Genomic DNA, 51450 nt, shown 5'->3' with positions numbered 1-51450 from the left:
GACGCGGCAAGTGTGCGTCGCAGGAGCTCGACCGCGTGCACGGGTTCGGGCGTGCGGGCCGAGTCGGGGAGTCCGAGGTCGGCCAGGCCGTCGGCTCCATGAATCGAGGCGGCGTGCTGCGGCTCTTCGAGCAGAGGGCGGTGCGCCCCGGCGGCAACCGGGATGCTGCCGGCCCCGGCCGCATCCAGCACCCGAAGCGTGTTGGTCACGACCTGAGCGAGCGGCGCATTGCCGCCCGTGCACGTGATCGCCCGCACGTCGACAACCGGATGACGCACGGCGAGCAGAATCGCGAGAGCATCGTCGACTCCCGTGTCGACGTCGAGAATGACGGGGCGTGCAGTGTTCATCGGTTCCGCGTTCGGTCAGTGAGCCAAAAGAGCCCGGCGATCATGAGCATCGTGGCGGCGACGAGCAACCCGGTTGTCGGCGAGGTCTCGATGTACCGCGTCACCGCGCCGGGCGGACCGGGTGGGCCAGCTAGTGCGACGCGCAATGCACCGATGGCGATGCCGAGCCCGACGACCGCGAAGCCGAGGCCAATGCCCGTGATCGTGATGCCGGCCTCGGTGCCGCGCGCGAGCCGACGCACGCGCGTGCGCGTGAAGAGGATCGCCGCCCCGACAACGGCGAGAAAGCCGACCGTGAATGGTTCGAGCAGAGCGACGATGACCGACTGTTGAAGCACGGTGAGTCGCACGACGAGCGAAACGATCACCGCGACGATCGCCACGAGAAACACCCAGCGAAAGCGTTGGTCGATGGATTGCCAGCGCAGCACCGAGAGCAAAACCGCGGCCGCTGCGAACCACAGCACCGGGGCCACATCGATGTAGAGCAGCATCAATTCGCCGGGCCGTGCGAAAACGGTGTCGCCGACGCCGAGCTGAAACGCGAGGCCCATGATCGCGAGCGACACGAGGGCGCTCAACAGCAACACCCGAGCGACAGATCCCGAACGGGTGGGCATTCCACCGACGGGAATTGTGCTCGGTGCTGCGTCGTCGCTCATGTTCCCGATGCTAGGTCACGAGGCCGTCTGCGCGCTGAACGGTCGACCTTCGTCGTTCGCGGGACGAACGGCCCTGGTGCCGTGAGCATGACTCCGACAGTCTGAGCACATGACCGTTCACGAGAATTCCCGCCTGGCCATCATCGGAGCAGGAGCCGTCGGCTCGTCGCTTGCCTACGCATCGCTCATTCGAGGCTCTGCGCGTGAGGTTGTGCTCTACGACATCGATGCCGCGCGCGTTGAGGCAGAAGTGCTCGATCTGGCGCATGGCACGCCATTCACGGGGTCGAGCACCATTCGCGGCAGTGCCGACCTCGACGTTGTTGCCGGTGCGAACATCGTGGTGGTGACGGCAGGGGCGAAGCAGCACCCTGGCCAGAGTCGACTCGACCTCGCCGGAGTCAATGTCGGCATTCTCGAAACGCTCATGCCCGAACTCATCGAGCGAGCGCCCGATGCGGTGTACGTGCTCGTGACGAATCCCTGCGACGTTCTCGCGGTGGCCGCTCAGCGCTTCAGTGGACTTCCGGCGGGCCGCGTCTTCTCGAGTGGCACCGTGCTCGACAGCTCACGTCTCAAGTGGCGCCTCGCCGAACGGGTGGGCGTTACCGCCTCGAGCGTGCACGCCATGATCGTGGGCGAACACGGAGACAGCGAGTTTGCCCTCTGGTCGCAGTGCCGCATCGGGCCGATTCCCGTGCGCGAGTGGGTCGATGACCGCGGCGAACTCATCACGGTTGAAGAGCTTGACCAGATCGCGTACGAGGTCAAGACGGCGGCCTATAAGGTCATCGCCGGAAAGGGAGCAACCAACTACGCCATCGGCCTCTCCGGAGCCCGCATCGTCGAGGCGGTGCTCAATGACGAAGGCGCCGTGCTGCCCGTCAGTTCGGTGCTCGATGACTATCGCGGAGTCAGCGGCGTGGCCCTGTCGGTGCCGAGCATCATCGGGGCCGAGGGTGTGTCACGTGTCATCGATGTGCCCTTCTCGGCCGATGAAGAGCGACTGTTGCACGCCTCCGCTGAGACCATTCGCCAGTCGCTCGCGGCGCTCAATTTGGCCTAGGGATGCTCGCCGTGCGAGCCCGCACCGCGGCCCGCACGGCGCTCGTCAGGCGAGGTCGTCAGCGCGCGGTTCTCGCCCGCGCAGGCGTTCGATCTGCCGACGGTCACGCTTGGTCGGTCGGCCAGCCCCGCGTTCGCGGACCACGGTCGCCGGGCGCTCTTCTTTCGGCGGTGGTGGGGGAGTCTGGTCATCGAAGTTGAGGGCCGCGAGGGGGGCACTCGTGCGTTTCGTGATGAGTCCGGTGACGACGACAATGCGCTCACCACCGGGGGTCAGGGCGCGCACACGGTCGCCGATGCGCACCACCTGGGCGGGCTTTGCCGATACGTCGTTGACCTTGATGTGGCCGGCTTTGCACGCGGCGGTCGCGGCAGAGCGTGTCGCATACAGCCGAATTGCCCACGCGTAGGCATCGACCCGCACTCCGGCGGGCGCGGATGCTGGGCTCATGGCATCAGCGTACGAGTCATCGCCTGCCTCGGGGTTCCCGTCAGGCCCGCCGGGTAGCGTGTCGTCATGCCTACTGCTCTCATCACGGGCGCAACAGCCGGAATCGGTGCCGAGTTCGCTCGCCAACTCGCCGCTCGCGCAACCGATCTCGTGATCGTTGCGCGCGACGCCGACCGGCTTGCGGCTACGGCGCTCGCGCTGCACGACGAGTTCGGCGTGCACGTCGAGGCGATCCCGGCCGACCTGCTCACGGCCGAGGGGCTTGCCGCCGTCGACCGACGCCTCGCCGCCGACGAACGGCCGATTGACCTGCTGGTCAACACTGCGGGGTACGGCATCCGTGGCGAACTCGATGAGAACTCGTTCGACGTCGAAAAGCGACACCTCGACATTCACGTCACCGTGCCATTGCAACTCACGCAAACGGCACTGCGGGGCATGGTTGCCCGCGGGCACGGACGCATCGTGCTCATCGCCAGTGTTGCCGCGTTCACGCCGCGCGGCACGTATTCGGCGGCCAAGGCCTGGGCTGTCATGTTCGCCCGCGGGGCGAACCTTGTGTATCGCCGACGAGGTGTATGCGTCACCGCCGTGTGCCCCGGTTTTGTGCGCACCGAGTTTCATGACCGCATGAAGGTCAGCACCGAGGGCATTCCCGAGTTTTTGTGGTTGCGCGCACCGAACCTCGTTCGGCTTGCGCTGCGGGGGATCGATCGCGGGCGCTCGGTCGTGATTCCGACTCTTCGCTATCGCGTCATCGCGGGCCTCGCGCGCGTGCTTCCCGATCGCGTGGGAACGGCTGGCCAGTTCCGCTCGCGCGACTAGACGACGGCGCTGACGAGGTCAGCGTCGGCTCGCTCGTTTTCTGCCGCCAGCGAGGCCTTCCAGTCAACGAGGCCCCGCACGACGGCGCTGGGGTCGTCGGCAAGAGCCTGCATGGCGTCGGCCGGCACGAAGTAGTTGAGCGCCACGAACCCGCGCACGCGCTCGTCGGGGTCGCTCGCGAGACGCCGCAAGATGTCGCACGGCACGTGCTCGTTTTTGGCCAGGCATGCCCGCACGCCGGGGTCAGCGTCGTGTGAGAGTGCTTCATACACCTCGAGGGGAGCGTGGTACGACAGAGCTGCACTCTCGCGAATCTTCGGGTTGGGGTCACTCGCCAGTCGACGGATGCGCGAGACCTTCGACGCGGTAATGGCCGGCGACAAGAACTGTGCGACCGGATCGTCTGACGTCACCATTGCGGGTGCCGAGTCGGCCAACTGGCGACGCTGAGCAGGCGTGTTGAAGCGAATGCACGACATGCGAGCGATGCTAATCAGGCAGCGGGAGCATCTGCCGCAGCGGCGCGGCCCTCTCGGGGAATCCACGGAATCAACATCGAAGTGCGGCGTTGGTAGTCCGCATACTCCGGGTATTTGCTCAGGGTGATCTCTTCGGTGAATCGCGTCGAACCAATGAAGAGTGCCGTGAGCAACACCGGGCCGATGATCGTCCAGTGCAGGGCGGACCCGAGGGCTGCGGCGCCCATCGCGTAGAGAACCCACCACTGCGCCTGCTCGAAGAAGAAGTTCGGGTGACGGCTGAAGCGCCACAGTCCCGTCGTCACAAACTGCTGGTCGGGAGTGTGGCCAGCCGCTATCGCGGCCTTCTTTCCCTGGTGGAAGTTCCACTGTTGCTGGTCAGCGACAAACTCGCCGATCAAGAAGGCGAGGAAGAGCGCCGCGAGTGCCAAGTCGAGAGGGCCGACAGGAACGCTCTGGTTCTCGTACGCGACGAGAGCGGGAAGCGCGATCAGCAGCAACAGCCCGTTTTGGAAGAGGACGATGAACAGCAGGTTGAACACCTGGAACTGCCCGGCCGTCATCCGCTCACGCAGAATGGGCCAGCGGTAGTCTTCGACACCGCTGTAGCCGCCCTTACGCGCGAAGTTGAACGTCAATCGGGCGCCCCAGAGGGTCACCAGCACCGTCATGATCGTGAGCCGCGGGTCGGTGAATCCCGTTCCTGCCCAGAACACGGCGACGTAAACGATCGGAACAATCGACCAGATTCGGTCAACCCACGAGTGGTCACCGGTGAGCAGTGACGCGACCCAGGTAAACAGGCTGACGCCGGCAGCGATGCCGAGAACAATGACGACGGTGTCCATGGGCTACAGGCTAGTGCCGGATGCCCTCCGCACGCGCGTCCATGCCTCACTAGACTCGCACTCGTGTCGCAGCCGCAGAGCACTCCCGATCACGCTCCAGCGGTCATCAGCGACCGCGTGTTGACGGTGCCGAACGCGCTAAGTGCCCTGCGCATCCTTTTGGTACCGGTCTTTCTGGTGTTGGTGCTCGCTGGTCTTGACCTCGCGGCGCTCATCGTGATCGTGGTGTCGAGCCTGAGCGACTTTCTCGACGGGATCATCGCCCGTCGATTCTCACAAGTGACCAAGCTCGGCCAGCTGCTCGACCCCGCAGCTGACCGGCTGTTTATCTTTGCCGCGGTGATCGCGTTGGCCGTGCGCAATGTTGTGCCCTGGTGGGTCGTCGTGGTGATCGTGGGCCGCGATGTCTTTCTCGCGATTCTCGGAATCGTGCTCGCGCGCCACGGCTATGGCCCGCTCCCGGTTCACCACCTTGGCAAAGTTGCCACCTTTGCGCTGTTCTATGCGCTTCCGCTGCTGGTGTTTGGGCAAGCGTTTCCGGCAATCCAGTCGGTCAGTGATCCGCTGGGGTGGGCCTTCACTCTGTGGGGTGCCTTCCTGTATTGGTGGGCAGGCATCCTGTACCTCCGCCAGACCTACGCTCTGACGCATCATTCGTCGCAAACGGCCTCTGGTGCATCAGATACGCTGGGCGTTCAAAGGAGGACGACGGATGGTTGAGACCACGCCCGACGAGCACCACGGCGCCGAGCCGGGCGCCTACCGCCCGCACGAAACCACGGTGCACTACGGGCCTGAGTTCGCCGCGCAATTGGCAGCGCTCGAAGCCGGAGTCACTCCCGAAGAGCACGACGTCATTGGGGCGTTGCCCTCGGGTTCTGCCCTTCTCATCGTTCGAACCGGGCCCAACGCCGGTGCCCGGTTCTTGCTCGATGCCGACGTGACCGTTGCCGGCCGGCATCCCGACGCCGACATTTTTCTTGACGACGTAACGGTGTCGCGCAAGCACGCAGCTTTTCTTCGCAGCGGCACGAGCTTCTCCGTTCGCGACTTGGGCTCGCTCAACGGCACGTTCATGGCGGGGGAGCGCATCGGTGACACCGTGTCTTTGACAGACGGGTGTGAGGTGCAGGTCGGCAAGTTCCACCTCACGTTCTACGCATCGCGCATCGACCTTCCGTCGGTCGCCTGATGGTGGCGCGGTCTGCTGCCGCCTCGTCGCGACCGTCGTCTGCGGGTGGGCTCTTGAGCATTGGGCAGGTGCTCGCCAAGCTCACACCCGAGTTTCCTGACCTGACACCGTCGAAGCTGCGGTTTCTTGAAGAGCAGCAGCTTGTCTCGCCCGTGCGAACAGAGTCGGGGTACCGCAAGTTCTCTCCCGCCGACGTCGATCGGCTGCGGTTCATCTTGACGATGCAGCGTGACCACTTTCTGCGTCTCAAGGTGATCCGCGGTTATCTCGATGAGATCGAGGCGGGTCGCACTCCCGCGTTTATGGCGAGTGGTGTCGTGCCCAGTTCGATCCTGGTGACCGAACGCCGATACTCACGGGCCGAGCTCGTTCGCGAGGCTGGTGCTACGCCGTCGTTGTTGACCGATGCGATTTCCGCGTCGTTGCTGAGCGCGGCCGACACCTATGGCGATGATGCGTTGCAGGTGCTGAGGGCGCTTGCCGAATTGCAGCGTTCCGGCATCGAACCGCGCCACTTGCGAGGCTTCCGCGCGGCCGCTGAGCGAGAACTTGGTCTCATCGAGAGCGCACTCATACCGGTTTCGCGACGCAACGACCCGTCGAGTCGCGCCAAGGCCGCTGAACTTGCCCGTGAGATTGCGGGGCAGCTTGAAGTCGTTCGCTCGAGTCTCATCCGATCGGCACTCGGCAAGCTACAGTCGTAGTCGGGCCCGACACGCCGAGGTGTTCGAGCGAATGTCTCCGATCGACGTGAGGCGGCTCGCTACTCTGAACGACGTGGCACCAACTGTCACGTTAATGATGAAGGTTAGGTAGGGGTCATGACCGACGCTGACGACCGTTACGACCTCGGGTTGCTCTTCACCGACGGAATGCCCGAGCTCGACGACCAGGCCGGTTACCGTGGCGCTGTCGCGGCCCGGGCCGCCGGTATCTCCTACCGCCAACTGGATTACTGGGCGCGCACTGAACTCGTTGAACCTACGGTGCGAGGCGCCGCCGGATCGGGAACGCAGCGGCTCTATGGCTTTCGCGACATCCTCGTACTCAAGCTGGTGAAGCGACTTCTCGACACCGGTATTTCGCTGCAGCAAATTCGAACGGCCGTCAATCAATTGCGTGAAGCGGGAGTCAATGACCTCGCCCAGACGACGCTCATGAGCGATGGCGCGAGTGTTTACCTGTGCACGAGCGATGACGAAGTGATCGACCTCGTCAGTCGCGGTCAGGGAGTGTTCGGAATCGCGGTCGGCAAGGTCTTGCGCGAAGTTGAGAGCTCGCTTGTCGCTCTCGACTCGACGCCTGCGGTGGACCCGAGTGACGAGCTCGCGGCACGTCGCGCGACGCGCGCGTCATAGATTCTCGTCGCAGCGGGCCGATCCCGACTGATGACGGGCGCATAAGCGACCGTCTCGCGAGTCGACGCCGTCGAGCGCGCACGCTTTAGAGGTTGGAAAACTCGCCCATCTTGGCGGCGCGCATGATCCGCTCGAGCAACTGGTCGAAGTTTCGCGCCATTTCTTGCGCGCTGTCGCCCGGCCAGACATGCACCGGCTTCGCGGCACCCTGTGCCTGCTGCAGTGCGGTGCGTTCCGGAAGCTGCGGGGCAAGCACGAGCGGCCCAAACATGTCTCGCAGTTCTTTGATGCGGAACTGGTGTTCAAGCGACTGAATACGCGCGCGGTTGACGATGATGCCGAGCGGTTGCAGTCGCGGTGAGAGTCCTCGGCGAATCTCTTCGATGGCGCGCAAGGCGCGGTCAGCCGCAGCGACCGAGAACAGGCCGGGCTCGGTGACGACGACGACGCGATCGCTCGCGGCCCACGCGGTGCGCGTCAATGCGTTGAGAGACGGAGCGCAGTCGACGAGCACGAGGTCGTAGTCGGCCTCGACGTGAGCGAGCGCTTCTTCGAGTTTCCAAATTTCACGGATGCTCGGGTGCGGGCCATCGAAATTGATGGCACTTGGGCTACCGATCATGACGTCGACCGTGCCAGGCCGCCCGCGCGTCCACCCGCTCGGCGCGATTGCCTGGCGCACGGTGCGTTCTTTCGGGGCAGCCAGAACATCAGCGACCGTGAGGTGGCCAGCCACCTGGATGTCCATACCCGTCGATGCGTCAGATTGAGGATCAAGATCGACAACGAGCGTGCGCAGACCGCGAGAGAAGGCCGCTGACGCCAGACCTAGCGTCACCGTTGTTTTGCCCACGCCCCCCTTGAGAGAGCTGATGCTCAGTACGTGCACGAGTAACGACCCTACCTTCACTAGTGTGGAGAAGCGCGCATGCGCACCGACCTCTGCCCGCCACCACCGGAGCCATGTCGACCCCCAACCCGGGCCGATTCCGAGAGGACACGATGTTTCGGAAGATCCTTGTTGCCAACCGCGGAGAGATCGCGATCCGCGCTTTTCGTGCTGCGTACGAACTGGGCGCGAAGACCGTTGCCGTTTTCCCCTATGAAGACCGCAACTCCATGCACCGACTCAAGGCCGACGAGGCATACCAGATCGGCGAGCCGGGCCACCCGGTGCGTGCTTACCTTGACGTCGCCGAGATTATTCGCGTGGCGAAGCTCTCGGGTGCCGACGCGATCTACCCCGGTTACGGATTCCTGAGTGAGAATCCCGACTTGGCGCAAGCCGCCGCCGATGCCGGTATCGCCTTTATCGGGCCGCCCCGTTCGGTGCTGGAAATGGCGGGCAACAAGGTCACGGCAAAAGAGCGAGCGATCGCTGCGGGCGTGCCGGTGTTGAAGTCCAGCCCCGCAACGACCGACATGCAGGTCTTGCTCGATGCCGCCGATGAGATTGGATTCCCGATCTTTGCCAAGGCCGTCGCCGGGGGCGGTGGGCGCGGGATGCGTCGTGTTGACAAACGCGACGATCTCAAGGCGGCCCTCGAGGCAGCCATGCGCGAAGCCGACAGCGCTTTTGGCGACCCCACGATGTTTGTTGAACAAGCAGTGGTTCGCCCGCGTCACATCGAAGTGCAGATTCTTGCGGATGCGACCGGTGAGACCGTTCACTTGTTTGAACGCGACTGCTCGGTTCAGCGACGGCACCAAAAGGTCATTGAGATTGCTCCCGCTCCGAATCTCGATGAAGAGACACGCCAGCAGATGTATCGCGATGCCGTGGCGTTCGCGAAGTCGATCGGCTATGTGAATGCCGGAACCGTCGAATTCTTGCTCGACACCGCTGGTGAGCGAGCGGGCCAGCACGTCTTCATTGAAATGAACCCGCGCATCCAGGTCGAACACACCGTGACCGAAGAGGTCACCGATGTCGATCTGGTTCAGTCGCAAATGCGCATCGCCTACGGGCAAACGCTCGCCGAGTTGGGCCTCACGCAAGAACAGATTCACCTTCGTGGGGCCGCGCTGCAATGCCGCATCACGACGGAAGATCCGGCGAGCGGTTTCCGCCCCGACACCGGCAAGATCACGACCTACCGCTCGCCGGGTGGAGCCGGTGTGCGCCTCGACGGCGGCACCATCGCGTCCGGCGCCCAGATCTCTCCGCACTTCGACTCGATGCTCGCGAAGATGACGTGCCGCGGTCGCGACTTTGCCTCTGCGGTGTCACGAGCTCGCCGCGGGCTCGCCGAGTTCCGCATTCGTGGCGTGACAACGAACATTCCGTTCTTGCAGGCCGTGCTCGATGACCCCGCTTTCCAAGCGGGCGACTTGAGCACGTCGTTTATCGATGAGCGACCCCACCTCGTGCGCACGAGTCCGTCAAAAGACCGCGGCACCAAAGTGCTGGCGTGGCTCGCCGATGTCACGGTCAACCAGCCGAATGGCGCCGGAGACGGGGTTATCGACCCCGCCCTTAAGCTGCCGGCTGTTGACCTGTCGGTTGCCGCGCCCGAGGGCTCGCGCCAGCGCCTGCTTGCGCTCGGGCCCGAGGGGTTTGCCACTGCACTTCGTCAGCAGACGGCCCTTGCCGTGACCGATACGACGTTCCGTGATGCACACCAGTCGCTGCTGGCCACGCGTGTGCGCACGACTGACCTCGTCGCCGTTCTGCCTCATGTCGCTCGACTCACCCCCGGGCTGTTGAGCGTCGAAGCCTGGGGAGGCGCAACCTACGACGTCGCCCTCCGCTTCCTCGGTGAAGACCCGTGGCAGCGACTCGCGGCCATGCGCGAAGCGCTCCCGAACGTCGCGATCCAGATGTTGCTCCGCGGGCGCAACACCGTGGGCTACACCCCGTACCCGACAGAGGTCACCGACGCCTTCGTGGCAGAAGCCGCCGCAACAGGCATCGACATCTTCCGCATCTTCGATGCCCTCAACGACGTTGACCAAATGCGCCCCGCGATTGACGCGGTTCTCGCAACGGGAACCACGATCGCCGAAGTGGGCATGTGCTACTCGGGCAACCTGCTTGACCCGGCAGAAGACCTGTACACACTCGACTACTACCTGCGACTCGCTGAGCAGATCGTCGAATCAGGAGCACACATTCTCGCCCTGAAAGACATGGCGGGTCTGTTGCGTGCCGGTGCGGCCGAGAAGCTCGTGACCGCCCTGCGCGAGCGTTTTGACCTTCCCGTGCACGTGCATACGCACGACACGGCAGGAGGCCAGCTGGCCACGCTCTTGGCGGCGTCGAGGGCAGGCGCCGACGCCGTTGACGCCGCGAGCGCTCCGATGGCGGGCACGACCTCTCAACCGTCGCTGTCGGCTCTTGTCGCGGCTCTCGAACACACCGAACGCGACACTGGGTTGGGTCTCGGGCCGGTGGCTGACCTCGAGCCGTACTGGGAGGCCGTTCGTCGGGCGTACGCGCCCTTTGAGTCGGGCATCCCTGGCCCCACAGGCCGCGTGTACACCCACGAGATCCCGGGCGGTCAGCTCTCGAATCTCCGTCAGCAAGCCATCGCGCTGGGCCTCGGTGACCGTTTCGAGGTCATCGAAGACTGGTACGCCGCAGCCAACCGCATTCTCGGTCGCCCGACGAAGGTGACGCCATCGTCGAAAGTCGTCGGAGACCTGGCACTGCAGATGGCCGCTGCGGGCGCAGACCCCGCCGATTTCGAGGCCAACCCCCAGAACTACGACATCCCTGACTCGGTCATTGGCTTCATGGCCGGTGAACTGGGCGATCTTCCTGGTGGATGGCCAGAGCCGTTCCGCAGCAAAGTGCTCGAGGGCCGCACCGTCAAGATCGGCACGACCCCGCTCACTGATGATCAGCGCGCGAAACTCGGCGGAAGCACCGATGAGCGACGACTGGTTCTCAACCAGTTGCTCTTTCCGCAGCCGACGCAGCAGTTCTTGCAAGTGCGCGAGCAGTATGGCGATCTGTCGGTTCTCGCGACACCCGACTACTTGTACGGCCTGCGTCCCGGCGTTGAGCACTCCATCGAAATCGAACAGGGCGTCAGCCTGCTCGTGAGTCTCGAAGCAATCGGAGAGCCCGACGAGAAGGGCATGCGTAACGTCATGGCTACTCTCAACGGGCAACTGCGTCCGATCACGGTGCGCGACCGGAGCATTGCCGTTGATGCGGCGAGTGCCGAGAAAGCTGACCACTCTCAACCCGGTCACATCGCCGCGCCCTTCATGGGAGTTGTGACACTTCACGTCGCAGAAGGCGATCGGGTTGAGGCGGGTCAGTCGGTTGCCACGATTGAGGCCATGAAGATGGAAGCCGCCATCACCACACCCGTGGCCGGCGTCGTGCAGCGTCGGGCGATTCCCGCAACGCAGCAATGCGAGGCTGGTGATCTTCTCGTCGTGATCGCCTAGCGTTCACGGGCCGTCGGCGCCTTTCAGTTTTGCTGACAGAGGGCACGGCTAGAATGGTCATTCTGTCGATCCGAAGAGAGTTGCTCCTGTGGCTGAAAAGCGTGTCCGAACCAAGGTCGCACCCGCGTCGACCGCGGCAGCGACCGTTGCCGACGGCATCGAACCCACGTCAGACGCTGACATGGCTGCCGCGGTTCCCGAGAGCTTGACCGTCAATGTCGAACTGCCCGCACCGGTCCACGAGCGACCCGAAGACGAGCAGGCCGTCGCCCTCGTCGAGTTCGGCGTCGATCCGGCCGTTGTCTCGGTCAACGAGTCGGCAACGACGGTCATTTCGTTGGCTGACGATGAGCTGCACGCGGTCGTCACCACTCCCGACGTCGAGGCTGAGCCCGAGGTTCCGCCACTTCCGGTCGCAGAGGGCATCTACACCCGCCGTGACATGCTCGACGGAGTGAACCAGGGGCCCGAGTCGGCGGCCATGCTCACGGCTGATCGATTGATCGAGCCCCGGCGTCGGTCTCGCACCGCTCCCGAAGGGTGGTGGCCGGCGTTCGTGTATGCCGTCACCTTCCATCTCGTCAACCTGGGAGACTCGCCTCGCGTTCGGGCGCGAAAAGAGCTTGATGCTCGCATCGCCACCAAGTTCGAGGGGGGTGCTCGATTCGTCCCCGTCTTGACTCGTAAAGGTGGAGTCGGCAAGACGACGATCACCACGCTCTTGGGAATGGCTCTCGCGTCGGTTCGCGATGACCGAGTGATTGCGATCGATGCGAACCCCGACCGTGGAACGCTATCCGAACGCGTCGCGCGCCAGACGCGCGCGACGGTGCGTGATGTCGTTAATCGTGCCCCGAGCATCCAAGGCTTTACCGACTTCTCGACGCTCGTCTCCCGTGATGAAACGCGGCTCGACATTCTCGCGTCTGACACCGATCCGATGCTCTCTGAGGCCTTTGACGAGAACGACTACAACGTCGTGGCTGACCTCGCTGCACGCTACTACTCGGTGGTGTTGACCGACTGTGGCACGGGCATTGTGCACTCCGTCATGCGGGCGACACTTCAGCGAGCGGATGCTCTGGTCATCGTGTCGGGCGGCAGCGTCGACGAAGCTCGGCTCGCCTCAGAGACGCTCACGTGGCTCGAAGCCAATGGGTACGGCGACCTCGTGCGTGAGTCCATTGTTGCCATCAACACTGCGACGCAAGGCACCAATCTCGTCAAGCTCGAAGAGATCGAAGCCCACTTCGCCTCGCGGGTGCGTGAGATCGTGCGCATTCCCTATGACGACCTTCTTGCTGCCGGTTCGGTGATCTCGTGGAAAGAATTGCGGCCCCTGACGCGTCACGCTGCCCGCGAGCTCGCGGCACTCATCGCGCAAGGCATGCCCGTTCGACGCGGAGTCTGACGGGTCCATGACCGTACGACCCATTCGTCTTTTTGGCGATCCGGTGCTCCGGAGTGCCGCCGACCCGATTCGCCGTATTGACGCGGCTGTGCATGCACTGGTTGCTGACCTGCTCGATACTGTGGCCGTACCCGGACGTGCGGGAGTTGCAGCGCCACAAATCGGTGTCTCGCTGCGGGCGTTCAGCTATAACGTCGACGGGGTTGTGGGCTATGTGCTTAACCCTGAGCTCGTTGAGGTGCGAGGAGAGGCAGACCTTGTCGACGAGGGCTGCTTGAGCGTTCCCGGATTCGGATTCGGGCGCCGTCGCTACCCCTGGGCACGAGTCGCGGGTATCGACCTCAACGGTGACCCCATTGAGTTATCTGGTGATGGACTCCTCGCGCAGGCGCTGCAGCACGAGTGTGATCATCTTGACGGGCGCCTTTACATCGAGGGCCTCGATCCTGACACTAAGCGCGACGCGATGCGGGCAATCCGACAGGCTGAGTGGTTCGCGCGGCCTTAACGCGAAACGGGGGCTCTCGGGCCACGTGTGGCCGGACAACCCCCGTCTCGACGGCGCGGTTTACTGCAGCGAGATGCCTTGCGTCTCGGGGGCTCCGCTGTACATGCCTTCGATGACATCGGCGAAGTCCTTGGTGATGACGTGTCGCTTGATGCTCATCTTGGGCGTGAGGTGGCCGCTCGCTTCGGTGAACTCCGTGGCGAGAACCGTGAACTTTCGAATCGACTCAGCGCGCGAGACGCGACTGTTGGCCGCATCGATTGCTCGTTGCACCTCGGCCAAAACCTTCGGGTGCTGCGCCGCTTCGGTGAGCGACATGGCGCCGTCGAGTTCGTTGTTGTTGAGCCAGACAGGAAGCATCTCTGAGTCGAGCGTGACCAGGGCAGAAACGAAGGGCTTCTGGTCACCCACGACGACCACTTGACCGATGATCGGGTTGGCGCGAATCGGGTCTTCGAGTCCGGCAGGCGCGACGTTCTTGCCGCCTGCGGTCACGATGATCTCTTTCTTGCGTCCTGTGATCGTCAAGAATCCATCGTCATCGAGAGTTCCGATGTCACCGGAGCGGAACCATTCGCCTTCCATCACCTCGGCGGTCGCTTCCGGCTTCTTCCAGTACCCGCCGAACACGTTGATTCCCTTGATGAGAATCTCGCCGTCTTCGGCAATCTTGAGGCCGACGCCCGGCAGCGCCGGGCCCGTGGTGCCGATCTTGAACTTGTCGACGAGGTTGATGGTCGCGGGCGCAGTGGTCTCCGTGAGTCCATAGCCCTCGAGAATGCGAATGTTGAGACTGCGGAAGAAGTGAGCCAAGCGCAATCCCAAGGGAGCAGAGCCCGAGACCGCGTACACGACACGGCCGCCCATCGCCGCGCGCAGTTTGCTGTACACGAGTCGGTCAAAGAGCGCGAACTGCAGCTTCAGGCCTAGGGGAACGCTGCCCGCATCGAGTGCCTTGGAGTGCGCGATCGCAACATCCGCGGCCTTGCGGAAGATCTTTCCTTTGCCGCCAGCCTCAGCCTTCTGTTCCGCGGAGTTGTAGACCTTCTCAAACACGCGGGGAACCGCGAGCAGGAAGGTGGGCTTGAACGATCCCAGCGAGGGGAGCAGTTGCTTCGTGTCGGCCTGGTGACCGATCTTCACACCGCCGTGCACGCCCAACACCGAGATGAATCGAGCGAAAACGTGCGCTGTCGTGATGAAGAGGAGGGTCGATGACTGCGGGTTGACCACCTGGCTCATCGAGACGGCGGCATTGCGGCAGAGCTCAACAAAGTTCGAGTGGGTCAGGATGCAGCCCTTCGGCACGCCGGTTGACCCGGAGGTGTAAATCAGAGTCGCGAGGTCGCTTCCTTTCGCGATCGTGCGGCGGGCTTCGAGTTCGTCGTCCGTCACGCCGTCACCTGTCGAAGCGAGCTTCTCGAGGTCGCCCAAGTGCATTTGCCAGACGTGCTCGATCTTGGGCAGGTCGCCGGCGACCTCGTCAAAGCGTGCGAAGTGATCAGCCGTCTCGACGATCATGTGGTTCGCTTCAGAGTCATCGAGGATGTACTGCACCTGGCTGGGCGAGCTGGTTTCGTAGATTGGCACGAGCACGGCGCCGGCAAACCACGTGGCGAAGTCAACCAAGGTCCACTCGTAGCGGGTCTTGCACATGAACCCGATCTTTTCGCCGGGCTTCACCCCCGCAGCGATCAGGCCTTTCGCGAGCGCGGTGACTTGGCGGTGGAACTCAGCGGCGGTCACATCAGACCAACCCCCATCCGCAGTCGGAAGAGCGAACAGCGCCCCGTTCGGTGTCTGTCGAACACGGTCGACGAGCAAGTCACTCGCGTTGGCAGTGGGGTCGGGCGTGACGACCGCCGGGACGAAAAACTCTTTCACGGCAACTCCTTTGGTACCGGGCGGGCAGATGGTGCACCCACTCTAGTCGCGCGGCGACTGACAACGGGCGGTGAGTGTCAGGCGTCACTAGACTCGACCCTCGTGCACTCGATCGGAATTGATATTGGCGGAACAAAGATCGCCGGGGCCCTCGTGAGCGACGATGGGGCGATTCTTGCGGAGCTTCGCGAGCCGACGCCAGCGGGTGATCCTGCCGCGATTATCGATCTCGTGGTGCGCATGATCGAGCAGTTGAGTGACGGCCAGCAGGTGATCGCTGCTGGCGTCGCCGCTGCGGGGTTCATCGATGCCGCGCAGTCGACCGTTTACTACGCCCCGAACATCAACTGGCGAAACGAGCCTTTCAGGGATCGTCTGCGGGAGCGGCTTGATCTCGACGTCACGATCGATAACGACGCGAACGCCGCAGGGTGGGCAGAATTCCGATTCGGGGCAGCGCGCGACGTGCACGACATGACCATGTTGACGATCGGCACGGGGGTGGGCGGCGCTATCGTCACGGGTGACCGTCTCGTGCGGGGAGGCTATGGTGCCGCTGGTGAACTCGGTCACTTGCGCGTCGTTCCCGACGGCCTGCCCTGTGGGTGCGGAGCGCGCGGGTGCATTGAGCAGTACGGTTCGGGCCGCGCTCTGCTTCGCATGGCGAACGAAATCGCGGATGCCGGGGGAATCGGCCTCCAGCTGTCAGTGGAGCGCGAGCGAGCGGGCGGGCTCACGGGCGACATCCTTGCCCGTTTGCTCGTCGATGAAGATGCCGGCGCGCTGCATGCCTTGCGGCAGCTCGGCACCTGGCTTGGGCAGGCCTGCGCCAGCTTGAGCGCCGTACTCGACCCCGAAATGTTTGTCTTTGGTGGGGGAGTGTCTGTTGCGGGTGACCGCTTGCTCGACCCCATTCGTGAGTCGTATCTCGCACATCTGCCGGCCCGCGGGTACCACCCTGAGCCGCAATTTGTCGTCGCCGAACTCGTCAATGACGCGGGAGTCGTGGGTGCGGCCGACCTCGCGCGCATCCACGCAACCTCACTCTCCTCCTGACGATGCACCTGGGCGGATGCTCTGCCCACGGGTTAGGCTGAACCGCGCTGCTGACGAAGGGAACCCCCGGTGTTCTACTGGCTCATGAAGAACCTGGTGATTGGGCCGATTCTGCTCACGGCCTTTCGCCCGTATGTCCGCGGAGTTGAGAATGTGCCGCGCACTGGCCCGGTGATCTTGGCGAGTAATCACCTGTCGTTCACCGACTCCGTCTTTCTTCCCCTCGTGCTAGACCGTCGCGTCGTGTTTCTTGCCAAGAGCGATTACTTCACGGGGCGGGGCATCAAGGGCTGGCTCATCAAGATGTTCTTCGAGGCCAGCGGCCAGCTTCCTATCGATCGTTCGGGCGGCAAGGCGAGTGAGGCTTCACTCAATACGGGTCTCAAGGTGTTGGCGGAAGGATTCGCTCTGGGCATTTACCCCGAGGGCACCCGCAGCCCTGACGGAATCATGTACCGCGGCCGAACCGGGGTGGCTCGCATGATTCTCGAGTCGGGGGCACCTGTTGTTCCGGTCGCCATGATCGACACCGAGAAGGTCATGCCGATCGGTTCGAAGCTGCCGAAGGTCGTTCGCCCTGGAGTGATCTTCGGTGAACCCCTCGACTTCAGTCGATTTCAGGGTCTCGAGAGTGATCGATTTGTCTTGAGGTCGATCACCGACGAAATCATGTACGAGCTCGGGCAATTGAGTGGTCAGGAGTACCTCGACGTCTACGCGACAACGGTGAAAGACAAACGTCCGGCCAACGCCCGATAGGCTGAAACGTCGCGGCGCCGATGCGCCGAGCATCCGTGACCTGCTCGCTCTCTAAGGACGTTTCTCTCGTGGTCGACCCGTTCGAAACCATCGTGCACGCTGACCCTGCTGTTGTTGCTGGTCTTGACAACTGGCGGACGCTGCCGATCAAGCAGCAGCCACAATGGCCCGACACGGCGGCAGTAGCGGCCGCATCGGCTGAACTCGCGTCGATGCCCCCGCTCGTCTTTGCGGGCGAGGTCGACATGTTGCGCGATCGTTTGGCGCGCGCAGCACGCGGTGAAGCCTTCTTGTTGCAGGGTGGCGACTGTGCCGAAACCTTTGCTGGGGCGACGGCCGACCAAATTCGCAACCGTGTGAAGACCATCTTGCAGATGGCCGTTGTGCTCACCTACGGCGCGTCGATGCCGGTCATCAAGATGGGCCGGATGGCTGGCCAGTTCGCCAAGCCTCGCTCGAGCGACACCGAGACGCGCGGCGACGTCACCCTGCCGGCGTACCGCGGCGACATCGTCAATGGCTACGACTTCACGCCCGAGTCGCGCCAGGCCGACCCCTCACGACTCGTGAAGGGGTACCACACCAGCGCCTCCACCCTGAACCTCATCCGAGCCTTCACGCAGGGTGGTTTCGCCGACCTGCGCATGGTGCACAGCTGGAACAAGGGCTTCGCCGCGAACCCTGCCAACCAGCGCTATGAAGGCCTCGCCAAAGAGATCGACCGCGCCGTGAAGTTCATGGAGGCCGCGGGCGCCGACTTCGACGAGCTCAAGCGCGTCGAGTTCTACTCGAGTCACGAGGGCTTGCTCATGGACTATGAGCGCCCCATGACGCGAATCGACTCGCGCACCGGCACGCCCTACACGACGAGCGCGCACTTCCTGTGGATCGGTGAGCGCACGCGCGACCTCGATGGTGCGCACGTCGACTTCTTCAAGCGCATTCGCAACCCCATCGGCGTGAAGCTTGGCCCGTCGACGACCCCCGAGACCATGGAGCGCCTGATCGACGTGCTCGACCCCGAGCGCGAGCCCGGTCGCTTGACCTTCATCACGCGCATGGGCGCCGGAACGATTCGGGATGCTCTTCCGCCCCTTCTCGACGCCATCACGCGCGTTGACGCCACGCCTTTGTGGGTGTGCGACCCGATGCACGGCAACGGCTTGACGACTCCCAACGGCTACAAGACGCGTCGCTTCGACGATGTCGTCGACGAGGTCAAGGGATTCTTCGAGTCGCACCGTGCCGTCGGAACCCACCCGGGAGGCATCCACGTCGAGCTCACGGGCGATGATGTGACGGAGTGCCTCGGTGGTTCTGAACACATTGATGAAGAGACTCTCGCGACTCGCTACGAATCGCTGTGTGACCCCCGCCTCAACCACATGCAGTCACTCGAGCTGGCCTTCCTCGTAGCCGAGGAGCTCGGGCGTAGCTAGTAGTTGGCGATGACGGTCACGTCACTGTTGCGGAGGATCTTCTCTCCGGCGGCAGGGTCCGTGGCCTGAACGGCTGCCAGCGGAGAGTCACGAAGTCCTGGCGGCACGTTCGTGTCGAGGGTCACGCTGAAACCGGCGGCTTCGAGAATCTCAACGGCCTCGTTGATCGACTTACCGACGACATTGGGCACCTCGACGAGGTCGGGGCCACGCGAGACGATGATCGTGAGAGTGCTACCGGGCCGCACAGGAGAGTCGCTCGTGCGCTCGACCCGCAAGACGTTGCCGAGCGGCACGTCGTTGTCAAACTCAGATTCGCCCCCCACGATTCCCGTGAGGTCACGCGCACTCAGCGCCGCCTGGGCCGCTTCGACTGTCAAGCCCCGAACAGCGGGAATCGGCCCCACCGAGACCAACAGTTGTACGGGTGTGCCCTTAAACGACGCGGCACCTGCGGCAAGAGCCTGATCGTCAGCGCCGATCACCGCAATGACCGAACCTTCGGCCACATCGGGATCAAATTGGGCGATGGCTTTTCCGACCTCGAATCCGGCGTCGGTAAGGGCAAGTCGAGCGTCGGCTTCTGGCAGGCCAACAACGGTGGGCACGGTCGTCGGCTCTGGCCCGAGAGACACAATGATGGTCACCACGGTGTCACGATCGATGAATTCGCCCGCTGGCGGGTCGGTGCCCGCGACGAGGCCCGCTTCGACCTCGAGGTCGTAGGCCTCGGCGACTGCGTCGGCAACGACCACCCCTTGGTCGTCGAGAATGAGCCGCGCGGCGTCCACGGTGTCTCCCCGCACGTCGGCGATCATCACCCGCCCGCCTGGTCCGACGCTGAAGTACCAGCCAATTCCTGCCGCGAGGCCCGCAAGCGCGAGAACCGCGGCAAAGAGAATCCATCCCCGCCGCCGACTGGTGGGTCCGCGACTCGTGAGCTCGGCGGTCGCCGAGGGGCGATCGCTGGCATCCGCGCTGCCTCGAGTGCCGAGCACCTGGGTCTCGTCGGTTGGGGGAGCGGTGGGGATCGGAGCGGTCAACAGCGCTGTGCGCTGTGTTGCCGTGGCCGGCAACGCGGTTTGCAATGCGCGGCCAGTCTCTGTGACCTGGTCGAGCAGCGCTCGGGCATCGGCGGGCCGGTCATGGGGGTCTCTCGCGGTTGCCCACAGAACGAGTTCATCCCACTCGGCCGTAACGCGAGGGTTGAATTCGCTCGGGGCAGGCACCGAGTCGTTCGCATGCTGGTAGGCGATTTGCATCGGCTGTTCGCCCTTGAATGGCTGCTCGCCCGTGAGCATCTCGAACATCATGATGCCGACGGCGTATATGTCACTGCGGGTGTCGGCGATGCCGCGCGTCACGAGTTCGGGAGACAGATAGGCGATCGTGCCCAGGAGTGCCTGACCAGTCGCGGTGTTGGCGCTGGCTGCGCGTGCAAGCCCAAAGTCACCGATCTTGATACGCCCGTCATCGGCCAACAGCACGTTTTCTGGTTTGAGGTCGCGATGCACGATGCCAGCTTTGTGAGCGGCAGCGAGGCCGCCGAGCACCGCTTCGGTGATGTCCATCGTTTGCTCGGGAGTCAGCGCACCGTACTCCTGGAGCAGTTCGCGAAGCGTGATGCCCGGCAGATACTCCATGACGAGGTAGGCCGATTCGGCATCCTGACCCTGATCGAACACGTTGACGACGTTGGGGTGCGCCAATCGCGCCGCCGAGCGAGCCTCTTGAATAAAGCGCTCTTTGAATTGACTGTCGTCGGCCAAGTGGCCGTGCATGATCTTGACGGCGACGAGTCGATCAAGGCGTTGATCGGTCGCGAGGTAGACCGTCGCCATGCCACCTCGGGCGATGCGTGAGCGAACCTGATACCGGCCGTCGATCAGGCGGCCGATGAGGGGATCGGTCGTCGAAGAGCTCACTGGGTCAGTCTAGGTTGCGGTTTTGGGGCGAGCCTGGTGCCACGCGCGTGGTGTTGACACCGTTTAGGTCAGGTCGAAGTACCACGCCCACGCGCTCGCCTCCCACTTGGCATACGCGTCGGGATATGCCGAGATCTGCACCGCTTGAGCCGCACGGGTCAGCGTCATGTTCTGCCAGCCCGGAATGTCGAGCAAGCCGCGCGTATAGCCCGATCGCCCGACGTAGAAGAGCTCAGCAGCATGGCTCGGTATCTGCAGGTTCGCCGCGGTGCCCCAGCCTGACGACGGCCTTTGCTGAAAGAGGCCGACGGAGTCACGATCGCCCCACGAGAGGTTGCGGAGCGACGACTCTTGCATCGCGGTAGCCAGAGCGATGACGATTCCGTATTCCGGAACGCCGAGATCCTGGCCCACCGCGACGATGATGCTCGCATTCGCGCGCATTTCGGCCGTCAACGGAGTCACCGTCCCGCCGCTCGGCGGGCGTGTCGGAGAGCTTGTGCTCGTGCCCCCCGACGAGTGACGAGGACTGTGTGTCGACGAGGGGAGAACCGGCCGCTCCATGATGGGTAGGGCGCTGACGGCGACCGCGAGCGACGGAGTGTTCTGGGTGTCGGTCTCGGTGACGGTGGTCTGCGTCGCACCGCGGGGGAGCACGGGGACGTCGGCATTGCGGCCCACGACGGGTGGCGGAGCGGGCTGAAGCTCTGCGACGCGGCCGGGAATAACGATCGTTTGTCCCGGATAAATGATGCTCGCGTGCGAGAGGCCGTTCTCGTCGAGCAGAGCTTGGGCGCTCACGCCAAAAGCGGCGGCGAGGCCCGAGATCGTGTCGCCCTTTTCGATGACGTATCTGCCGGCCGTCGACGTGGGCATTGGCGTTCCCGTCTTTTTGACGGGCTCGTTCGTGAGGGCGAGCACCTGCCCCGCGAAGATCGTCGACTTCCACGACAGGCCGTTGAGGGCAAGCACAGACGCAGTCGAGAGCCCGAAACGTTGTGCGATGCTGCTCACGGTGTCGCCAGCGGCAACGGTGTAGACGGCCGGTGCGGCGTGGGTCGAGACTGCCTGCGTTGCGAGTCCGCCCGGCAGAAGTGCCGTGCCGAGTTGAGAAAGAGCCGTACGAAGCCCCAGCGGTGGGGGCGCTTGCTCAGGCTTCGGGGGAACCGGCTTGCGCGCATACGCGGGGTCGACGGGCCCCGTCAGCCCGAGCCCGAGGGCAATCGCGCCAGTCAAGACCACGGGAACCGCTGTGAAGGCCGACGATCGGGCGCGACGCGCGATGTCGCTCTGAACCTCTGCTGCCGATCGACGGCCGTGAGTGACGGGAGAGTGGGAGCTGTTTGCACTTAGGCCGGCAAAAACGGCGCGCGCTCGCTCGTCGCCCGTCGACCGGTGAATCGCGCTCGGCGCCGTGTCGACGACGTGCTCCGTTTCGCTCATCAACTGCGGCCCTTCGTCGTGCCTGGTTTCGCGTCTCGCTGGGGGAGAACGATGCCGCTTCCCTGATACAGGCTATAACGCACGTCAACCAATGGGGTAGATGTTGCACCAGTTTACATGTTCGTAACATTTGTCCGAGGACCACACGCCGCCTAAGTCATGGCACCCTTGAGGCGTGCCTGCAGAATCCACTCGATGGTTGACCGTTCCTGATCTCGTCGACGTTCTCGACCTCAGCCCGGGCAAAGTGCACCGTCTCATCGAAGACCGGCATCTCCTGGCAGTGCGTCGAGACAAAGTGCTCGTTGTTCCCGAAGAGTTCGTGCACGACGGTGAGCCGCTCAAAGACCTTCGCGGCACGCTCATGCTGCTTGCCGACGACGGGTTCACCGACGATGAAGCGATGCAGTGGATGCTCGAGGTCAACGACATGCTCGGCGTCTCGCCGATCGCCGCGTTGCGCGCGGGCCGCAAGGCCGAAGTTCGACGCGTCGCGCAGGCTCTCGCGTTCTAGGGCGCAGCAACTACTGCCGGAGATTCACGACAGGGACGATGCTCGCTAGTGAGCGCGCCGAGTCACGAGGTCGCTGAGCCCGATGAGCTCGGCACGCGCCGAGCGGCTGAGGGGAGCATCCTCGAGGGCGGCGAGGGCCTCGGTGACAGATCGCTCGATGATCCGCTCGGTCTTGTCGACCGCGCCGCTCTCGCGAATCGTTGCTTGCAGTGTGGCGATCTGGTGGTCGGTGAGGTGCGGGTCACCGAGCAATTCGTCGATCAACCGCACGGCGCCAGCGGGCAGAGCCGCTCGTGCAAGGGCGATGATGACGGTGCGCTTACCCTCACGCAGATCGTCGCCCGCCGGCTTTCCGGTGATGGCGGGATCGCCGAAGACACCCAAGAGGTCATCGCGCAACTGGAACGCGACGCCCAAGGGAAGGCCGAATGACCGAAGCGCGGAGACCTGGTCGAGGCTGCCGCCGGCCATGAGGGCCCCCAGTGCGAGCGGGGCCTCGATCGAATACTTCGCCGACTTAAACGTCACAACCCGATGCGCACGCGCCAAGAGGTCGGCTTCGTCGGCGTCGCGCCACGCGACTTCTTCGAGAATGTCGAGATACTGCCCGACCGTTACCTCGGTGCGCATCGTCTGGAATTCGGCGCGGGCGGCGCGAGCGCTGGGGCGGTCGGCAAGTCGAGCCAGACCTGAGTCGAGCAGTTCGTCGCTCCAACCGAGGAGAAGATCTCCCAGCAAGAGTGCCGCAGAGGTGCCGTACGTGGAGGCGCTGCCGACCCATTCGCGGCGAGCGTGGTCCGCTTCGAAACGGCGGTGGGCTGCAGGCATGCCGCGGCGCGTGTCGGAGTTGTCCATGATGTCGTCATGAACCAAGGCCGCCGCGTGAAAGATCTCGAGAGCGGCAGCGGCTTCAATCACACTGCTGAGATCGGGATGGTCATCGAGTTCGGCAAGAAGGTCATCAGGGCGCAGCGTGCCGGCGACCGCATGCCATCCCCAATAGCAGAACAACGCGCGAAACCGTTTGCCCCCACTCAAGAGATCGCGGCTGGCGTCGGTGAACACCGACAGCTCGTCTGCGATGTGAGTCACCTGCGCGGCACGCTCGTCGAGAAACTGTTCGAGTCGAGCGTTGACTAGGTCGACTAACCGCAATCTCTCAGGCACTCGCCTAGCCTATCCAGGAGTGCGAGCCTAGAATGAGGGCGCAGGCCTGTTCGGCTCTGCGCGTCGTCGAAGGGTTCATCATGCCGCTGTCTGAGCACGAGCAGCGCCTCCTGGAAGAGATGGAGCGCAACCTCTACCAGAACGATGCCGACTTCGTCGCGACCGTGTCGGGCCGTCGCGGCAAACCCAACTATCGCCTGGTCGTCATTGGCGCGCTTCTCGCCGTCGCGGGCGTAGCAGCTCTCATCGCCGGTGTTATCGTGCGCCAGCCCATCGTTGGGGTCGTTGGTTTCGCGCTCATGCTCGCGGGCGTTCTCATGGTGATTACTCCGGGTCGTTCCGCCGATTCGACGGCCTCCACCGCGAGCTCGACGAGCCGAGCGGCACGAGCGCCGCGATCGTCATGGATGTCGACGATGAGCGAGCGGTGGGAACGCCGCCAAGATGAGCGCGGCGAGTAGCTGACTCCCTTTTCCTCCACGTAGCAGGGCCGACCGAAAGGTCGGCCCTTTTTTCGTGTCCGTGAGCGGATTCGTGGGGATGAACGGCGTCCATGGGCGGCCCCCTTTGAAGCCCTGCGTGGCCTCTTTGGCCGCCGGCCCTCCACCGGTACTCCACCGCCGTAGTGCTGCGAGAAAGCACGTTTTCTGCGGATTCCGCGTTCTTGATGGAGGGCGTATGGCGCTAGAGTGCTGTCGATCCTTTACTTTGTGGAGGAAAGTGGAGTAAAGTGGAGGTCATCACCTGATCTCGGGCCGGAGATGAGAGGGGGGCCAGGCGAATGCTTCTCGGCACGCACACCCCCAAGCTCGACGACAAAGGGCGCATCATCCTTCCGGCGAAGTTCCGCAGTGAGCTCGCTGGGGGAGTGGTCTTGACCCGCGGGCAAGAGCACTGCATCTACGTCTTCAGCGCCGCGATGTTTCAGGAACAGCTCGACAAGTTGCGCACGGCTCCTCTCACGAGCAAGCAGGGCCGTGAGTTCCAGCGCCTCTTTCTCTCGGGCGCAAGCGAACAAGAACCCGACTCGCAACACCGACTGACTATTCCGACGGTGCTGCGCGAGTACGCCGGCCTCGACCGCGAACTCACCGTGATTGGCGCGGGCGATCGCGCCGAAATTTGGTCGACCGAAGCATGGAACAGCTACTACGCCGAACGCGAAGAAGCCTTCGCCAACACCGAAGAGGAGGTGATTCCCGGACTCTTTTGATCGCGTGACCCTGACTCCCAGCCGTGAGTCGCCCTGGCGCACCTTCCCCGGTGCCAGGTCGCACGGATGGGGATCAGGGCCCCGCGGCCCACCGGACCACGATGATGACCGACAGCCCCCGCCACACCCCCGTCATGCTCGAGCGCTCGCTCGCGTTGCTCGAACCTGCGCTCGCGGTCGAGGGAGCGGTGATGGTTGATGCGACTCTGGGGCTCGGGGGGCACACGGAGGCGGCGCTCGAGCGGCACCCCGGTCTCACCGTCGTCGGGCTCGACCGCGACACCGACGCGCTTGCCGCATCGGCAGAGCGACTCTCTCGTTTTGGCGACCGCGCCCGGCTCGTGCACACGGTGTACAGCGGCGTGCGTCACGCGCTCGACAGTGTCGGCATCGACCGCGTGACCGCGGTGTTGTTCGACCTGGGCGTCTCGTCGATGCAACTCGACGAGGCCGAGCGTGGCTTCGCCTATGCGCAGGATGCTCCGCTCGACATGCGCATGGACCGCACCACGGGCATCACGGCGGCAACGATCCTTGCCGAGTACCCCGAAGACGAATTGCGTCGCATCTTCTACGCCTATGGCGAGGAGAAGCTCGCGCCGCGCTATGCCCGCAGCATCGTCAAGGCGCGCGCTGAGCATCCCCTCGAACGCTCGTCGCAGCTGGTTCAACTCATTGTCGACGCCACGCCGCGCGCCGTGCAGCGAGCGGGTCACCCCGCTAAGCGTGTTTTCCAGGCCCTGCGAATTGAGGTCAACGCCGAACTTGCCGCCCTCGAAGCGGCGTTGCCTGCCGCCCTCGACGCGCTCGCGGTCGGCGGGCGCATTGTCGTGCTGGCGTATCAGTCGCTCGAAGACCGCATCGTCAAGCGGGAGTTTGCTCGACGCTCGCAGTCCACCGCGCCGGCCGGGCTTCCCGTTGAGTTGCCGCAGCACCGCCCCGAATTCTCGTTGCTCGTGCGGGGTGCCGAACTGGCGGATGACATTGAGCGAGCGGCGAACCCGCGCGCAATCCCCGTGCGACTGCGCGCCGCTGAACGACTGCGAGACGTGGCATGAGCGCCGTTGCATTGTCTGCCGCGCCGAACGCGCACCGCGCACCCCAGCGCCCCGCACTCGAGGTGGTTGCGACTCGCCGCCAACGGCGTGCTCGTCCCCGTGCCGCCTACGCCGTGGCGACGGTCGCGGGTGTCTTCGCGATCTTGTTGACACAGTTGTTGCTGAGCATCGTGCTGTCTGACGGCGCCTATCGCATCACCGAACTCGAGGCTCAACGCATTGAGCTCGATCGCACGGCGCAAATGTTGACCGAAGATCTGAACGTCTTCGACTCCGCGCAGAACGTCGCCGCGAATGCCGAATCTCTCGGAATGGTCGTGAGCACGGTCAGTCCGGCGTTTTTGCTGCTCTCTGATGGCTCCGTTCAGGGCTCGCCAGCACCGGCTGGGGCCGGCGCGGGCGTGCTCGACGGCAGGGGCGATCTCGTCGGCAATGTGCTGCTGACCGACGTGCCCCTGGTGACCCCGGCGGCGACGGGGGGAGCGGTTGCCACGACTTTGGGCGTGCCTGCCGCGGTCGCGCCGTCGGGGTCGCTACCGTCGGGCTCGAGCGTGGTGCCCTCGACGGGGGCTCTGCCCTCGCCCGTGACGCGCTGATCAACCGAGACGAGGCCTCCGCATGGTGACCGCTGATCGCCGTACCCGGCGCCGTCTCGCGGCGTGGATGCTGGTGCTCGCGATCATCTTGTCGTCGTTCGTTGTCCGTCTCGTCGACATTCAAGTGGTGCGTGCTGAACAACTGGCGCAAGAGTCCGAAGCTCGCCGATCGATTCCCATCACGATCTATGGAGCGCGTGGCGACATCGTCGACTCTCGGGGCGTTGTGCTTGCTGACTCGGTGTTTCGCTATGACATCACGGTCTCGCCGCGATTCGTCGCGAAAGCTCTCGAGGGTGAGGCGGTCGGCGAGGCGACGACGACGGTTGCCGATCACCTCGCCGCCATTGCGGCGATCGTCGAGGGCGACTCGGCAGCCATGCTCGCCGACATCACCGCGCAGCTCGCGGCCGATCCCGATGACGACCACGCGTATCTCGCGCGCGGGGTGACGCCCGAACAGTTCGAGCAGGTTCGTGATCTCGAGATTCCGTGGGTCTATTGGGAGCGCATCCCGGCGCGCACCTACCCGAACGGTCAGATCGCCGGCAATCTCGTGGGCTTCTTGGGCACGGATGGCCCACAGACGGGTTTGGAGTATCGGCTCAACGAGTGCCTCGAGGCGACGAATGGCGAGGCGACCTACGAGCGCGGTGCCGATGGCGTGCGGCTACCCGGCACGACCGTCGTCGCGCGTGATGCCATCGATGGCGGCACCCTGCGTCTGACCATCGATTCGGATGTGCAGTGGTTCGCCCAGCAGGCGATTGCTGAGCAAGCGACGGCTATCGGCGCCGAGTGGGCAACCGCGGTTGTCGTTCGTGTTGATAACGGTCACATCATTGCTGCCGCAGACTGGCCAACGGTCGACCCGAACAATGTCGACGGAACCGCGGTCGAAAACCTGGGGTCGCGCGTGTTTACCTGGCCCTATGAGCCGGGGTCGACGATTAAGTCGGCAACGTTTGCAGCGCTCTTTGACTCCGGCGCGGCAACGGTTGCCGATCAGATCATTGCCCCGAGACGTTACGACACCATTGCGGGTTTCCAAATCGGAGACGCGTGGGACCACGGCGACCTTCGCTATACCGCCGCAGGCGTGCTCATGAATTCGTCGAACACCGGAACGGCCGTCTTGAGCGAACGGTTGTCGCTCGCCCAGCGCCACGACTACCTGACCGCCTTCGGGTTCGGCACCGAGACGGCGGTCGACTTCTTAGGTGAAGAGCCGGGCTTTGTCGGCGAGGCCGACGCCGTTGACGGACACACGGCCGTGACCCAAATGTTTGGCCAGGGCATGACCGCCACGAGCGCTCAAATTGCCAGCCTCTACCAAACACTCGCGAACGATGGTGTGCGGGCGCCTCTCACGCTCGTGACCGGCTGTGAACACAGCGACGGAACAGTGACCGACGTTCCCTCCACCGAGGGTGTGCGGGTGGTGAGTGAGTCAGCAGCACGCGATGTCGTGAACACGCTGGAGAACGTCGTGACACAAGGTTTTCTGTCACGCCAGCTCAGCATCCCGGGATACCGCGTTGCCGCCAAGACGGGAACCGCCGAAGTGTCCGAGAACGGCGAGTACGGCAACGAACGCATTGTCTCGGTCGCGGGAATGGCACCCGCCGATGACCCGCAGTTTGTCGTGGTGGTGACCTACGGCAAGCCCGATACGATGAAGACGTCGGCTGCCGCCGCGCCCACCTTCCGGTCGATCATGACCCAGGTGCTGAAGACCTTCCGGGTTGCCCCGTCGACGGTCTCGGCCCCAAGCATCCCGCTGACCTGGTGAGGGGTCGGCCCAGAAAGAGCTGAGGTTGCGTTGTCCCGCATTCCCCCCGTGCTGCGACCTGAACACCCCGAGCCGCGTCCGCTTTCGGGGCTCGTCGCCGAATTCTCACTCGAGGTCCGCGGAGAAATTGAGGGCATCGAGCTCACGGGCATCACCCTCTCGACGGGTGACCTTCGCGCGGGGGACGTGTTTGTCGGCATCAAGGGGGTCAACCGTCACGGGGCCGAGTTCGCCGCCGAGGCCGTCGCTGGGGGAGCGGTCGCGATTCTGACGGATGCTGCGGGCGCGACGCTCGCTGAGAATGCCGGCGTGCCCGTGCTGATCGTCGAGAACCCGCGCGGAGCGCTCGGTGAACTTGCCGCGTGGGTCTATCGCACCCGCGACGAACCGGTGCTCATGGTCGGGGTCACCGGCACCAACGGCAAGACCTCAACGGCCTACCTGCTCGAGGGCATCTTGAAACAGCTGGGCCATGTGACGGGCCTCAGCTCGACGGCGGAACGCCACATTGGCGATCTCACGGTGGTCAGTCGTCTGACCACGCCCGAGGCAACCGAGATGCACGCGCTCTTGGCGCGCATGCGCGAAGCGGGCGTCACGGCGATTGCCGTCGAGGTGAGCGCCCAGGCACTCAGTCGACACCGCGTCGATGGCATGCTGTTCGATGTCGTTGGGTTCACCAACCTCACCCACGACCACCTCGACGACTACGCCGACATGGCCGAGTACTTCGCTGCCAAGTTGCCATTGTTCTTTCCCGATCGAGGTCGGCGCGGGGTGGTTTCGCTCGACTCGGCCTACGGTATGCAGGTGGTCGACGCCGCCCGCATCCCGGTCGTCACGATTACCTCTCGTGATGATGTCGCGGCCGACTGGCGCGTGACACTCACCGACGAGCATCCCGCGTACACGGGCTTTCGTCTCACGGGCCCGAACGGGCAATCGATGGAAACACGGGTTCCTCTGATTGGCGGTCACATGGCCGCCAACGCTGGCCTGGCAATTGTCATGCTTGTCGAATCGGGAATCGCCCTCGACGACATCGCCGCCGCCCTGGGTGACGAGGGAATCACGGCCTATTTGCCCGGCCGCACCGAGCGGGTGTCGGGGGATCGCGGGCCGAGTGTTTATGTTGACTTCGGTCACAGTGCTGATGCCTTTGACCACACTCTCGCGGCGGTGCGTCGCTTTACGACCGGCCGCACCATCATGGTGTTCGGAGCGGATGGTGACCGCGATGCGACGAAGCGTCACGAGATGGCGCGGGTCGCGGCCGAGGGCTGCGACGTTCTCGTGATTACTGACCACCACCCGCGGTTCGAAGACCCCGCGTCGATTCGCGCGACCCTTCTCGAGGGTGCCGCACTCGCAGCCAACAAGCCGGAGATTCACGAGGTGAGTCCGCCGGAAGAGGCCATTCGCGTCGCGGTTGGGCTTGCCCGCGAGGGTGATTCGATCTTGTGGGCGGGCCCGGGCCACCAGGACTACCGCGACATTCGAGGTGTGCGCACCGAGTATTCGGCACGTGACTTGGCGCGTGCCGCGCTGCGTGAAGCCGGGTGGTGACCGGGTGACCGGTTTCGATCTCGTCGTGGATGATGTCGTGCACCGACGGGATGGATCGCTCGTTGTGGTGCGCGTCGGTGAAGAGACGATTGACATCGGCCTTCGTGCTGTCGGCATGGCGGCCGTCGATGCCGCGCTCGCGCACTTGGCCCTGCTTCTTGACGAGGGAGCAACTCTCCCCATCGCGGCCGAGGCAGTCGCCCTCGCCAGTGCCGACATCGCGGGCAGAACGGCCCGACGGTATCTCTCCAACCGCGCCCTGCTGCTCGACGACACGGCGGCGCGCACCGCTCTCGACGTTCGCGCGTCGTTGCGCGTTCTCGCCGACCTCACGCGAGAGGGTGGTCGGTCAATCGCTGTTCTCGGAGAGCTCGACAGTGAGCCGCACGAGTGGTTCGACGATCACGATGCTCTCGGCCGCATCATCGTGCGGCTCGACGTCGCCCAGCTGGTCGTTGTGGGCCACGGTGCCCGGCACATCCACAACGCGGCCGGGCTCGAGGGCTCGTGGGACGGAGAGTCGATTCTCGTCGATACGCTCGAGCAGGCATACGATGTCGTGCGTGCGCAGGTCGATGAGGGCGATGTGGTGCTCGTGAGCGCAGCATCCCGAACCCCCCTTGCTCCGCTCGTTGAGCGTCTTTTGGAGGCAGACCGATGATCGCGCTCATGTTCGCCGGGGCCTTCTCGCTGGCGTTCACGCTGCTGCTCACGCCGCTGTTCATTCGGTTGTTTAACCGGCTGCAGTGGGGCCAATTCATTCGTGACGATGGCCCACAGTCGCACCACACCAAGCGCGGTACGCCCACCATGGGCGGCATCGTCTTCATTCTGGGCGCGGTTCTCGGCTACTTCTTCGGACACATCGTGAGTGGCGAACCCGTGACGATGAGCGCGTTGCTCGTGCTGGGTCTCATGGTCGGCCTGGGCCTCATCGGATTCATCGACGACTTCACAAAGACCCGCAAACAGCGCAGTCTCGGACTCGGCGGGTGGGCGAAGATCGCCGGCCAAGCTGTCGTCGCGACCGTGTTCGCGGTTCTCGCACTCTCGTTTCCCGATGAGGATGGGCTCACTCCCGCGTCGACGACGATCTCGGGCGTTCGAGACATCCACTGGCTTGACTTTGCCGTCTTCGGCTCGATCGGCGCCGTGATTGCGTTTGCGATCTGGGTCAACGTCATCGTCGTCAGTACGTCAAATGCCGTTAACGTCGCCGACGGACTCGACGGGTTGGCCACCGGTGCGTCAATCTTGTCGATCGCCGCCTACATCTTCATCGCGTTCTGGCAGTTCAATCAGAGTTGCTTCAACGACCTTCTCGACCCCGACAATGTCTATCGCTGCTACGAAGTACGCGACTCTCTCGACCTCGCCATTGTGGCCGCCGCAATCGCGGCGAGCCTCATCGGGTTCTTGTGGTGGAACACCTCGCCCGCTCACATCTTCATGGGCGACACCGGTTCACTCGCGATCGGCGGAGCGCTCGCGGCGCTCGCCATTCTGACGCGCACCGAGCTGCTACTCGTTCTCATCGGAGGTCTGTTCCTCATCGTGACGGGCTCGGTCATTGTGCAGCGCGTGTACTTCAAGCTCACGAAGGGCAAGCGCATCTTCTTGATGAGCCCGCTGCACCACCACTTCGAATTGAAGGGTTGGGCAGAAGTGACGGTTGTCGTGCGCTTCTGGCTCATCGGTGGCCTCTTCGTTGCCGTCGGCGTTGGCTTGTTCTATCTCGAGTGGGTCAGTCAGTAGCCGTGGCGCGACCCGAATCTCTGCAGAGCTGGCACGACGATTGGTCGGGCCTGCGCGTTCTCGTTCTTGGCCTCGGGGTCACAGGGTTCGCCGTTGCCGACACATTGGCCGAGCTCGGCTGCCGTGTGTTGGTGGTGGCTGATCGCGCCGATGACGACCGCGCGCGCATCCTGCCCGTGATCGGCGTTGAGCTCGCCGTGGTTGGCCGCGGCGATGACCTGCCACAGACCGCGATCGACCTCGACCCTGAGCTCGTCATCGTGTCACCGGGCTTTCGCCCCGACCACCCCCACGTTCGGTGGGCTCTCGATCGATCGATTCCTGTCTGGGGAGACATCGAATTGGCGTGGCGCGTGCGCGACAAAGTGTCGCCGCCGGCGGAGTGGGTGCTCATCACGGGCACGAACGGCAAGACCACCACGACTCAATTGACGGCCACCATGCTGCAGCAAGACGGCCGCCGCGCCGCGCCGTGCGGCAACATCGGCATTCCTGTGCTTGATGCCGTGCGGGATCCTGCGGGATTCGATGTTCTCGTTGTCGAACTCTCGAGCTTTCAATTGCACTGGATGCCCACCGACGGCCCGGGAGCGGTCGTGCCACTCGCGAGCGTGTGCCTCAACATCGCTGAAGACCACTACGACTGGCACGGAAACGCTGAGGCGTATGCCGCGGCGAAAGCGAAGGTCTATGCGAACACGCGCGTCGCGTGTGTCTACAACCTCGCCGATGCGGCGACCATGCACATGGTTGAAGACGCTGAGGTGAGCGAGGGGTGTCGCGCCATTGGGTTCGGCGCGTCGGTGCCGGGCTTGAGTGACATCGGTGTGGTTGACAACGTCGTCGTCGACCGCGCGTTTTTGGATGAACGCCGCACGAGCGCCCTTGAGTTGGCTGAGCTGGCCGATGTCGCATCCGCCGGGCTCGCCACGCCTCACGGACTTGCCAACACGCTCGCCTCCGCTGCGCTCGCGCGCGCGGTAGGGGTTGCTCCGCTGTCCGTCCGCGACGCGTTGCGCCGATTCACTGTCGATGCGCACCGCACCGAACTCATCGCTCTCGTCGACGAGATCGCCTGGGTCGACGACTCCAAAGCCACCAACCCTCACGCCGCTGCGTCGGCCCTGAGCGCGTATCGCTCGGTCGTCTGGATCGTCGGCGGGTTGCTGAAGGGCGTTGACATCTCACCCCTCATCGAGACGCATCGCGATCGACTCCGCGCGGCGATCATCATCGGGGTCGACCGGGATGCGGTGCGCACGGCGTTCGCACGACACGCGCCCGCGCTGCCATTGTTCGAAGTCGACGAGCGCGAGACTGAAGGGGTCATGCCTGCTGCCGTGAGGTTGGCGGCCGGGGTCGCGATCGATGGTGACACCGTGTTGCTTGCCCCGGCAGCAGCATCGATGGACCAATTTGTTGACTATGCCGACCGCGGTAACCGGTTCGCCGCCGCGGTGCGGCACCACCTAGAGGGGGAGGGCCATGACGACGGTCCGTCCTCCACGGGGTCGCCCGGCGCCTGAGCCGCCTGCACGTCGGCAGCCACCGGGCGCCATCGTCGCGGTCCGCCGATTGTTCGGTGTCGAGCATCCCGATGCGTTGCTCGTCGTCGGCACGGTCATTTTTCTCGTGCTCTTTGGTCTCGTCATGGTGTTGTCATCGTCGGCCGTGACATCTGCGCAGAACAACGAGGGCGACTTCTTCGCGATTTTCTTGCGCCAGGGGCTGTTTGCGTTGATCGGCATTCCCCTCATGCTGACGATTGCGCGCTTGCCCGCGATTTTCTGGCGACGGTGGGCACGGCACGCGGTCATGCTGGGCCTTGCCCTGCAATTGCTCGTCTTCACGGGCTTGGGCTACGACTATGGCGGAAACCAAAACTGGATCTCCATCGCCGGATTCACCGCGCAACCGTCGGAGTTTCTCAAGCTCGCTCTCGTGATCTGGCTGGCGACGGTATTGGCCGATCGCGCAAACGCCTTTACGGACTGGCGCAGTGTGGTGATTCCCGCGGTTCCTGTGTCGGTGGTGGCGGTGGCTCTCGTGCTTCTAGGTCAAGACCTCGGTACCGCATCCATCATGATCGCAATCGTGCTCGCGGCCCTGTTTTTTGCGGGCGCGCCCCTGCGACACCTGGCCGCGATGGTGGGTGTCATTGCCCTGGGTGCCGTGTTGTTTGCCTTGACCTCGAGTTCACGGTCAAGCCGCATCGACGTGTGGCTCAATGGCTGTGCGCCCGAAGACTACGAATTCACGTGCTGGCAGTCGGTGCACGCTCTGTGGGCATTGGGGTCAGGCGGAATTTTCGGAGTCGGGCTGGGCAATTCGGCGACGAAGTGGCGGTGGCTGCCGCACGCGGAGAGTGACTTCATCTTCGCGATCATTGGTGAAGAGCTCGGACTGATCGGGGCCTTGGTCGTGTTGGTGCTGTTCGGCGTCTTGGCGATCGCCCTCGTGCGCCTTGTTCGTCGGCACGAGAACTCGTTCCACCGCATCGCGACCGGCGCCATCATGGTGTGGATCATCGGCCAGGCTCTCGTCAACATCGCCGTCGTCTTGGGCCTCTTGCCCGTTCTTGGCCTGCCGCTGCCGTTCATTTCCGCGGGTGGGTCGGCCTTGGTGTCGTCGCTCTTGGCCATCGGCGTCGTGCTGTCGCTGGCACGCGACCTGCCAATGGCGCATCGACCGGTGCCCCTCACTGCCCCCACGAGAGAACCACGGCGGCCATGACGACAGCTCTACTTGCCGGCGGCGGAACCGCTGGACACGTCAACCCTCTCCTCGGCCTGGCCGATCACTGGCGCGCCGTCGAGCCAACAGCGACCATGCTCGTGTTGGGCACGGCGGAGGGTCTCGAAGCGCGGCTTGTTCCTGATCGTGGCTATGAGCTGCTCACGATTCCCCGCGTTCCCTTTCCGAGACGCGTGAGCCGATCTGCCCTTCAGTTTCCTGGTCGATTTCGGGATGCTGTGAGGCTCACGCGCGCGATCATTCGTGATCGCCAGGTCGATGTGGTCGTCGGATTCGGAGGGTATGCGTCGGCGCCCGCCTATGTTGCCGCCTGGCGCGAGGGAATTCCGTTTGTCGCGCATGAGGCGAACGCGCGGCCCGGCATCGCCAATCGCCTCGCGGTGATGTTGGGCGGCCGCGCGGCGATCACCTTCGCCGGCACGCCGTTGCGTCGTGCTCGACTCACCGGCATGCCTCTTCGGCCGGAAATCACGACGCTTGATCGTTTGGCGCGCCGTGACGAGGCATACCGAACTCTCGGCCTGGAACACGGGCGACCCGTGCTTTTGGTGACAGGGGGTTCGACGGGTGCGCAACGGCTCAACCTGACAATGACGGAATCAGCGGCACGGGTGCTCGGAACAGGCTGGCAGGTGCTACACATCACGGGTACGGGTCGCGGGGGAGAAGATCCTCACTTGCCCGGGTATGTCACCCTTGATTACTGCGACAGCATGCACTTGGCTTTCGCCGCCGCCGACCTCGTCGTGTGTCGTGCCGGTTCGGCGACCGTGAGTGAGCTCGCCGTACTCGGACTGCCGTCTGTGCTCGTGCCCTATGCGGCTGGCAACGGCGAACAACGACTGAACGCGCGTGAGTTGGTGGCGGCGGGCGGAGCCGTGCTCGTCGCTGATGCGGATTTCACTGCTGAGTGGGTTGCGGGCTCTCTCGTCCCCTTGTTATCTCGACGCGCTGAGATCGCCCGAATGGCGGCGGCGGCCGCTACGGTGGGGCGACGCGATGCCGACGCTGCACTGTTGACTCTTGTGCGTGAGGCGCTTGCCGCTTCGTCGGGCTCCCGGTCGCGCGCCTAGGCTGGTCATCGATGATCAAGCCTGACCTCACCCTCGTTCTTCCCGAGTCGCTCGGCCGGCTGCACTTTGTCGGCATCGGCGGGAGCGGAATGAGCGGCATCGCTCGCATGTTTCACGCCAAGGGCTACTCCGTCACGGGTAGTGACCGATCGCACTCCGACACCGTCCAGTCGCTGGTCGACCTCGGCATCCGCGTTGCCATCGGCCACGACGCCGCTCATGTGGGTGATGCCGACACTCTCGTCGTCACAGGGGCACTGTGGCTCGACAACCCGGAGTACCAAGAAGCGCTACGACGCGGCCTTCCGGTGCTCCATCGCTCGCAGGCACTCGCGTGGCTCGTTCGCGGGGAGCGACTCGTCGCTGTCGCGGGGGCCCACGGAAAGTCGACGTCGACCGGGATGCTCGTGACCGCCTTGCGTGCCCTCGACCGTGACCCGTCGTTTGTCAACGGTGCCGTGATTCAGGGCACAGGCACGAGCGCTGCCTGGGGCACCGGTGACCTCTTCGTTGTCGAAGCCGACGAGTCTGATGGTTCGTTCTTGCTCTACGACGTTGCGGTCGCTCTCGTCACGAACATCGACACCGACCACCTTGATCACTATGGCGATGAGAAGGCACTGGAAGAGGCGTTCGCCACGTTCGCGGTGCGGGCGACCGAGTTGGTCGTTCTGTCTGCCGATGACCCCGCCACGCGCCGCCTCGCGGTGAGTCTTCGAGAGTCCGCGGTGGGGGCTCGCATCCTGACGTTCGGCGAGTCGGCTGACGCCGACGTGCGTCTCGTTGAGATCGGTGATTCGGGCCCGGTTGGCTATCGCGTGTCGATCGCCGGTCACGAATACTCGGGCCACTTGGCAATTCCCGGGCGACACAATGCCCTCAACGCGGCGGGCGTGATTGCTGTGCTCGTCGGGCTGGGCTTCACCCCCGATGAGGCAGTGCCGTCGCTCGACGGATTCGCTGGTACACAGAGACGCTTCGAATCACACGGCCTCGCCGATGGCGTGCGCCTGTATGACGACTATGCACACCACCCCACCGAAGTTGCAGCAGCGCTGCAGACGGCGCGTTCCGTCGTGGGCGACGGGCGCGTGATTGCTATCCACCAACCGCACCTGTTTAGTCGCACGCAGGCGATGGCGGCTGAATTTGCTGATGTCTACGAACGCGGCGCCGATCACACGATCGTGCTCGATGTGTACGGTGCGCGAGAAGACCCCATCCCGGGTGTGACGGGAGCTCGTGTCGTTGAACGGTTCGCCAACGCGTCGGTCGTCGACTACCGGCCCGATTGGCAGGCCGCTGCCGACCGGGTCGCGGAGATCGCTCGGGCGGGAGACATCGTGATGACGCTCAGTTGCGGCGACGTGTATCGCATCATCCCGCAGGTGCGCGCGGCACTTGAGCTGCGGTCAGTCGGAGATGCCGGGTAGTGAAACGCCCCGAAGGTCTCGGAGGCGATAAGCCTGCACCTCCGGCGTCGGCTGCCTCACCATCGACGCGAGGGTCGTCTCCTCGTCGTTCTGCCCGCACCCCTTCCGCGTCTGTGCCGTTACCGCCCTTAACTCGGTCGCCCGATGCGTCAACAGCGACGCGCACTGGAGTGTCGAAAGGGGCATCGAGGCCGCATACACCGAACTCTGCTCACGCGGCGCGAGCAGCACAACGAGAGCGACGTCGAGACGAGCGCGCCGAGGTGCGTCGGTTCACACGCCGCTCGCGACAACGGCGACTTGCGTTCACGGTGTCAGTGGGGTCGTTGCTCGCGCTGATCGCTGGCGTGGCGGTGATCACGCTGTCGCCACTGATGTCGCTCGACACCATACGGGTGGTCGGTGCTAGTCGGCTCGATTCGGCGGCCGTGAGCGCGGCTCTCGACGAGCACATCGGCACTCCACTGGCGCTTCTTGACGACGCCGCGATTCGCGACGATCTGGCCAGCTTTCCTCTCATTCAGTCGTTTTCGACCGAAGTGGTGCCGCCCCATACTCTCGTGCTGCGCATCATCGAACGTGCGCCGATCGGCGCGGTCGAACGGGGTGCGAGTGTTGATTTAGTCGATGCTGCGGGTGTGGTGGTCGAGTCATTGGCCGAACGCCCGGTGGGCATCCCGTTGATCGCGGCCAGCAGCGCCGAGGCGGGAACCGTGGCATTTGAGAGCGTTGCCGAAGTGTTGACTGCATTGCCCGCCGACCTTCGAGCGCAGGTTGATGTCATCAGCGCATCGACCCTCGATGACGTGACGTTCACGATGACGGGGCTTGGCCATCGTGTCGTGTGGGGGAGTGCCGAGCGCTCGGCATTCAAGGCCCGCGTGCTCGCGGCCGCGATCGTCGCTGCGGGGCAAGGTGCACCCTCAGAGTTTGATGTCTCTGCACCAGAAAGCCTCGTGGTGCGTCGACTGTAGGCATCAGCCGGCTATGAAGGGCGGGGGATGAGGCTCTTCGCGGGGTCACACGCGCACGGATTTGCGACACGCGGCGCGCCTCGGCTGCCGACGTGCCTCCCGGCCCTACCGTCAATCGGAGCAGTACATACTGAGCATAACTTTAGCCTTCTACCTGAAGGTGAAGGTTGAGCGGAAGGCCTCGACGTGACCTCGAACCAGAACTACCTCGCCGTGATTAAGGTCGTCGGCATCGGCGGCGGTGGCGTCAACGCCGTCAACCGCATGATCGAGCTGGGGCTGCGCGGCGTCGAGTTCATTGCTATCAACACTGACGCGCAGGCGCTGCTCATGAGCGACGCCGACGTCAAGCTTGATGTGGGTCGCGAGCTCACGCGGGGCCTGGGTGCAGGGGCTGATCCCGAAGTGGGTCGCCGCGCTGCCGAAGACCATGCCGAAGAGATCGAAGAGGCTCTTGCCGGCGCCGACATGGTGTTTGTCACCGCCGGCGAAGGCGGTGGCACCGGCACCGGGGGCGCTCCCGTTGTTGCCCGCATCGCCAAGTCGATTGGTGCCCTCACCATCGGTGTTGTTACCAAGCCGTTCGCGTTCGAAGGGAAGCGTCGTCAGGCGCAAGCCGATCTCGGCGTCGTGCAGCTCAAAAACGAGGTCGACACGCTCATCGTTGTGCCCAACGACCGCCTGCTCGAAATCAGCGATCGCGGAATCTCGATGCTCGAGGCTTTTGCGACCGCCGACCAGGTGCTGCTCGCCGGTGTTCAGGGCATCACCGATCTCATTACGACCCCGGGACTCATCAATCTCGACTTTGCTGACGTCAAGAGCGTTATGCAGGGCGCTGGCTCTGCCCTCATGGGAATCGGTTCGGCGCGGGGCGCCGACCGAGCGATCAAGGCCGCTGAACTCGCCGTCGCAAGTCCTTTGCTTGAGGCAAGCATCGACGGCGCACACGGTGTGCTGCTCTCGATTCAGGGCGGCTCGAACCTGGGAATCTTCGAAATCAACGATGCCGCTCGGCTCGTGCAAGAGGCAGTGCACCCCGAGGCGAACATCATCTTCGGTGCGGTTATCGACGACACGCTAGGTGACGAAGTGCGCGTCACCGTCATCGCGGCCGGATTCGACGGGGGCGAGCCGACGGTGGTGCATCGCGATCGCCGGACGAACTACCAGTCGGCCGAGCCTGCCGCATCGATGGCATCTCCCTCGCCGGCACGTGAAGACCCCGCGACGGCGGGTCGTTCGTGGGGCGACGACGCAGGACTCGCGGCGACGGCGCCGATCGATCCGCTCGAGGTGAGTGACGACGACGACCTCGACATTCCCGACTTCTTGCGCTGACCGTGAGCACCGAGCTCGCGGAACGATACAGCCGTGTCGAGTCGGCCATCTCTGACGCGTGCCGTGCCGCGTCGCGCCCTCGCGACGATGTGACGCTCATTGTTGTCACCAAGTTTCATCCCGCCTCGCTCGTGCGTGACTTGGTCGGTCTCGGCGTGCACGATGTCGGAGAAAACAGGCATCAGGATGCTGCACCCAAGGCAGCGATGCTCAGTGACCTTCCTCTCACGTGGCACTTCGTCGGGCAATTGCAGTCGAACAAAGCGCGCGCCGTCGCCGAGTATGCCCGGGTCATCCATTCGGTTGACCGCGAGTCACTCGTGACGGCCCTTGCGCGCGCCGAGCGTGCCCTCGACGTTTTTCTTGAGGTGAATCTGACCGACGACGCGGGGCGTGGCGGGGTTGAGCCCGAGGGCCTGGTTGCGCTCGCGGAACGTGTGCTTGAGCATCCGTCGCTCACTCTTCGCGGTGTCATGGCGGTGGCGCCCGTCGGCAGTGAACCGCGTGCAGCGTTCGCTCGTGTTCGGGAGCTCTCCGAGCGGGTACGCACGGTGGCTCCCGAGGCTCGCGATATCTCGGCAGGCATGTCGGGCGACTTTGCCGAGGCGATCGCTGAGGGTGCGACACACCTGCGTATTGGTTCGGCAATCACGGGAAAACGACCCGAACGCCCTTAACCTGACGAGTGCCACGACCGGTTAGGACGATCACATGAGCAATCCGCTGCGCAAGACCATGGTGTACCTCGGCCTCGCCGACGAAGAGGTTGAATACGACACTCACCCCTCGGCGACGACTGCGCCCGCGCCGTCGAGCGCGGTTGCGGCACAGCGCGCCCCCGTGACGCCCCTGCGTCGCAGTGCTCCCGCGCGGCAGGCTGCGCCGTCAGAGATGAACGAGATTCTGACAGTCCACCCTCGTGCGTACAAAGACGCACAGGTCATCGCCGAGAGTTTTCGCGAGGGCATTCCGGTGATCATCAACCTGTCGCAGATGCCCGAGAGCGAGGCCCGCCGACTGGTCGACTTCGCCAGTGGGCTATCGCAGGGGCTTTATGGTCGCATCGAGCGGGTGACGAGCAAAGTGTTCTTGCTGTCGCCGGCGCACGTGGCGACGAGTGGTGATGCGGCTGAAATCGAACCAGACGTCGACGCCTCGTTCGTTATTCGCGACTAGCCGCGAGTCGCGCCTCGCGTCGCGATCGTCGCAGCGCGTGCGCAAGCACTCAGGAGAACCTGCGAGACTAGAGCCGTGACGCTCGTCTTTTCGATCATTCTGTCGGTCATCTACGTGGCCCTCTTGATCGTCTTCATCGCCATGTGGGTGCGATTCGTTTTCGACTGGTTGCAGGTTCTCAACCCAGCCTTTCGCCCCCGGGGGATCGTGTTGATCGTCGCCGAGACGAGCTACACGATCACCGATCCGCCTCTCAAGGGGGTGCGACGGGTTATTCCTCCGCTCCGGCTTGGTTCGGTAAGTCTCGACCTCGCGTGGACAATTGTGCTGATTGTTTTGCTCATCCTGATGGCACTCGTGAGGCCCTAATCCGGCCCAATTCCTGGCCTGATTCCTGTTGTGCGGGGTACGCTTCCTGATACGGAAGTGACGCATGTGACCAGTTGTTGCTAGCGTTACCCCATCGTTATTCGACCGCTCCAGAAAGTTTCGAGGTGACGCGCATGGCACTCACGCCAGAAGATGTCGTCAACAAGCGCTTCCAATCGACCAAGTTCCGCGAGGGCTACGACCAAGACGAGGTCGATGACTTCCTCGATGAGATCGTTGTCGAGCTGCGTCGTCTCACTCAAGAGAACGACGAGTTGCGTCAGCGCCTCGTCGCTGCCGACGCGCGCATCGCCGAGCTGCAGCGTGGCGCCGCCTCGATGCCTATGGAGGCTGCGGCCGCTCCGGCGCCCGTTGCCGCACCCTCTCCGGCGCCGTTCCCGGTTGCCGATGCGCCCTCACTGGGCGGCGCTGAGCCTGGTGTCGACACGAACAACTTGCTTCAGCTCGCACGTCGTTTGCACGAAGAGCACGTTCGTGAGGGCCTAGCCAGGAAAGAGCAGATCATCGCCGAGGGGCAGGCCGAGGCAGCTCGCATTGTCGCTGAGGCGACGAGCGCCCAGCAGGGTCAACTGCAGACTCTCGAGCGCGAGCGGATGGCGCTGCAACAGCGGGTCGACGAACTGCGCACGTTCGAGCGCGAGTATCGCCAACAGTTGCGCACCTACATTCAGAGCCAGTTGACCGAGCTGGAGGGCACTGCCCAGCCAGCGGCCGCCCCGGCCGCCGCGACGGTGGGCTCGGCGCCCGCTGCTGCCCCTGCGGGTTATGGAGCCGCTCCAAGCTACGGTGCCGAGCAGGCGTACCCGGGTTCGGCTCCGGCCTATCCCGCAGCGGCTCCTTCGCAGGGTTACCCTTCTCCGCAAGCGGCGCCCCCCGGGCAGTTCCCGGGCTACGGCTCCTGAGCCGCAGCATCCTCATCGACCACTCGGTCGGCAGAGACGACAGGGAGCGCGACAGTGACTGAGTCGCGCTCCCTTCCTGTCCCTCCCGGGCGTTCCGGTGAACGAGTGGATGTTGCGCTCGCGACGCTGCTCGGATTCTCACGAACGCAAGCGGCAGAGATCGCCGACGCCGGGGGAGTGACACTCGATGGCCGGCTTGTCGGCAAGTCGGATCGCGTCGTCGCTGATGCATGGCTGGAAGTGACGTGGCAGCCCCGGCGCGAGGTGCGCATCGAGCCGATCCCCGTCGACAACCTCGGCATCGTTTTCGACGACGATGATCTTGTTGTCGTGGACAAGCCGGTCGGAGTTGCCGCGCATCCCTCGGCCGGCTGGGAGGGGCCAACCGTCATCGGTGCCCTCGCTGCTGCTGGCTACCGCATTGCGACCTCAGGCCCGGCCGAGCGAGCGGGCATCGTGCACCGGCTCGACGCCGGCACGAGCGGGCTCATGGTCGTCGCAAAGTCTGAAGGAGCGTATCGAGAACTCAAGCGGCAGTTTCACGATCGCGAGGTGGAGAAGATCTACCACGCGACCGTTCAGGGTCATCCTGATCCGCTCTCCGGGACCATCGATGCGCCGATCGGGCGGCATCCCGGTAGCGCCTGGAAGTTCGCTGTCGTCGCGGGCGGAAAACCGTCGGTAACGCACTACGACACGATCGAGGCGTTTCCGAGCGCGTCGCTGCTCGAGATCCACCTCGAGACGGGGCGCACTCATCAGATTCGCGTGCATATGGCCGCGCAACGTCATCCGTGCGTGGGTGACGCCATGTATGGCGCCGACCCTACGCTGAGCGCACGCCTGGGTCTGGATCGGCAGTGGTTGCACGCCATGAAGCTCGCCTTTCGGCATCCGTCGACCGGTCAGTGGAGCGAACACAGCTCGCACTATCCCGACGACTTGCAGCACGCACTAGACGTGCTACGAGCGAGCTGACATGACGCGCGCGCCGCTCTGAGGGGTCGCCGCCACGACCTAGACTGAGGGTCCAGATCACCCCGTCGGAGGCGCTGTGTCTAGTCGTGCAGATTCGTTCGTGCACCTTCACGTGCACAGCGAATACTCGATGCTCGACGGTGCCGCACGCGTGCAGCCGCTCATTGCCGAGGCCGTTGCGCAAGGCATGCCCGCCATCGCCGTGACTGACCACGGCAACATGTTCGGTGCCTTCGACTTCTGGAAGACCGCGAAAGATGCCGGCATCAAGCCCATCATTGGCATCGAGGCATATCTGACGCCGGGCACGCACCGCACGGATAAGACGCGCGTCAAGTGGGGTTCGGGCGGCGAAGACGACGTATCGGGCGCGGGGGCCTATACCCACCTCACCATGCTCGCGGCGACGACGGCAGGCATGCACAACCTGTTTCGCATGGCCTCGCTGGCTTCGATCGAGGGCTACTACTTCAAGCCGCGTATGGACCGCGAATTGCTCAGCCGCTATGCCGACGGAGTGATCGCCACCACCGGGTGCGTGAGTGGTGAAGTGCAGACTCGCTTGCGACTCGGTGACTATGAGAAGGCACGCGAGGCGGCGGCGGAGTTTCGAGACATCTTCGGTGCCGAAAACTATTTCGTCGAGATCATGGACCACGGTCTCGGCATCGAGCGGCGCACGATGTCTGAGCTCATTCGCCTCGCGAAAGACCTCGCGCTGCCGCTCGTGGCGACAAACGACTTGCACTACACCCACGCGGGCGATGCGGGTTCGCACGCGGCTCTGCTGTGCGTGCAATCGGGGTCAACGCTCGATGACCCCAATCGGTTCAAGTTCGACTCGGACGAGTTCTATCTCAAGACCCCCGCGCAAATGCGCGAACTCTTCCGCGACTATCCCGAAGCGTGTGACAACACGCTGCTCATCGCCGAGCGCGCCGACGTCGCCTTCAATACCTCGGCCAACTACATGCCTCGGTATCCCGTTCCTGAGGGCGAAACCGAGAACAGTTGGTTCGTGCACGAAGTCGAACGCGGTCTCGCCGTTCGCTACCCCGGCGGGGTTCCGGATGCTGTGCGCGCGCGTGCCGAATACGAGATCGGCGTTATCACCCAGATGGGCTTCGCGGGCTACTTCTTGGTCGTTGCTGACTTCATCAACTGGTCAAAGCGCAATGGAATCCGCGTGGGCCCGGGCCGTGGCTCGGGCGCCGGGTCGATGGCCGCCTACGCCATGCGCATCACCGATCTCGACCCGCTCGAACACGGGTTGATCTTCGAGCGCTTCCTCAACCCCGACCGCGTCTCGATGCCCGACTTCGACGTCGACTTCGACGACCGCCGCCGCGGCGAGGTCATCCGGTACGTCACCGAGAAGTACGGCGACGAGCGCGTCGCCCAGATCGTCACCTACGGCACCATCAAGGCCAAGCAGGCCCTCAAGGACAGCTCGCGTGTGCTGGGGTTCCCGTTCGGCATGGGCGAGAAGCTCACCAAGGCCATGCCGCCCGCGATCATGGGCAAAGATATGCCTCTCTCGGGCATCCTCGACCCCACCGACAAGCGGTACAAAGAGGCTGCTGACTTCCGTGCCCTCATCGAGGTCGACGCCGAGGCCCGAACGGTTTTCGACACCGCCTTGGGGCTCGAAAACCTCAAGCGGCAGTGGGGTGTGCACGCCGCCGGTGTGATCATGTCGAGCGAGCCGCTCATCGACATCATTCCGATCATGAAGCGCGAGCAAGACGGCCAGATCGTCACGCAATTCGACTTCCCCGCCTCAGAAGCGCTCGGTCTCGTCAAGATGGACTTCTTGGGCCTCCGCAACCTGACGATCATTGATGACGCGCTCGACAACATCGAGGCGAACCGTGGCACTCGGCTCGTGCTCGAAGACCTCACGCTCGACGACCCGGCCGCCTACGAGCTGTTGGCTCGCGGAGACACCCTCGGAGTGTTCCAGCTCGATGGCGGTCCGATGCGCTCGCTCTTGCGCATGATGAAGCCCGACAATTTCGAAGACATCTCGGCCGTGCTGGCCTTGTATCGGCCCGGCCCGATGGGTGCCGACTCGCACACCAACTACGCGTTGCGCAAGAACGGCCGCCAAGAGATCACGCCGATTCACCCTGAACTTGCCGAACCGCTCGCCGAGGTGCTCGGCGGCACCTACGGACTCATCGTCTACCAAGAGCAAGTGATGGAGATCGCGCAGAAGCTCGCGGGCTACACGCTCGCGCAAGCCGACCTGCTGCGTCGTGCGATGGGCAAGAAGAAGAAAGAAGAGCTCGACAAGCAGTACGAAAACTTCGAGGCGGGGATGACCGCCAACGGCTACTCCGCTGCCGCGGTGAAGACGCTCTGGGACATCCTGGTGCCCTTCTCTGACTACGCCTTCAACAAGGCGCACTCGGCCGCGTATGGCGTCGTCTCATACTGGACCGCGTACCTCAAGGCTCATTACCCGGCCGAATACATGGCGGCCTTGTTAACGAGCGTGGGCGATTCCAAAGACAAGATGGCCGTGTACCTCAACGAGTGCCGCCGGATGGGCATTACGGTTTTGCCTCCCGACGTCAACGAGTCGATCGAGTACTTTGCCGCTGTGGGCGACGACATTCGCTTCGGTCTCGGGGCCGTGCGCAATGTGGGGCATAACGTCGTGGAGGGCATCCGTTCATCTCGTGAGAGCAAGGGCCGGTTCACGGGCTTCTTCGATTTCTTGAAGAAAGTGCCGAGCACCGTGGCCAACAAACGCGCCATTGAATCGCTCATCAAGGCGGGAGCGTTTGATTCGCTCGGAGCAACGCGCCGAGCGCTCATGGAGATTCATGAGTCGGCAGTCGAGGCCGCGGTGAAGGAGAAGCGCGCTGAAGAGAATGGCGATGTCGGGTTCGACTTCGACAGCCTCTTTGACGAGCCCGATCACACCGCCGGTCATGTGCCCGATCGTCCCGAGTGGGCCAAGAAAGACAAGCTGGCCTTTGAGCGCGAGATGCTCGGCCTCTACGTGTCAGATCACCCCCTCGCGGGTCTCGAACGCGCCTTGGCACAACACGCCGGCGCGGGAATCGCCGAGCTCAACGACAATCCTCCCGCCGACGGCGAGCAGGTCACGGTCGCCGGGCTCATCACGAGCGTGCAGCATCGCGTCGCGCGCCAGTCGGGCAACCCCTACGGCATGATCACGCTCGAAGACTTCGGTGGCGAGATCAGCATCATGTTCTTGGGCAAGACCTATCTCGAGTTCGGTTCCCGGTTGGCGGCCGACAGCATCGTGGTTGTGCGCGGCCGCGTAAACCATCGCGACGACGGAATCTCACTCCAGGCCATGAGCCTCACGCAACCAGACTTCGGCGTGGCGACCGAGAGCGGCCCCTTGACGCTCACCGTGCGCGAGAATCGGGCGACCGTCGATGTCGTGAGCGAACTCGATGCTGTGCTGCTGCGGCACGCGGGCTCGACCGAAGTGCGGTTGCGCTTGCTTCGCGATGACTCCGCGCGCGTGTTCGAGCTGCCCCACCGAGTCGAACCCTCGGCAGGGTTCTTTGGTGAGGTCAAGAGCCTCCTCGGCCCTCGAGCCCTGAACTAGCCGGCGCTTGGCCGCCCCAGCGGCTGTTCACGCGAAGACTAGAGCTCAGCGCCGAGGGCGCGATACGCGCGCTCGTGGTACAGCAGCGGTTCGTCGGGTTCGCCGATGGCGCCTTCGTCGATCTGAACGGCGATCATCGCGTTGCCCGCGACAGGAGTGCGCGCAACGATCGTGCCGACCATCCAGGCCGTGACGTTCTTGAGAATGGGAAGACCATGCGGACCCGGTTCCCAATGGTCGCCATCGAAGCGGTGAGCGTTGTCACCCGCCATGATCTTCGCGACGGCGAAGTCGTCTTGACCCATCATGTGAATGGCGACGCGGTCGGTTTGTTCGATCGCCGGCCACGAACTCGCCGTGCGCGCCATGTTGAACGTCGCAAGCGGCGGAACGGCCGCGAGCGACGCGAGCGACGTTGCTGTGAATCCCACGGGGCGGCCCTCGGGCGTGAGCGCGGTGATCACGGCGACTCCCGCCGCGTGGCGACGAAAGGCTTGCGCGAAAGCGTCGAAACCGGTGGCATCAGGAGCAGTGGTCATCACGGTCTATGCAACCGCATTCGTGCTCGGGTATTCCCGAGGCTGGCCGCGATTAGGCTGAACACGTCATGATGCGAACTCTCGACTTGCGCGGCCGCACGCTGTCGGCCGCCGACCTTCTCGCCCTGGTTCCCCGAGCGGCGAGTGATGTCGGCTCGGCTGTCGACGCCGTCGACGCATTGATTCGGGATGTCCGCGAGCGCGGCAGCGTTGCCTTGAGTGATCAGGCCGAGCGCTTCGATCGCGTGCGCCCCGCCGCGATCCGCATGAGCGCTGAGTCGTTGCGCGCCGCCGAGGCCGCGCTCGATCCCGCCGTTCGCACGGCCCTCGAGCACGCGATAGACCGCGTGCGGCGCACCTCGGCGGCGCAAGTGCCGGCGGAACAGGTCACCGAGGTCGCTCCGGGTGCGCGCATCGTGCAGCGCTGGCAGCCCGTTGCCCGGGTGGGGCTCTACGTGCCAGGGGGCAAGGCGGTGTATCCCTCGAGCGTCGTCATGAACGTGGTGGCGGCTCAGGTCGCCGGCGTCGGCTCGATTGCGCTCGCGTCACCGCCGCAAGCGGAGTTCGGCGGGTCGGTGCATCCGACGATTCTTGGCGCAGCAAGTCTTCTCGGCGTTGACGAGGTCTATGCGATGGGGGGCGCCGGTGCCATTGCGGCTTTGGCCTATGGCGTTGACGATCTCGGTCTCGAACCCGTTCAGGTGATTACCGGGCCAGGAAACCTGTTTGTCGCGACCGCGAAGCGCGCCGTGAAGGGTGTTGTCGGCATCGACTCTGAAGCGGGTCCCACCGAAATTCTCATCATTGCCGATGCCACCGCACGCCCTGACTACGTCGTTGCCGACCTGATTAGCCAGGCGGAGCACGATGAACTTGCCGGGAGCGTGCTCGTGACCGACAGCGCAGACTTCGCTCAGTCGGTGCGCGAGGCCTTGCCGGCGGCGGTTGCGGCGACTCGGCATCGGCACCGCGTCGAGGCGGCTCTCGAGGGGCCGCAATCGGCGATTGTGCTCGTGGATGACCTCACCCAGGCTGCCCGGTTCAGCAACGCCTACGGGCCCGAGCACCTCGAAGTGCAGGTCGCCGACGCACAGGCTCTGCTTCCGTTGCTCGACAGCGCGGGTGCGATTTTCGTCGGCGACCACACGCCCGTGAGTCTCGGTGACTACATCGCCGGCTCGAATCACGTTTTGCCGACGGGCGGTCAGGCGCGATTCGCCTCTGGTCTCGGCGCCTACACGTTCTTGCGCCCGCAACAAATCATCGAATACAGCCGGGATGCTCTCGCCGAGGTTGCCGATCACGTCGGCGCGCTCAGCGACGCCGAGCACCTGCCGGCTCACGGCGACGCCGTGCGTGCGCGGTTCGTCTAGGCTGGCTGAACCATGCACTGCCCTTTCTGTCGTCACTCTGATAGCCGCGTCATCGACTCGCGCACGAGTGATGACGGGCTCTCGATTCGACGCCGTCGGCAGTGCCCCGAGTGCGGGCGCCGCTTCAGCACGACCGAGACGGCAAGCCTCATGGTGATCAAACGCAGTGGCGTCGTGGAGCCTTTTTCGCGCGAGAAGATCGTGCTCGGCGTGCGCAAGGCGTGCCAGGGTCGCCCGGTGACCGACGCCGACCTCGCGCAACTCGCTCAGAAGGTCGAAGAGAATCTGCGCGCGACGGGCGCTTCGCAGCTCGACGCGAACGACATCGGTCTCGCGATCTTGCCCGAACTGCGCCAGCTCGATGAGGTTGCCTATTTGCGGTTCGCGAGCGTCTATCAGGCGTTCGAGAATCTCGACGACTTCGAGTCGGCCATCACCCAATTGCGTGTTGAGCGCGCTCAGCCCGCCGCTGCCTCCGACGCCGAATAACCACCACGGTGTACGAGTTCTTCTTTCGCACGGTCTTGCGCCGCATCGACCCCGAGCGGGCACATCATCTAGCGGTCGTCGTCATTCGGGCAATCCCCGCGCTGGGGCTCACGCGACTGGTGCGTCGATTCACACGGCCTGACCCGGCTCTCGCCGTCGACGCGCTCGGGCTGCACTTTGAGTCGCCGTTCGGTATGGCTGCCGGGTTCGACAAAGACGCGCGGAGCATCCGTGGCCTGTGGGCGCTTGGTTTCGGTCACGTCGAAATCGGCACCGTCACGGCGATCGCGCAAGAGGGCAACCCCAAGCCGCGTCTGTTTCGCCTTGTTGACGATCGAGCCGTCATCAATCGCATGGGGTTCAATAACGGGGGAGCAGTAGCCGCCGCTTCGCGGGTCGCCCGCGAACGCCGCCGGGCTCAGCGGCCCATCATTGGCGCGAACATCGGCAAAAGCCGTGTCGTCGCGGTCGAGGATGCTGTGGTCGACTATCGCGAGTCGGCCCGCCTACTCGCCCCGGTCGCCGACTACCTCGCCGTCAACGTCAGCTCGCCCAACACCCCGGGGTTGCGTGGCCTACAAGACGAGGCATTGCTGCGACCACTGCTCTCGGCCGTACTCGACGAAGCGGGCGAGACGCCGGTTCTCGTGAAGATCGCGCCCGATCTCGATGACAGCGCGATCGACGCCGTGTGCCAACTCGCGATCGAGTTAGGGCTCGCGGGCATCATCGCGACGAACACCACGATCAGTCGTGACGGCCTCTTGACCGGCAACGCCGCGGTCTTGGCGGCAGGCGCGGGCGGGCTCAGCGGCGCTCCGTTGCGTGCTCGCTCACTCGAGGTGTTACGACGCGTTCGAGCCTCGGTGCCCGACGACTTCTGCGTGATCGCCGTGGGCGGCGTTGACACGGCCGACGACGCTGCCGAGCGACTCGACGCCGGAGCAACCCTGGTGCAGGGATATACGGCGTTTCTGTATCGCGGCCCGTTGTGGGCCCGGCAGGTCACCCACGGTCTCGCCGCGCGCGGCCGCTAACCCCTCTACTCGGGGAACTGTCCGCGCTTCACCTGAGGCTTGGGCAGACGGAGCACGCGTAACTGCAGCGACCGCATTGCTGCGTACCAGCGCACCTTCTCGACCTTGTCGGCGCCGAACTTCTTCACCAGTTTGCGGCGAACGATAAAGCCCAACAGGGTCGAGTCGAGCACCGCGACGAGGAAGAAGGCCCACAGCGCCAGAATGGAAATCGTTTGGGCTTCGACCGACGGCACAAAGGTCAAGATGATCACGACGAACATGACCGGAATCAAGAATTCGCCGATGTTGATGCGCGCATCGACATAGTCGCGCACCCACTTCTTTTGCGGGCCGCGGTCGCGCTGCGGAAGGTACTTCTCTTCACCGTTGGCCATACCGATGCGCGCCCGCTCGCGCGCGGCGTTCATCTTCTCGCGGTGCTCTTTCGCAGCCTGCTTCCGATCGTTCGGAACGAGAGGGCGCTTGCGCGCAGCTTCGCGCTCTTTGCGCGTGGGCGTTGGGCGGCCCTTGCCTGCGGCAATGGCCTCGGCAGTGGCGTTGGCGTCAGCCGTCGCTTGCTCGGCGGCGCTGGGAGTGGTGTTGGCGTTGTCGCGGGCGGCCACGGCGGCACATCCTTCCATTGATGCTGAGGCTTAAGATTACCGGCATGACACCCCCCGAACGCTCCGCCGCATTGCCTCTCGATGCGCACACTCTCGAGGCACTCACCGACAGCGTTCAGGGCGGTCTGCCGCGCGCTATCGCCGAGCTGAGTGACCTCGTGCGCATCCCGTCTGTGTCGTGGGACGGATTCGACCCGGCCCACGTTCAGGCATCAGCCGAGCGAACGGCAGAACTGCTGCGTGAACTCGACGTCTTCGACACCGTCACGATCGACCGCGCTCCTGGCGACGACGGTGTTCTCGGTCAACCGGCGGTGCTTGCTCGGCGCGCTGCTGCCCCTGGATTCCCGACCGTCTTGCTTTACGCCCATCACGACGTTCAGCCTCCCGGCCACGACAGTGCGTGGTCGTCACCGCCATTTGAGCCCACGCTGCGGGGTGATCGGCTCTATGGCCGAGGCGTCGCGGATGACAAGGCCGGCGTCTTGGCCCACGTTGCCGCCATCCGAGCATTGACCGAGACAACGGGAGTTCCTGATCTCGGCCTCGTGGTGTTTATCGAGGGCGAAGAAGAATTTGGGTCCCGATCGTTCGGCGCGCTTCTCGAGCGTCATCGTGAGCTGCTGGCCGCCGATGTGATTGTGGTCGCCGATTCCGACAACTGGAGCGTCGATACGCCGTCACTCACGGTCGGGCTTCGCGGCAACGCGACGTTCAGCCTGACCGTGTCGACGCTGCAGCACGCATCGCACTCCGGAATGTTTGGGGGAGCGGTACCGGATGCGATGCTCGCCACGATCGCCCTTCTCGCTACCCTGCACGACGCCGAGGGCTCGGTCGCCGTGGCGGGTATGCGGTCACACGATCAAGAGGTCCCCGTGATTACTGAGCAGCGACTCCGCGACGAAACAGGACTGCTCGACGGAGTCACTCCCATCGGCCGCGATGACCTGCTTCACCGCATCTGGGCACAGCCGTCGATCACTGTGACGGGCATCGACGCCCCGAGCGTTCAGAACGCCTCGAACACCCTGGCGCCCTCGATCACCGTGAAGATCAGTGCGCGCGTTGCGCCGG

Annotated in this window: 49 protein-coding genes; 37 read left to right on the top strand and 12 right to left on the bottom strand. The window is 64.3% G+C overall.

Features of this window, described 5'->3' with window-relative positions; all coding sequences use genetic code 11:
* Together SFU54_RS10090 and SFU54_RS10085 are read right to left on the bottom strand one after the other, a co-directional pair.
* The coding region (locus tag SFU54_RS10090; protein WP_319016144.1) for a nucleoside hydrolase at nucleotides 1–350 on the bottom strand (350 nt) is incomplete at its 3' end.
* Nucleotides 347–1012 (bottom strand): hypothetical protein, encoded by a 666-nt coding sequence (locus SFU54_RS10085; protein ID WP_319016143.1) that lies wholly within the window; start codon nucleotides 1010–1012, stop codon nucleotides 347–349. The genes SFU54_RS10085 and SFU54_RS10090, both read right to left, overlap by 4 nt.
* A gap of 109 nt (nucleotides 1013–1121) precedes the next feature.
* Between SFU54_RS10085 and SFU54_RS10080 the strand changes: the two genes are divergently transcribed.
* Nucleotides 1122–2078, top strand: a complete 957-nt coding sequence (locus tag SFU54_RS10080) for an L-lactate dehydrogenase (protein WP_319016142.1) — start codon at nucleotides 1122–1124, stop codon at nucleotides 2076–2078.
* Nucleotides 2079–2123: 45 nt separating this feature from the next.
* Here the strand turns inward: SFU54_RS10080 and SFU54_RS10075 are convergent, their stop codons facing one another.
* Entirely contained in the window at nucleotides 2124–2528 is a 405-nt protein-coding gene (locus tag SFU54_RS10075) for an RNA-binding S4 domain-containing protein (RefSeq protein WP_319016141.1), read from the bottom strand.
* 66 nt (nucleotides 2529–2594) lie between these two features.
* On the opposite strand from SFU54_RS10075, the gene SFU54_RS10070 reads away from it, so the two are divergent.
* Nucleotides 2595–3353, top strand: coding sequence for an SDR family NAD(P)-dependent oxidoreductase (locus SFU54_RS10070; protein ID WP_319016140.1), 759 nt, complete (start codon nucleotides 2595–2597; stop codon nucleotides 3351–3353).
* Here SFU54_RS10070 and SFU54_RS10065 read toward each other — a convergent pair.
* Nucleotides 3350–3832, bottom strand: a complete 483-nt coding sequence (locus tag SFU54_RS10065; protein WP_319016139.1) for a hypothetical protein — start codon at nucleotides 3830–3832, stop codon at nucleotides 3350–3352. The genes SFU54_RS10070 and SFU54_RS10065 overlap by 4 nt on opposite strands.
* Before the next feature lie 14 nt (nucleotides 3833–3846).
* On the bottom strand, nucleotides 3847–4680 hold the full coding sequence (locus SFU54_RS10060) for a DUF1295 domain-containing protein (protein ID WP_319016138.1): 834 nt from the start codon (nucleotides 4678–4680) through the stop codon (nucleotides 3847–3849).
* Between the two features lie 63 nt (nucleotides 4681–4743).
* On the opposite strand from SFU54_RS10060, the gene SFU54_RS10055 reads away from it, so the two are divergent.
* From SFU54_RS10055 to SFU54_RS10040, 4 genes are all read left to right on the top strand, one after another.
* Nucleotides 4744–5400 (top strand): CDP-alcohol phosphatidyltransferase family protein, encoded by a 657-nt coding sequence (locus tag SFU54_RS10055; RefSeq protein WP_319016137.1) that lies wholly within the window; start codon nucleotides 4744–4746, stop codon nucleotides 5398–5400.
* Entirely contained in the window at nucleotides 5393–5872 is a 480-nt protein-coding gene (locus SFU54_RS10050) for an FHA domain-containing protein (RefSeq protein ID WP_319016136.1), read from the top strand. Before SFU54_RS10055 ends, SFU54_RS10050 begins: the two co-directional genes overlap by 8 nt.
* On the top strand, nucleotides 5872–6576 hold the full coding sequence (locus SFU54_RS10045) for a MerR family transcriptional regulator (RefSeq protein ID WP_319016135.1): 705 nt from the start codon (nucleotides 5872–5874) through the stop codon (nucleotides 6574–6576). The genes SFU54_RS10050 and SFU54_RS10045 overlap by 1 nt, the downstream gene beginning before the upstream one ends.
* Nucleotides 6577–6693: 117 nt before the next feature.
* Nucleotides 6694–7230 carry a MerR family transcriptional regulator gene (locus SFU54_RS10040; RefSeq protein ID WP_319016134.1) on the top strand — a complete coding sequence of 179 codons (537 nt, stop codon included), beginning with the start codon at nucleotides 6694–6696 and terminating at the stop codon, nucleotides 7228–7230.
* Between the two features lie 85 nt (nucleotides 7231–7315).
* On the opposite strand, the gene SFU54_RS10035 is transcribed toward SFU54_RS10040, so the two are convergent.
* Nucleotides 7316–8119: a ParA family protein gene (locus SFU54_RS10035; protein ID WP_319016133.1), complete on the bottom strand. Its 804-nt coding sequence runs from the start codon at nucleotides 8117–8119 to the stop codon at nucleotides 7316–7318.
* A 113-nt stretch (nucleotides 8120–8232) separates the two neighbouring features.
* On the opposite strand from SFU54_RS10035, the gene SFU54_RS10030 reads away from it, so the two are divergent.
* From SFU54_RS10030 to SFU54_RS10020, 3 genes are all read left to right on the top strand, one after another.
* Entirely contained in the window at nucleotides 8233–11631 is a 3399-nt protein-coding gene (locus tag SFU54_RS10030) for a pyruvate carboxylase (protein WP_319016132.1), read from the top strand.
* A gap of 88 nt (nucleotides 11632–11719) precedes the next feature.
* A complete protein-coding gene (locus tag SFU54_RS10025) occupies nucleotides 11720–13042 on the top strand; it encodes a MinD/ParA family protein (protein WP_319016131.1) in 1323 nt (440 codons plus the stop codon).
* Between the two features lie 7 nt (nucleotides 13043–13049).
* Complete coding sequence (locus SFU54_RS10020; RefSeq protein ID WP_319016130.1) at nucleotides 13050–13550, top strand: peptide deformylase; 501 nt, start codon at nucleotides 13050–13052, stop codon at nucleotides 13548–13550.
* A 60-nt stretch (nucleotides 13551–13610) separates the two neighbouring features.
* Here SFU54_RS10020 and SFU54_RS10015 read toward each other — a convergent pair whose 3' ends face one another.
* The gene (locus tag SFU54_RS10015) at nucleotides 13611–15434 is read right to left on the bottom strand and encodes an AMP-dependent synthetase/ligase (protein ID WP_319016129.1); all 1824 of its coding nucleotides are present in this window, start codon (nucleotides 15432–15434) and stop codon (nucleotides 13611–13613) included.
* A gap of 102 nt (nucleotides 15435–15536) precedes the next feature.
* Here SFU54_RS10015 and SFU54_RS10010 point away from each other — a divergent pair, with 102 nt between their 5' ends.
* The 3 genes from SFU54_RS10010 (at nucleotide 15537) to SFU54_RS10000 (ending at nucleotide 18688) form a co-directional block, all read left to right on the top strand.
* The gene (locus SFU54_RS10010; RefSeq protein ID WP_319016128.1) at nucleotides 15537–16490 is read left to right on the top strand and encodes an ROK family protein; all 954 of its coding nucleotides are present in this window, start codon (nucleotides 15537–15539) and stop codon (nucleotides 16488–16490) included.
* 69 nt (nucleotides 16491–16559) lie between these two features.
* Entirely contained in the window at nucleotides 16560–17249 is a 690-nt protein-coding gene (locus SFU54_RS10005; protein ID WP_319016127.1) for a lysophospholipid acyltransferase family protein, read from the top strand.
* A 68-nt stretch (nucleotides 17250–17317) separates the two neighbouring features.
* On the top strand, nucleotides 17318–18688 hold the full coding sequence (locus SFU54_RS10000) for a class II 3-deoxy-7-phosphoheptulonate synthase (RefSeq protein WP_319016126.1): 1371 nt from the start codon (nucleotides 17318–17320) through the stop codon (nucleotides 18686–18688).
* Here SFU54_RS10000 and pknB read toward each other — a convergent pair.
* Both pknB and SFU54_RS09990 read right to left on the bottom strand, forming a co-directional pair.
* On the bottom strand, nucleotides 18685–20613 hold the full coding sequence (gene pknB, locus SFU54_RS09995) for a Stk1 family PASTA domain-containing Ser/Thr kinase (RefSeq protein ID WP_319016125.1): 1929 nt from the start codon (nucleotides 20611–20613) through the stop codon (nucleotides 18685–18687). The two genes, SFU54_RS10000 and pknB, sit on opposite strands and share 4 nt — an antisense overlap.
* 63 nt (nucleotides 20614–20676) lie before the next feature.
* A complete protein-coding gene (locus SFU54_RS09990) occupies nucleotides 20677–22056 on the bottom strand; it encodes a LysM peptidoglycan-binding domain-containing protein (protein ID WP_319016124.1) in 1380 nt (459 codons plus the stop codon).
* Nucleotides 22057–22231: 175 nt separating this feature from the next.
* Between SFU54_RS09990 and SFU54_RS09985 the strand changes: the two genes are divergently transcribed.
* Nucleotides 22232–22570 carry an Rv2175c family DNA-binding protein gene (locus SFU54_RS09985; RefSeq protein WP_413466600.1) on the top strand — a complete coding sequence of 113 codons (339 nt, stop codon included), beginning with the start codon at nucleotides 22232–22234 and terminating at the stop codon, nucleotides 22568–22570.
* Between the two features lie 45 nt (nucleotides 22571–22615).
* Here SFU54_RS09985 and SFU54_RS09980 read toward each other — a convergent pair whose 3' ends face one another.
* On the bottom strand, nucleotides 22616–23737 hold the full coding sequence (locus tag SFU54_RS09980) for a polyprenyl synthetase family protein (RefSeq protein ID WP_319016122.1): 1122 nt from the start codon (nucleotides 23735–23737) through the stop codon (nucleotides 22616–22618).
* A gap of 80 nt (nucleotides 23738–23817) precedes the next feature.
* Between SFU54_RS09980 and SFU54_RS09975 the strand changes: the two genes are divergently transcribed.
* The 20 genes from SFU54_RS09975 (at nucleotide 23818) to dnaE (ending at nucleotide 46330) form a co-directional block, all read left to right on the top strand.
* A complete protein-coding gene (locus SFU54_RS09975; protein ID WP_319016121.1) occupies nucleotides 23818–24198 on the top strand; it encodes a DUF3040 domain-containing protein in 381 nt (126 codons plus the stop codon).
* Between the two features lie 320 nt (nucleotides 24199–24518).
* Complete coding sequence (mraZ, locus tag SFU54_RS09970) at nucleotides 24519–24950, top strand: division/cell wall cluster transcriptional repressor MraZ (protein ID WP_319016120.1); 432 nt, start codon at nucleotides 24519–24521, stop codon at nucleotides 24948–24950.
* A 104-nt stretch (nucleotides 24951–25054) separates the two neighbouring features.
* Nucleotides 25055–26008 carry a 16S rRNA (cytosine(1402)-N(4))-methyltransferase RsmH gene (gene rsmH / locus SFU54_RS09965; protein ID WP_319016119.1) on the top strand — a complete coding sequence of 318 codons (954 nt, stop codon included), beginning with the start codon at nucleotides 25055–25057 and terminating at the stop codon, nucleotides 26006–26008.
* Complete coding sequence (locus tag SFU54_RS09960; protein WP_319016118.1) at nucleotides 26005–26604, top strand: hypothetical protein; 600 nt, start codon at nucleotides 26005–26007, stop codon at nucleotides 26602–26604. The genes rsmH and SFU54_RS09960 overlap by 4 nt, the downstream gene beginning before the upstream one ends.
* A 22-nt stretch (nucleotides 26605–26626) precedes the next feature.
* Nucleotides 26627–28396: a penicillin-binding protein 2 gene (locus tag SFU54_RS09955; RefSeq protein WP_319016117.1), complete on the top strand. Its 1770-nt coding sequence runs from the start codon at nucleotides 26627–26629 to the stop codon at nucleotides 28394–28396.
* Nucleotides 28397–28444: 48 nt separating this feature from the next.
* Nucleotides 28445–29962, top strand: a complete 1518-nt coding sequence (locus tag SFU54_RS09950; protein ID WP_319016116.1) for a UDP-N-acetylmuramoyl-L-alanyl-D-glutamate--2,6-diaminopimelate ligase — start codon at nucleotides 28445–28447, stop codon at nucleotides 29960–29962.
* Nucleotides 29922–30623: a glutamate ligase domain-containing protein gene (locus SFU54_RS09945; protein WP_319016115.1), complete on the top strand. Its 702-nt coding sequence runs from the start codon at nucleotides 29922–29924 to the stop codon at nucleotides 30621–30623. Before SFU54_RS09950 ends, SFU54_RS09945 begins: the two co-directional genes overlap by 41 nt.
* Nucleotides 30620–31717 (top strand): phospho-N-acetylmuramoyl-pentapeptide-transferase, encoded by a 1098-nt coding sequence (gene mraY, locus SFU54_RS09940; protein ID WP_319016114.1) that lies wholly within the window; start codon nucleotides 30620–30622, stop codon nucleotides 31715–31717. Before SFU54_RS09945 ends, mraY begins: the two co-directional genes overlap by 4 nt.
* 2 nt (nucleotides 31718–31719) lie before the next feature.
* Entirely contained in the window at nucleotides 31720–33243 is a 1524-nt protein-coding gene (gene murD / locus SFU54_RS09935; protein WP_319016113.1) for a UDP-N-acetylmuramoyl-L-alanine--D-glutamate ligase, read from the top strand.
* Nucleotides 33203–34450: a putative lipid II flippase FtsW gene (ftsW, locus tag SFU54_RS09930; RefSeq protein ID WP_319016112.1), complete on the top strand. Its 1248-nt coding sequence runs from the start codon at nucleotides 33203–33205 to the stop codon at nucleotides 34448–34450. The genes murD and ftsW overlap by 41 nt, the downstream gene beginning before the upstream one ends.
* Entirely contained in the window at nucleotides 34447–35544 is a 1098-nt protein-coding gene (locus SFU54_RS09925; RefSeq protein WP_319016111.1) for a UDP-N-acetylglucosamine--N-acetylmuramyl-(pentapeptide) pyrophosphoryl-undecaprenol N-acetylglucosamine transferase, read from the top strand. The genes ftsW and SFU54_RS09925 overlap by 4 nt, the downstream gene beginning before the upstream one ends.
* 11 nt (nucleotides 35545–35555) lie before the next feature.
* Nucleotides 35556–36977, top strand: a complete 1422-nt coding sequence (murC, locus tag SFU54_RS09920) for a UDP-N-acetylmuramate--L-alanine ligase (RefSeq protein WP_319016110.1) — start codon at nucleotides 35556–35558, stop codon at nucleotides 36975–36977.
* Nucleotides 36978–37351: 374 nt separating this feature from the next.
* A complete protein-coding gene (locus SFU54_RS09915; RefSeq protein ID WP_319016146.1) occupies nucleotides 37352–37951 on the top strand; it encodes an FtsQ-type POTRA domain-containing protein in 600 nt (199 codons plus the stop codon).
* A gap of 186 nt (nucleotides 37952–38137) precedes the next feature.
* A complete protein-coding gene (ftsZ, locus tag SFU54_RS09910; RefSeq protein WP_319016109.1) occupies nucleotides 38138–39292 on the top strand; it encodes a cell division protein FtsZ in 1155 nt (384 codons plus the stop codon).
* Between the two features lie 2 nt (nucleotides 39293–39294).
* On the top strand, nucleotides 39295–39969 hold the full coding sequence (locus tag SFU54_RS09905) for a YggS family pyridoxal phosphate-dependent enzyme (protein WP_413466599.1): 675 nt from the start codon (nucleotides 39295–39297) through the stop codon (nucleotides 39967–39969).
* 34 nt (nucleotides 39970–40003) lie between these two features.
* Entirely contained in the window at nucleotides 40004–40468 is a 465-nt protein-coding gene (locus tag SFU54_RS09900; protein WP_319016108.1) for a cell division protein SepF, read from the top strand.
* 75 nt (nucleotides 40469–40543) lie between these two features.
* The gene (locus SFU54_RS09895; RefSeq protein WP_319016107.1) at nucleotides 40544–40837 is read left to right on the top strand and encodes a YggT family protein; all 294 of its coding nucleotides are present in this window, start codon (nucleotides 40544–40546) and stop codon (nucleotides 40835–40837) included.
* Between the two features lie 134 nt (nucleotides 40838–40971).
* Complete coding sequence (locus SFU54_RS09890) at nucleotides 40972–41760, top strand: DivIVA domain-containing protein (protein WP_319016106.1); 789 nt, start codon at nucleotides 40972–40974, stop codon at nucleotides 41758–41760.
* A gap of 105 nt (nucleotides 41761–41865) precedes the next feature.
* Nucleotides 41866–42738: an RluA family pseudouridine synthase gene (locus SFU54_RS09885; protein WP_319016105.1), complete on the top strand. Its 873-nt coding sequence runs from the start codon at nucleotides 41866–41868 to the stop codon at nucleotides 42736–42738.
* Between the two features lie 130 nt (nucleotides 42739–42868).
* Nucleotides 42869–46330, top strand: a complete 3462-nt coding sequence (gene dnaE, locus SFU54_RS09880; RefSeq protein ID WP_413466601.1) for a DNA polymerase III subunit alpha — start codon at nucleotides 42869–42871, stop codon at nucleotides 46328–46330.
* 38 nt (nucleotides 46331–46368) lie between these two features.
* Here the strand turns inward: dnaE and SFU54_RS09875 are convergent, their stop codons facing one another.
* Entirely contained in the window at nucleotides 46369–46869 is a 501-nt protein-coding gene (locus SFU54_RS09875) for a flavin reductase family protein (protein WP_319016103.1), read from the bottom strand.
* Between the two features lie 68 nt (nucleotides 46870–46937).
* Between SFU54_RS09875 and hisD the strand changes: the two genes are divergently transcribed.
* The 3 genes from hisD to SFU54_RS09860 are packed head-to-tail and all read left to right on the top strand — an operon-like array spanning nucleotide 46938 to nucleotide 49768.
* Nucleotides 46938–48242 (top strand): histidinol dehydrogenase, encoded by a 1305-nt coding sequence (hisD, locus tag SFU54_RS09870; protein WP_319016102.1) that lies wholly within the window; start codon nucleotides 46938–46940, stop codon nucleotides 48240–48242.
* Between the two features lie 12 nt (nucleotides 48243–48254).
* Nucleotides 48255–48731, top strand: coding sequence for a transcriptional regulator NrdR (nrdR, locus tag SFU54_RS09865; RefSeq protein ID WP_319016101.1), 477 nt, complete (start codon nucleotides 48255–48257; stop codon nucleotides 48729–48731).
* 8 nt (nucleotides 48732–48739) lie between these two features.
* The gene (locus SFU54_RS09860) at nucleotides 48740–49768 is read left to right on the top strand and encodes a quinone-dependent dihydroorotate dehydrogenase (RefSeq protein WP_319016100.1); all 1029 of its coding nucleotides are present in this window, start codon (nucleotides 48740–48742) and stop codon (nucleotides 49766–49768) included.
* A gap of 5 nt (nucleotides 49769–49773) precedes the next feature.
* On the opposite strand, the gene SFU54_RS09855 is transcribed toward SFU54_RS09860, so the two are convergent.
* Nucleotides 49774–50373 carry a DUF3043 domain-containing protein gene (locus tag SFU54_RS09855; RefSeq protein ID WP_319016099.1) on the bottom strand — a complete coding sequence of 200 codons (600 nt, stop codon included), beginning with the start codon at nucleotides 50371–50373 and terminating at the stop codon, nucleotides 49774–49776.
* 44 nt (nucleotides 50374–50417) lie between these two features.
* Between SFU54_RS09855 and SFU54_RS09850 the strand changes: the two genes are divergently transcribed.
* A partial coding sequence (locus SFU54_RS09850; protein ID WP_319016098.1) for a M20/M25/M40 family metallo-hydrolase occupies nucleotides 50418–51450 on the top strand: 1033 nt, incomplete at its 3' end.

It is taken from the genome of Microcella sp., assembly GCF_033763155.1.
Lineage (GTDB): Bacteria > Actinomycetota > Actinomycetes > Actinomycetales > Microbacteriaceae > Microcella.
The sequence above is the reverse complement of the archived record's forward strand: the minus strand, read 5'-3'. Positions and strand labels throughout refer to the sequence as shown.

What these genes read in the sequence shown, in the direction of transcription:
- SFU54_RS09960 (WP_319016118.1), top strand. Translation starts at nt 26,005, where the DNA reads ATGAGCGCCGTTGCATTGTCTGCCGCGCCGAACGCGCACCGCGCACCC.
- SFU54_RS09890 (WP_319016106.1), top strand. Translation starts at nt 40,972, where the DNA reads ATGGCACTCACGCCAGAAGATGTCGTCAACAAGCGCTTCCAATCGACC.
- SFU54_RS09975 (WP_319016121.1), top strand. Translation starts at nt 23,818, where the DNA reads ATGCCGCTGTCTGAGCACGAGCAGCGCCTCCTGGAAGAGATGGAGCGC.
- SFU54_RS09875 (WP_319016103.1), bottom strand. Translation starts at nt 46,869, where the DNA reads ATGACCACTGCTCCTGATGCCACCGGTTTCGACGCTTTCGCGCAAGCC.
- SFU54_RS10085 (WP_319016143.1), bottom strand. Translation starts at nt 1,012, where the DNA reads ATGAGCGACGACGCAGCACCGAGCACAATTCCCGTCGGTGGAATGCCC.
- ftsW (WP_319016112.1), top strand. Translation starts at nt 33,203, where the DNA reads ATGACGACGGTCCGTCCTCCACGGGGTCGCCCGGCGCCTGAGCCGCCT.
- mraY (WP_319016114.1), top strand. Translation starts at nt 30,620, where the DNA reads ATGATCGCGCTCATGTTCGCCGGGGCCTTCTCGCTGGCGTTCACGCTG.
- SFU54_RS10065 (WP_319016139.1), bottom strand. Translation starts at nt 3,832, where the DNA reads ATGTCGTGCATTCGCTTCAACACGCCTGCTCAGCGTCGCCAGTTGGCC.
- SFU54_RS10050 (WP_319016136.1), top strand. Translation starts at nt 5,393, where the DNA reads ATGGTTGAGACCACGCCCGACGAGCACCACGGCGCCGAGCCGGGCGCC.
- SFU54_RS09955 (WP_319016117.1), top strand. Translation starts at nt 26,627, where the DNA reads ATGGTGACCGCTGATCGCCGTACCCGGCGCCGTCTCGCGGCGTGGATG.
- SFU54_RS10030 (WP_319016132.1), top strand. Translation starts at nt 8,233, where the DNA reads ATGTTTCGGAAGATCCTTGTTGCCAACCGCGGAGAGATCGCGATCCGC.
- SFU54_RS10045 (WP_319016135.1), top strand. Translation starts at nt 5,872, where the DNA reads ATGGTGGCGCGGTCTGCTGCCGCCTCGTCGCGACCGTCGTCTGCGGGT.
- mraZ (WP_319016120.1), top strand. Translation starts at nt 24,519, where the DNA reads ATGCTTCTCGGCACGCACACCCCCAAGCTCGACGACAAAGGGCGCATC.
- SFU54_RS10020 (WP_319016130.1), top strand. Translation starts at nt 13,050, where the DNA reads ATGACCGTACGACCCATTCGTCTTTTTGGCGATCCGGTGCTCCGGAGT.
- SFU54_RS10060 (WP_319016138.1), bottom strand. Translation starts at nt 4,680, where the DNA reads ATGGACACCGTCGTCATTGTTCTCGGCATCGCTGCCGGCGTCAGCCTG.
- SFU54_RS09990 (WP_319016124.1), bottom strand. Translation starts at nt 22,056, where the DNA reads ATGAGCGAAACGGAGCACGTCGTCGACACGGCGCCGAGCGCGATTCAC.
- SFU54_RS10070 (WP_319016140.1), top strand. Translation starts at nt 2,595, where the DNA reads ATGCCTACTGCTCTCATCACGGGCGCAACAGCCGGAATCGGTGCCGAG.
- SFU54_RS09915 (WP_319016146.1), top strand. Translation starts at nt 37,352, where the DNA reads ATGTCGCTCGACACCATACGGGTGGTCGGTGCTAGTCGGCTCGATTCG.
- SFU54_RS10080 (WP_319016142.1), top strand. Translation starts at nt 1,122, where the DNA reads ATGACCGTTCACGAGAATTCCCGCCTGGCCATCATCGGAGCAGGAGCC.
- rsmH (WP_319016119.1), top strand. Translation starts at nt 25,055, where the DNA reads ATGACCGACAGCCCCCGCCACACCCCCGTCATGCTCGAGCGCTCGCTC.
- nrdR (WP_319016101.1), top strand. Translation starts at nt 48,255, where the DNA reads ATGCACTGCCCTTTCTGTCGTCACTCTGATAGCCGCGTCATCGACTCG.
- dnaE (WP_413466601.1), top strand. Translation starts at nt 42,869, where the DNA reads ATGCTCGACGGTGCCGCACGCGTGCAGCCGCTCATTGCCGAGGCCGTT.
- murC (WP_319016110.1), top strand. Translation starts at nt 35,556, where the DNA reads ATGATCAAGCCTGACCTCACCCTCGTTCTTCCCGAGTCGCTCGGCCGG.
- SFU54_RS10040 (WP_319016134.1), top strand. Translation starts at nt 6,694, where the DNA reads ATGACCGACGCTGACGACCGTTACGACCTCGGGTTGCTCTTCACCGAC.
- SFU54_RS09900 (WP_319016108.1), top strand. Translation starts at nt 40,004, where the DNA reads ATGAGCAATCCGCTGCGCAAGACCATGGTGTACCTCGGCCTCGCCGAC.
- SFU54_RS10075 (WP_319016141.1), bottom strand. Translation starts at nt 2,528, where the DNA reads ATGAGCCCAGCATCCGCGCCCGCCGGAGTGCGGGTCGATGCCTACGCG.
- SFU54_RS09925 (WP_319016111.1), top strand. Translation starts at nt 34,447, where the DNA reads ATGACGACAGCTCTACTTGCCGGCGGCGGAACCGCTGGACACGTCAAC.
- hisD (WP_319016102.1), top strand. Translation starts at nt 46,938, where the DNA reads ATGATGCGAACTCTCGACTTGCGCGGCCGCACGCTGTCGGCCGCCGAC.